The organism is Paramesorhizobium salinisoli (assembly GCF_003335045.1).
Taxonomy (GTDB): Bacteria; Pseudomonadota; Alphaproteobacteria; order Rhizobiales; family Rhizobiaceae; genus Paramesorhizobium; species Paramesorhizobium salinisoli.
On sequence record NZ_QOZG01000012.1, the window covers coordinates 1 to 56,196 of the forward strand.

Below are 56,196 nucleotides of genomic sequence, written 5' to 3' on the forward strand. Positions count from 1 at the left end.
CATGCAACGTGTGCGCCGAGCAGCCGATCTTGGTCGCTATCGAGGATACCGCCGCCCATCGGGATGCATGTTCGGATTCATGGGCCAGAACCATACGCACAGCGCGGCCGCGGACTTCCGGTGAAAATTTGTTTGTCGTCTTGCTCATATCGGCTCCACTGTCTCACGAGTTGGAGCCTCCGGCAAACCCGGGGCGGTTCACAGCGATTGATCTCTTCGAGCGCAATTTCAGGCTTTGTGCGCGGTACCCGCATTCATCCTCAATGATGAGAATGCAGATTACGATCTCGTGGGAAATACGAAGAGATGCCTTGTCCACAGAGCATAAAGCGCGTTCTTAGAGAGCTCGAGGATCTCCATTGTCTCAGCTTGGCTGAGACCTTCGAGGCTGATCAAGAAAAAAGCCTGCCGGGCTCGATGCGCTATCGAGGAGAGGTTAGCTGTGACATGTGTTTCCCAGCTGAGCTCCGATTGAAGCTCCGATGCACGGACGGTCACCGAGTCGAAATGTTTGATGAGGAGCTTGTAAAGACCGACGCGGTCGGAGCAGTTCTTGGGAAAAAGCGATACATCGGTGAGGAGAGTTTCGATAGTCGCGGCCACATAAAGGTCACCGGAAGTCGGGGAACCGGTGATTGCGCCGGCAAAACGACGAAGGTGAGGCAAATGTGGAGCTATCCGGCTGCATAATGACATTGCGATAGGATTTCCTATTCGATCGTATGAGATATGAGCTCTGTGCGCGGGAAAGTCCGCCAAGCTCGTTAGAGCGCCGTGCGTCCTTTACGACGCTCTAACTCTGTGAATCTCCTGCATCATGCTTTTCGAAAATCCATTCCGATTTTCGGCCTAATGCTGTGGACAATTCCTCTGAGTTCGATGGCTATGCAGAACCATAGTCGATCAGCAGACGACCGTTGCGCTAGCCGGCCCTCGTCTGGATCAGCCAATCCAAATATCGCTGTGAAGCCATGCGCGCGCTCCGATGAGGAAGGAGGGTGTCGTCATTCAGTTCGACACCATAATAGGGGGCCTTGCTATCGCTGATAACCTGGCGCTTGTCTTCATTTGCCGCCAACTGCATACGGGCAATCTCGTCAAGACCAAACGGCTCCGGACCGCCGATTTCCACGGTGTTATTTCTTGCGGCACCTAACGCCAGTTCCGCCAGTATGCCGCTGACATCATCAGCAGATATGGGCCGTATAAACGCCGGTGGAAGCCGGAATCCATCGCCAAGTGCCCCCATGTTGATCATGCCGCTTATGAACTCGAAAAACTGCGTGGAGCGGAGAATGGTGTAGGGTCTCCGTGATGCTCTGATGAGATTTTCCTGTACCATCTTCGCCCGGAAATAATCGCTCTCGACCAGACGAGGCGTTCCCACCACCGAGAGTGCCAGATAATGGTTCACGCTAGCTTCAGCTGACGCTGCCAACAAATTCCGGGTAGAGGCCTTGAAAAACGTCAAAGCGGAGTCATCGCCAAATGACGCGGCGTTGGTGACATCGATGACGACATCGGCTCCCGAGACGGCCTCCTTCAAACCCTCCCCGGTAACAGAGTTCACTCCCAGGGAAACAGACGCAGGAACCACTTGCATCCCTGCATGGCGAAGCCTCTCCGTCAGTCGCGTTCCGATAAGCCCGCTCGCTCCCATAACAGTGATTTTCACGAACTTGTTTCCCTAGTTTTCGGTATGCCGTGTTCCAGCTCGGGCGGGCGTGCGAATGCACCAACCAGCGCCCCGGATGATCGAAAAAGCGCGGCCTCATGCCGATCAGTGAGTGAAATGAGGCCGCATTGGATCGTCGTCATTGCACGGAAGATCACTCCACCGGCATGACGACCGGAGCGTCCTTATTCTTCAGCAGCACAACGATAAATTTCGCCGGCTTTACCGCGCTCGCATTGCGGCTGACCAAGTGAATGTCGGAAGGACTTTCGTAGAAGGTCTCTCCCGGCGACAAGGTGACTTCTTTTTCACCCTTGACCTGCATCACGATGGAGCCTTCCAAAACGTAGACGAATGAATATGCATCATGCTTGTGAATAGGCGAGGAACCTCCTGGTCCATACTCGACCGAGATCATCAGCCCCTCCTTGCCGGGATAATTTGAAAGGTCCTTTTTCATGAGAGGTGTGACGACCGCAGTGTCCTCAGCAGCAACCGGCAAAGTGCCGAAAAGGCCAACTGCAGCAGACACAAATAGCGTTAACAAAGCTGATTTCATTGTCATAATCCCTTTTGTAGTGGAATGCATATGTGGGTTTGCATGATTACGTTTCGAGTTCGAAAACGCCGGGCACAAGACGACCTGGCCCGGCTGTTTGATGCCTGGACTAATTCGACTGCCGGGACTGGCGGAACCAATCCTCGAAGCCGATCTTGCCGATCCGCGCACCATCGCCGGGCACAAGCGACTGATCGTTCAGCTCAGCCCCGAAATAACGCGCGTGAACATCTGACTGGACTGTCCGCGGATCGTCAGTCGCCTTCAGATAACGGCTGACAATCTCACTCAGGCGAACACGCTCGGGACCAGCAATCTCGATCATGCCGTTGATCGGCTTGCCGAGGGCGACATCGGCCATGGCGTCAGCAACGTCGTCGGATGCGATGGGCTGAACGTAAGCCGGCGAAAGATGAACGATCGTACCAATGGTTCCTGAATCGGCAATGCCCTTCAGAAACTCCATGAACTGAGTGGAATGGACGATCGTGTAGGGAATCGGCGAAGCCTTGATGAGCTTTTCCTGAACGAGTTTAGCCCTTAAATATCCGCTTTCCGGCAATCGCTCCGTTCCCACGACGGAAAGGGCGATATGATGCTTCACGCCGGCCTTTACCTCGGCAGCCAACAGATTGTGCCCGGCCGTCGCGAAGAATTCGAGGACCGCCTTGTTTTCGAATGAAGGCGAATTGGCAAGGTCAATCACGACGTCGGCCCCCTTCAGGGCCTCCGAGAGGCCCTCTCCCGTGATGGTATTGACGCCGGAATTTGGTGAGGCGGCCAGTACGTCATGGCCCTTGTCTCGCAAGCGCGTAACAGTCTTGGAACCGATAAGGCCGTTCCCGCCGATAACAACAATTTTCATAACGGATGTTCCTCGCAACATGATTGTTTCAGATCATTTGGATCGCCTCAAACAATGGCGGAAGAGCCGAATTCGCGCTATCGTGCAGTAGGTCTATCTCTCTAAGCATCGGGTTTAGTCGACCTCTCCCGAAGTCTAGGGCGACGAACCGGTGGTGTTGTTTATCGATAGACAATCAGGCCCATGTCCCCGGCCATCGCCGAAAAACCATCGGTTCGGCCGGCTTCAATCACCAAACGACCATGTCGCGGTATTCCGAATGCCGAACAGCAAATTTGGCCATGAAAGGACAGATCGGCCTTACTTTATGACCACTCTGGCGAATTGCGTCGAACACGCCCTGGGCCAATAGCGAGCCGATGCCTTGACCTGAATATTCAAATGGCACTTCCGTGTGGACCAGAATGACGATTTCACCCTCGATCCTGTAATAGGCGACGGCGATAACTCCATCCGCAATCGGCATCTCGTAGCGGCTGTAAGTGAAATTGTCCTCAACACCAGGATCGGGGCGCATTTTATACTCCATCATTGGCAATGAACTGTTTGCCCGCAAAGCACCGGCTCCATTTCTGGCCGCAGGTATTGGCGGGGTGTGCCGTATGAATGGCCATCGTGAACCGCATCTGGCATGTCAGCTATCTCGCCAGACGAGTGGGAATGCCATTCCTTCGTTTTTCCAACCGGTCGTTCAGGCCCATTGCCGAGTAACGGCCATCGGGCCGCCGGAGCGCGCACCACCAGCTCCATTTGCCCGCAACGCTGCGTGTCGTCCGTGACAGGAGAGAACCGCTGGGCATCTTCTAAGTGAACTTTGAAGCACCGGCGCGTGCACCGATGTCCAAGCTTCTGTCCCGGCTAGTTGTTGGTGGTATCGACGTCAACGACAGCATCTGTAAAAGCCTGCGGCGCTTCCTGGGGCAAGTTGTGGCCGACGCCGCCGGTGATCACCCGGTGCTGGTACTTGCCGGAGAACATCTTGGCGTAGGCTCTGGCGTCCGGATGCGGCGCGCCATTGGCGTCACCTTCGAGCGTAATTGTGGGCACGCTGATGATTGGCGCCTGTGCGAGCCGCTTCTCCAGCTCGTCATATTGGCGCTCGCCGTCGGCGAGCCCAAGTCGCCAGCGGTAGTTGTGGATCACGATCTCCACGTGGTCCGGATTGTCGAAGGCAGCGGCGCTGCGCTCGAATGTGGCGTCGTCGAAGCCCCATTGTGGCGAAGCGAGCTGCCAGATGAGCCTGGCGAAATCTCGCGTGTGTTTTTCGTAGCCGGCGCGGCCACGGTCGGTGGCGAAGTAATATTGATACCACCACTGAAGTTCGGCTTTCGGTGGGAGCGGCTTCTGGCCGAGCTGCTGGTTACCGATGAGATAGCCGCTCACCGAGACCATCGCCTTGCAGCGTTCCGGCCAGAGCGCGGCGACGACGTTGGCCGTGCGAGCGCCCCAGTCGCAGCCGCCGATGATCGCTCTTTCGATCCCTAGCGCATCCATCAGCGCGATCGTGTCCGCTGCGAGCGCCGCCTGCTGTCCGTTACGCTTCGCGTCATGCGAGAGGAAGCGCGTTGCACCGTGGCCGCGCAGGTAGGGCACGATTACCCGGTAGCTCTTCGACGCCAGCAGCGGCGCGACGTCGACGTAAGTGTGAATGTCGTACGGCCACCCGTGCAGCAGGATAACGGGCGCGCCATCGATAGGGCCCAGCTCGGCATAGCTGACGTTCAGAACGCTGGCATCGATTTGCTTCAGCTGGCCGAATGATTTCGGTGTCGGCTGCATTGCGGATGCCGCTTTTGCTGACGCTTTCATGCCGAACTCGGCAGCGGCGAATGTGATTGCGGCTGCGCCTATAATCTGGCGGCGACCGCGATCGATCTTCTGGGGAGCCTTGATCTTATCCATGGTGAGACCTCAACGGAAATAATGGGTGTTAGGCAAGCGAATGGCCTTGCTAAAGCGGCCTGATCGCTTGCATTTTGCCCGGTTCGAAGTGGCATCGTAACTATCTTGGGGTCTAGGCAACGCACGCCTCGCGGATATCAGCGGGCAGTGAACCCTGGCGCGGGTAGCGGTAAGGAACGCGGTGAATTTCTTGACGAGTTCTGGACTGCCCGGCTTAATTGACGCGGGGCCCTGTAGTCTTCTGCGCTTCGGCCTGGGCCTACGGTGTGGTCGTGATGTTCATGGGTAGCTCCTTGAAAGCGGTTGAAGTTCATTGCTTGCAAATCATGCCGCGATGAGCCAAACCCAACCATCATGCGATGCTCGTCAGCCCAGATCCAGATATTGAGAACAAGTTCTATATAAGCGTCTGATAGTCCCAGGCTTTCCTTGTCCTGGCAGGAGGAACCAATGATGCGCGTCTGGTCGTACCGCCCCCGATTCTCGCACCTGGGGCTTTTTATTACGGCGTATGTCGTGGGCTGCGGTTTCGCTCAGTCGCTCGCAATCGTGCCCGGAACAGGCATTTCCATTTGGCCTGCGAGCGGACTTTTCATTGCTACGCTTGTCCTCGCCTCCAGGCCTAGCTGGCCCTGGTGGATTCTGGGGGGCTGTTTGGCTGAACTGTTCAGCAATTTCTTGTGGTTCCACAGTCCGCTGCCAGCGGCCTTCCTGATCTATACCGGCAACGCTCTTGCCGCGATGGCCGGGGCATGGCTCGTAACCCGAACTTTGAGGCGACCGGTTCGGCTGGAAACATTATGGGAAGTTCTCGCATTCATCGTACTGGGCGCCGGAGTTGCGCCGGTCGTAAGCGCGACGGTGGGAAGTGCAACACTTGCGTGGTTTGGCATGCAATCGCAAACCTTTGTGGCTGCTTGGCCTCTCTGGTGGATCGGTGACGCCACCGGGGTTTTGATCGTAGCGCCACTGGCGCTGATCGTATTCCAGGACTGGCGTGGTGAAGCCCAGCTCTCGGCGGCGCGATGGATGGAAGCTTGCGTCCTGGGGCTGATCTTTCTTGGGGTCGCCGCCCTTTCCCTGAGCGGCTATCTCCCTTTCGCCTACGTCATCATGCCGCCACTTCTTTGGGCCGCGGTGCGCTTCGAGTTTAAAGGCGCCGTCGTCGCCTTGACCCTCCTCGCTCTGATCACGGCGGTCTTCACAATATCCGGCGCCAGCCAATTTGCCGGGGATCCGGAGTCCCAGAGGCAGAAGCAGATCATGCTGCAGCTTTTTCTGGCCATCTCGGCATTTTCGGCGCTCATTATGGCCGCCATATCCCGGCAGCACCAGTTGACGCTGGTCACATCGCGCAACCGGGAACGGGAGCTCTCGCAGCTCGTAGATATGGTTCCGAGCCACGTTTGGCGTCTGACACCCGACGGCAAGCCGGTTTTCTTCAACAAGCGCATGGCCGACTTCCTCGGCCTGGATGTAGCGGATACCGACAAGCCAGGGATGACCCGGCTGGCGGCAATGATAGAAGCCTTCATCCATCCCAACGAAGCGGCAGAGTTCGGGACCATACTCCGCCATTGCCTCACCACTGGCGAAGTCTTCGCAATGCGATATCGCCTGCGCCGCGCCGACGGCGTCTACCGCTGGATGTCGAGCCGCGCGGAGCCGATGCGGGATGAGGGCGGACGCATCGTCCAGTGGTACGGCCTCTGCCATGACATAGACGATCAGATGCACGCCGAAGAGGCGCTGCGGCGGAGCGAACGGCAGCTTCAGGAGATGATCGACGCCGTGCCGGTCCGCATCTGGCGCGTAACCCCAACGGGCGGGCCGGTTTACCTCAACAAGCGATACCAGGACCATTTCCGTTCCGTTATCCCGAATTTCGAAGCTCTCGAGCGGCGCATCGAGAATTTGTTACAAGAGCTGATTCATCCTGAAGATGCTCTAGAGGTGCAGCGCACGTTACGGAATTGTTTCGAAACTGGCGACGGCTCCGCGATGCGGTTTCGTGGGCTTGAGAAAGATGGCGCTTATCGCTGGGCGGAGTGCAGGGTCGAGCCTCTGCGTGACGAAGACGGAGCGGTTGCGCAATGGTATGGAGTTTCTCTCGATATCGATGATGAGGTGCGCGTGCAAGAGGCGTTGCGCAACCGGGAACGGGAACTCCTGCAGCTAGTGAACATGGCCCCGGTTCACATCAAACGTCTGACGCCCGACGGCGAGCCGACCTTCTTCAACAAGCGCGCGCTTGATTTCTTCGGTTTGAACGACCTCGTTCAAGTGGACAAGCCGGACATGAGCCGGTTGGCGGCAGCCATACAGTCTCTCGTCCATCCCGAAGATGCAGCCGGCCTGCTGGAGACGGCCCAGCACTCCTTCGTCGCCGGCGAGCCCTATTCCGTGAAATATCGTATGCTCCGTTCGGATGGCGTGTATCGCTGGTTTGATGGCCGAGGGGAACCGCTACGAGATCAAAACGAAGCGATTGTGCAATGGTATGTGGTTTCGATCGACATCGACGATGAGATGCGCGCACAGGAAGCGCTGCGCGACCGGGAGCGGCTGTTGCAGCAGATGGTCGACGCGGTGCCAGTCAACATCCTAACTTTCACGCCCGATGGCAAACCGTCCTTCGTCAACAAGCGATATCAGGACTTTCTCGGTATTAATTTCCCGCAGTTCGAAACAATCGAAGAGCAGCTGCAAGCGTTCGTCCATCCAGATGATGTTTCCGAGATGGTGCGTGAATTGCGGAACTGCTTCAAGACCGGAGACACTTTTTTGATGCGGTATCGCCGGCGTGGAAAAAGTGGTGCTTACTACTGGACGGAGGGCAGGATGGAGCCCTTCCTCGATCAAAATGGAGTGATTGAGCATTGGTACGCTGTCTCTCTGGATATCGATGATGAGATGCGCGCGCAGGAGGCGCTGCGAGAGAGAGAACGCGCGCTCTGGCGGCTCATTGAAACGCTGCCCGTAATGATTGATTGCGCCGCGCCGGATGGTGAGCCGGTCTATCGCAGTCGGCAGCTCTGCGAATTCCTTGGATATGAGCTTGAAGAACTGGATGGAACGGGAAAGGGCCGCATGGCCGGTACGCTGGACGCTGGTGTTCATCCCGACGACGTCGCAGGTGTTAAAGAGCGATATGCCCATTCGTTGGCCACTGGCGAGCCGTATGCGCGGAAGTTCCGTCTGCGGCGCTTCGATGGAGAATATCGCTGGATTGAGACGCGCGTCGCACCGATGCGCACCCCTGATGGCGCCATTGTCCAATGGAATATCATCGTTTTGGACATCGACAGCGAGGTTCGTACGCAAGAACAGCTGCGTCTGGCGCAAGAGAGGCTTGCACGGGCGAGCCAGGCGGCGAGTCTTTCCGAGCTTTCCGCTTCCATCGCGCACGAGGTGAATCAGCCGTTAGCAGCCATTGTGGCGAACTCGCACGCCTGCCAGCGCTGGCTCACGGCTGAACCGCCAAATCTCGAGCGCGCGCAAAAGACGGTGGAGCGTGTCATCCGTGACGCCAACTCGGCGGCCGACGTCGTCAGCCGCATCCGCGCCTTGTTCAAGCAATCCGTGGAGACGAGGACGAACATGACGTTCGATGGCGTCATCTCGGAGGCGCTTAGCCTTGTGGCCGAAGAGGCGTCGCGGCGTCGCGCTCGTATCGACCTTGATGTCGAAGGCGATCTGCCGCTTGTCGCGCTCGATCGCGTCCAGATTCAGCAGGTTTTGATCAATCTCATCCGAAATGGCATGGAGGCAATGGACTCTACCGCAGGCGACAGAGTTCTTGGGATGCGCGTGTGCAGGATAGGGGATGCGATCCAAACGGAGATCAGCGATCGCGGTGGCGGTATCGAGTTTCCGGAGAAAGTATTCGAGCCGTTCTTCACGACCAAGCAGAATGGAATGGGCATGGGGCTGGCGATTTGCCGGTCGATCATCGAGTCTCATGGCGGTCGGTTATGGATGGAAAAGAACGAGCCGCATGGAACAACCTTCATCTTCACGTTGCCCGTTGAAGCGAACGCGGCGGTATGACGACGGAAGGCGGTAACGTCTTTGTCTATGATGAGCGCGCATCCGAAAGGCGCCGAGCAAGCTCGCTACATCCCCACGCAATGCATGGATTTCCATAGGTGCGCATGGGGAATGGCGGAATTAGAGTGTGACGTGAGTTCGCGATTGTCGCGTCTCATGGGCGGTTATGGCGGAGGAGAGCAAACTGCACGGAGCAACCTTCATTTTCACGTTGCTGGTCGAGGCGAAAGCGGCGTCATGATGGTGGATGACCAAATTGTCTTCATTGTGGACGACGATGAACGCATTCGGGAGGCGCTTAGTAATTTGCTTGCCTCACATGGCATGCGCGCCGTCGTGTTCGGATCGGCCAGTCACTACATCAGCGCGGTCAAGCCGGACATCCCCGCCTGCCTCATCCTCGATGTCGAGTTGCCGGACATCAACGGCCTCGATCTGCAGAGGCAGATCGCGGAGGGTGATCATCCGCCGATCGTTTTCATAACGGGACATGGCGACATCCCATCCTCGGTGCGCGCGATCAAGCACGGCGCCGTGGATTTCCTGACGAAGCCTTTCCGCGATGCGGACCTCATAGCCGCGATCCACGCGGCGATCGTCCAGGATCGGGAAAAGAGATCGGAACGGGCGGAACTCGGCGTGCTGAGGCAACGTTATCTTGACCTAACGCCCCGGGAACGTGAGGTGCTGCCGCTGGTGGTGAGCGGCCTTCTCAATAAGCAGGCGGCGGCCAAACTGGGAATCAGCGAGGTCATGCTGCAAATCCATAGAAGGAACGTCATGCAGAAAATGGCAGCGGCGTCGCTCGCCGATCTCGTACGTATCGCGGAGCGATTGGAAATTCCGATCACCCATTCGCGCCGAGCGGGAGGGAGCTTAGCGTGAGCAAGCAAAGACCTGACGTGGCGGTAGTCGATGATGATCCAAGACTGCTCGAATCGCTGCAGGAACTTCTGGAGTCAGCGGGCTACGCTGCGCACAGCTTCTCGTCGGCGAGATCACTGCTCGTCAGCGGGCTGTCGGGCATAGATGTGCTCATCACCGACATCGGCATGCCTGGCATGGATGGCTTTGAACTTCATGATCTCGTGAAGAAAGCACGTCCGGAACTCCCGGTGTTCTTGATCACCGGCCGCCACGAGATAGCGGATCAGGACCGCGCCCAGAGTATTCGCGGTTTCTTCCGCAAGCCTTTCGATGCCCAGGCCCTTCTTGCGGCCGTCGGGGATGCTTTACACGATCGAGAAAATGGAGGGTGAGCATGAGAATCGACCAGCCGCTCCCGCGGAGATCAGCGCCGCAATCACAACTGCGGAGAAATGAACCGGAGCAGCCGCTCGTCTTCATTGTCGATGACGATACCTCTGTCCGGGAGGCACTGTCGGAGTTGATCCTGTCGGCAGGGCTTCAGCCAGTCTGCTTTGCCTCGACCCGCGAATTGCTTGACGCCGACATATTGGACAGCCCCGGCTGCCTGATCCTCGATGTGCGCATGCCGGGAGCGAGCGGCCTCGATCTCCAGCATCATCTTGCCAAGAACGGTAATCCCAAGCCAGTCATCTTCGTGACCGGGCATGGTGACATTCCAATGACTGTCCAGGCGATGAAAGCCGGCGCCGTGGACTTTCTCACCAAGCCAGTGCGGGACCAGACATTGCTCGACGCTGTGATTAAGGGCATTGCGATAGATGCCGCGCGGCGGGCGGAAGCAGCGGTCGTCAAACGCAATATCGAGCGGTTCGAGACGCTGACGCCGCGCGAGCGCGAGGTTCTGCATGAGGTGGCACGCGGACGCCTCAATAAGCAGATTGCCTTCGACCTCGGCATCAGTGAAGTGACAGTCAAACTGCATCGCGGCAATGTCATGCGCAAGATGGAGGCCGCTTCCATCGGCGATCTGATCCGCGCATGGGAAACACTGCCCGCGCCGATGCGTGAGGCCGGCGCAATCAAGGCATTGGTCTGAACGATCCCTGCGGCGGTCAAGACGGATTGCCTAGCGCCGGAAGAGCGGTGCAAATGAATAATGATACTTCGGTGTCCCTGCAATGTGCTGCCTTCAACCGTGGGAAGTTTACCACTTCCGTTTACGAGCGAGTGACGAGTGAATGAAGCGCAGATTGCATCGAACACATAACCAGTGAGTGTCGCCAGCCGAGCCAATAATTGTCGGTCCGCTTCAGTAAACGCGGCAGTATCGTACTTGTCCGAGAATGGCAGCATCCCGTAGTTGCGCTCGTTCAGCCCAATGACCGGCGCAGCTAGCCAACCGCGTATGGGCGGATGCGTATCTGCCTGGTTGCCAAAGCCTTCCACTCAGGGTGTGCTCCGAGTGTCGCCTGTGTGAAGCGCATGGGTTTGTTCGCAGCAATGGGCCAAACAGTGGATGCCGTAGCCGAGGGCAGGAGTGCGATATTTCAAACCACGTCCTTCCGCAATCGCCACGAAGCGGGCGCGGTGATGCAGAGTTAGGGCTTTATGCTTTCGTGCGATCGATGCGGGCGCCGCCACGACGGAAAAGTGGCAATGCTTCGTCGGCCAGGCGTTGCATGAACTGCTTGCTGAAGCGGCCAATCGAATCCTGATTGACATCGAGAGAATAGGATCGCTCTACGATGTCGTAATTGTATTCGCTGACAATGACCCAACCACCTTTCCATTCCTTGAGACCGGCGCGGCGGCATTCGATCTGAGGAAGTTCGATGGCAAGCTGGTCGGCTTTGGGAGGAGTTGCAGAGACTGCTAGAAGACCGACATGTGTCAAGCCGTTGGCACTTTTGAGGACCGTGAGGACACAGACCGGTCGAGACTTCTCGCCGTCCTTCCGACCCAATTCGAGCTGCCATTTAAAAACATAGTCATAATAGAAGATATTGCCGTGTTTCAGCAGGTCGGCCTTATTCCTCATAGCCTTCCCCCGTCGCCAGTCGCTCAAGATCGGCGGCGAACGCATCAGCCAGATCGTCAGGAGTTTCGCCCACGGCATAGACTCTACGGGGATCGCCGGCTCTGCGGAGGTGGTCATATTGTTCTGCGGTCATGAGGACGAACTTTCTTTTTCCGCGACGGGTGATGTCGACTGGCGCAACGTAGGCTGCTTCGACGACTTCGCCGGATTTGTTGCTAAGATCCGTGAGGGAAAAGCTGCGCATGATGCCACGCTCCTGATATTGACCTGACCACATCTTAGTGATGTTAGCTAAAATGTGCAAGACGAAAGGCACATTGCGGCCTCCATGCCGTGCAGAATATCCAGATTATCCATATAGATGCTAAATCGTGGGATATGCAGCAGCGGAGGGAGCTAGGCAGTGCCAGCGCCGCCTTGCACCAGTTCGTAGTTCTGGATGGGGGATCGCCGGCCGGGGAGGGGCGGCCGGCGATCGGGCATTGGCTTCAGCGGAGGAGGAGCCTATGCCTTTAGGAAAGCGAGAAGGTCGGAATTTACCACATTGGCGTGCGTGGTGCACATGCCATGTGAGAGGTCCTCGTAAACCTTGAGCGTGCTGTTTTTCAGAAGCTTTGCTGATAACGGCGCGGAACCGGCAAACGGCACGATCTGATCATCCTTGCTGTGCATGACGAGCGTCGAAATGTCGATGACCCTGAGATCCTCGGTGAAATTGGTCTCCGAGAACGCCTTGATGCCATCATAGTGTGCCTTAGCACTGCCCATCATGCCTTGCCGCCACCAGTTCTGGATGACGCTCTGAATGGGTTTTGCGCCCGGCCGGTTGAAGCCATAGAACGGACCTGATGGGAAATCGACATAGAACTGCGTACGGTTATCAGCCAACGACTTGCGGAGTCCATCGAACACCTCAATCGGCAGCCCGCCGGGATTGGTCGGCGTACTAGCCATGATAGGCGGTACCGCGCCGATGAGGACGAGCTTTGCTGCGCGCTCATTGCCGTGGCGGGCGATATAGCGGGCGGCTTCGCCGCCGCCGGTAGAATGTCCGATATGGATGGTAGTCCTGAGGTCGAGATGTTCAACCATGGCTGCCACGTCACCGGCATAATGGTCCATGTCGTGACCATCACTCACCTGCGCAGAGCGACCGTGGCCGCGCCGGTCGTGGGCGATAACGCGATACCCTTTTTCGAGGAAATAGAGCATCTGCGTATCCCAGTCGTCGGCGCTCAGCGGCCACCCGTGATGGAAAACGATCGGCTGGGCATCCTTCGAACCCCAGTCCTTGTAATAAATTTCCGTACCGTCCTTGGTGGTGATCGTGCTCATAGTCAATGTTCCTTTGTCTGAACGGTCACGCCAGCCGTCGCTTCCGCTGTGAGCAGGTTTCGAGCGGAGGTCTCGAAGAATTCTAGAACGGCATTGTCCTCAGACGAGGGCGAATTCGCCAAATCGATGACAAAGTGGGTTCTTGCGAGAGCCTCGGCCATCCATCGGCCGGCTCGCGTCACGGTGCCTTCGCAGCCTCTTCGATGAGCGCAGCGACTTCGCCGGGATGCGAGACCATCAAAGCGTGGGATGCGCCGTCAATGACAATGGTTTTGACCGCATGCGCGCGGTCGGCCATGAATTTCATGACCGCCGGCGGTATATTTCGATCAGCCGATCCGTAGATCGCGTAGGACGGGATTGTCTTCCAGGAGGCGGCGTTCGAGGGCTCCGCCAGGGCAGCTTCTGTCACAGGACGTTGGGTTGCCGCCATCAGGTTGGCCCGCGCCGCCGGTACATCGGCTGCGAACTGCTCGTGAAACTTTTCCTGCTGGATGTAAAGCTCCTTTCCTCCGTCAGGTCGTGCCAACGGCAGAAGGGCGTCGCTCAGGGTGCTGCCTGGGAACTGTCCTGAAAGCGAGAGGCTGGACTCACCGGTGTCCGGCGCGAAACCGGCCACATAGACCAGCGCCTTCACATTGCTCTTTCCGTGGGCTGCTTCGGTGATGACCGGGCCACCATAGGAGTGGCCCACCAGGACGACCGGTCCTTGGAGGGATCGTATAACGGACGATACAGCCGCCGCGTCGCCTGCAACGCTGCGAAGCGGATTAGCCGCGGCGATAGTGCGGTAGCCATGCCTGTTGAGTTGGGCGATGACATCGTTCCAGCTCGACGATTCTGCAAAGGCCCCGTGCACCAGCACGATCGTCGGTTTGGTCTGATGATCTGCGGCTTGCACCATCGCGGTATCCGACACGCTAGAAGCGTAAACGAGGGCTAGAACTCTGATGATCTTGTGCACGTGTCTTCTCCTGTTGTGGCGGTCATCCGACATCCAGGAGAATGCGCCAACTCGATGCGCGAACCTATTAAACGGACGGATCGGTCATACAATGCGAAGGTCTGGGACTGATGCATCGAGAGAGTAGGAAGTTTTAGTCCGCGAAGGGCGCCACACGGTATTCCCAGGCCGGCCCGGGACAAAGATATCAGCGGGAAAATTTCAGGCGCTGCGTAAGGCTGGGCTGGCTGTCCCATCGCCAGACGGGGCTATCACGCGCCGCGGCCATATGGTGCACCATTCACCGAGACTACAGCAAGACCTATACCGCGGTATGGCTCACTCTCCTCCTCGATCCGATCGACCGCAAATGCCTTCCTGGATAACGTCTTTCCCTATGACTACAGCCGTCGAGTGTCACCGGGAAAAGAGGATGTGAATTGTCACACGTAGAAACAGACCAAATATGGTCGGCGACCATGTCTTTGAATCGGAACAGCAATGTTGCCATTTATGGCCGACCTGTGGAGCAGGCGAAAGCTGGCGTCGTTCACGATCTGGGCAATCTCATCCAGATCGCGGTATCGGCGTTAAACCGCATTTCCTGGGACTCAGGTGTCTCAATCGCCCCGGCGCTCGAGCCCGTTATCGCAAGTGCCAGGACGGCGCTTGATCAAGCTGGCGCGCTTGTCCGGGAAACGATTGGAGAAGCCCAAGAGAGTGATCGTGAAAATGAATATGCAAGCGTAAGTGCCTGCCTGACTGAAGTTGAGACCCTCATCCGGTGTGCATGGGACAACATCCATCTGGAGGTCCGCGTCGGGCCAGACCTGCCTTCCGTGAAATGCGATCGCCTTAGCTTGCAAGCGGCCGTTTTGAATCTGGTCCTCAACGCGCACGACGCGATGCCTGAAGGCGGCCCGATCTCGATTGATGCGATGGCCACCCTTCAAGGCTCCAAAGAAACGCTGATCGAACTTCGTGTCGCAGATAGCGGCATTGAAATGGCGCAGGAAACCATGGCCCACCCCTTCGATCCCCTTTTCACCACAAAGGTTACTGACTTGGGCAGTATCGGCTTACCAACAGTGAAGCGCTTCGCCGACAAATTTGGCGGAAGCGTAGATGTTGAGAACACGCTTGGGGCAGGCACAACCGTGATATTGCGGTTGCCCACAGCCCGGAGAGTGGACCGATGAGCCAGGCCGCGCTGAAACGGAGTTCACAAACGGGTCCCAAGGCCAAAGAGAATATTCAGCTAAAGGTTGATAGAGGTCCGGTTTCGGGCCGCAGGCTCGCTTCCCATCAACGCGGTGGTGCCCCCAATTCATCAGAGCCGCGGCGCGAATTCTCTTGCGCTTAGTGATCTGCTCGAAAGTGGCCGCTCTCGATAATATAGGGACCTCGATCTGCGGTAGGACGGCCTCGTCGGTGATATTGAAGGCGGATTGATCGTCAGATCCCGCTCCTCGGGATCGGAGCCGCTTCTCTTTGTGAGCGAAATAGCTGCCGCTTTCGACGAATTCTAGCGTTCTTGGACAAGACGCAGTATCAGGAACGACCGGACTGCTTCTGCGGCCGCGCGAGGAAATCGCTGTTTGTTAGGATGCGTTTGATGATCTCATCCGTGATCTCGCGGTATTCGGCCAGTGGGCTTTCGGCCTCGAGAAACGCACATCATCGGGTTCGAATTGATCGCGATGAACGCGCGCTGCCCGCTGAATTTCCCCGGACCGCTGTGAGGTATGTTTAAGCAGGCATCACAAACTGCGTGCCGGTCCTTCTGGGCGAATGCATTCTCAGCCGCCGTGATCAAGCTGATATCGGCTTAACATTCACAATCAGTTCCGGGTGTTGCCCTATCCAGCGGTGTCGGGCCGGACCATGCTGAGAAGAACGCGCAACATGTCCTCTTCCCATTTGATGTAGAAGCCACGGCTCCTTTCGCGCCCTTGCGGGTATCAGTCCCAAATGCCTGGAAAGACGCGCAGGCCAAAGGTCAAGCATTTAAGGCCTGGTCAATAAGACTGGATGAGCGATCATGCCGTGCCCAGGTACTTCGATGCCTTCTATCATCATCGCGCGCAGCAGCCCTATACCTTAGCATCGTCCAACAGATGCCTGCGTAGAATAGGCGAGTGCGTCGGACTGGCCCATTCTCTATGCACCGGTCACCCCAGCATTGATGGAGAGAGGTGGCACGGACTGAAAGGAGATAAAGATGAGAGATGAAGTACCAAGCAAGGGGTTGGAGTGGACCAACCTTATACTGGGCGCAGGTCTGGCCTGTGCTGCGTTCATGTTCGCCGGGCTGCCTGCCGCAGCTTGGAACGCCGGGATCATCGGCACGCTGATCGTGTGCTGCTCGGCTATGGCGCTCTATCGCTACGAGGCTTGGACCGAATGGTCCAATCTCATTCTGGGCTGCTGGACGGTGATCGCCCCATTCCTGCTCGGCTTCGGATCGGCGCAAACGCCCATGTGGACGCACGTCGTGGTTGGGCTGTGTGTTGCGACCATCGCTGCCATGCAGCTTGCGGCTAGTCGCAAGGCGCAGGGGTCTTTGAGCACCAAGTAAGGCCAAGCAGCGGGGACGGATTCCGGAACTGTCTCGGAACCGTCCCAGATGCTTCGGCGGATTCCGATCGCAGTCGCTGCGCGAGCCCGAACCGCTTATGGGAAAAGATTATGCATCCGACGAGCTCCGAACCAACACTCGAAGAAATGCTAGCCGACCCGATCATCCAACTCGTGATGAGGTGTGACAACGTCGTCGCGGAAGACGTACGGCGGGTCATTCATGAGGCTTGGGAGACACATCGACGTCGAGACGTACCGGTCGAATGCCGCATTGGCACTCCGCCCAGTCGCCTTACAAATCGCCCGATGCCGAAGACCGCAACAGGCATTCTATTCGCCCTGGCCGGGCCGGATACCGTTCAAAAAGACCTCGACGGCGGAACGGACCGCCTCCTGCGCTTCTTCCTTCGATGGCGGCGGGCGCAGTCCAAGAAGGACCTGCAGATGAAGGTTGTCTCGGATCATGCCCACAAAGTGCCCGGCCACGCGCAGGCAATCATCCGTCCGAATTTCCCGTCGTTCATTGGCAACTTCAAGGACCTCGGCGAGTCGAGACGTGGCTCGGCCTGGTCCCTGTTCGTAAAACGACTTCACAAGATCGGGAAAGCGATTGGCCTCGGTCACGGCAATTCGGTAAATGCCGATCAAGGCCGGCGACATGTAGACAGCCATGAGATGCTGACCAAACGTTGTCAGCGTTTCCCTCAAGTCGCGTCCCTCGATCTCCTTAATTTCCAAGGTCGACAGCACCTTGTCAGCGTTTTCGGTGATGATGGCAGCGAACAGCCCCTCCTTGTTGCCGAACTCATTGTAGATGTTGCGCTTCGATCCACCAGCGCGTTCGATGATCGCGTCGATGCTTGTCGCCGCGTAGCCTTGTTCGAAAAAGACCTCGGCGGCGACTTCAAGAAGGGTCTCACGGCGACTTCTCGACCGCCCTGTCTTCGCTGTAACCACAACCATTCATCCATTCCAATGCATCCCTTGACTGGTAACGCCTGTTACCATATGTGTCAATGGTAACGCTCATTACCGGAGGCCATCGTGGCACAATTCAACAAGAAGAAGATCATGGGCTTGCTGCTGTGCCTCGGCGCCTTGGTGGTCCTGGCTGGGGGATGGGCTTGGGCTCGTTCGAGTGGCGAGACATCGACCGACAACGCTTATATCCGTGGAGACGTTACGTCGCTTACTCCAAGGGTTGGCGGCTACGTCATGGCGGTAGAGGTTGCGGACAACCAGGCCGTCCGCGCGGGCGACATCCTGTTTCGCATCGATGATCGGGACTATCGTGCACGGCTCGCGGAAGCCGTGGCCAATGTCGAAGCGAGCCAGGCTCGCCTGAACAATGTCGACGCCGAAACTCAGCTTCAGCACGCTCTTATTCGGCAGGCTCAAGCCCAAAAACTTTCAGCCGTAGCCGAGTTGAACCTCGCGGCACGGGCATCCGACCGCAGCCGCGAACTCATTCGCACCAACGCAGTGAGCCGGGCCCAGGTCGATCAAAGCGACACTGCGCTGTCGAGAGCCGAGGCCGGCGTATCAGCTGCATCGGCAACGGTGGAAGCACAGCAGCAGCGCATCGCTGTTCTTGCGGCTCAGCGCCAGGCTGCCGTCGCCGCTGTCGCGCAGGCGCAGGCCGCGCGCGATCTCGCTCAAATCAATCTCGACAGCACCGTGGTACGCGCACCGGTCAGCGGCGTTGTCGGCAACCGACAGGTCCGTGTCGGCCGGCTTGTCGCGCCGGGAACCCCTCTGCTCGATCTCGTTCCGATTAATGATTTGTGGGTCGTCGCAAACTTCAAGGAAACTCAGATCGAATATATCCGACCCGGCCAGCCCGTCCGTATCTCCATCGATGGCTACCCGAACGAGACGTTCAAAGGCGTGGTCGATAGCTTTGCGCCCGGCAGCGGGTCGACCTTCAGCTTGCTCCCCGCTGACAATGCGACGGGGAATTTCGTCCGTGTTGTTCAGCGCGTTCCCGTGAAGATCCGCTTCGTCGGCAGTCCATCGCCCGGCCGGTTGCCCGGCCGCCTCGTGCCGGGTCTGTCTGCGCGTGTCGAGATCAATCGGGAAAGTGGCTCATGACCACGCTCCTCGCCGACGTGCCGAGCCGCGACAGATCCGCGGCAGGAGCCATTCTCGTCGCCGGTATCGTGCTTGCCACGCTGACAGAGGCGATCGCCAGTACTGTTCTGTCACTGGGCCGCGGCGACATCATCGGCGACACCTATGCAACACCTGATCAGTTTGCCTGGCTGGATATCGGATATACCGCTTTGAAGCTGATCGGATTCATGATCGCTTCCTGGCTGATGACCCGTATCAATCCGCGCAGCCTGATCATCAGCTCAACCCTCGTCATGGGCGCGGCATGTGGCATTGCCGCCATCACAGCCCGGCTGGACCTGCTGGTCGTGCTTCGCGTCATACAAGGCTTCTCCGGCGGTGTCCTGCTTGTCGGCGGTCAAACGCTTATTTTTCTTAGCTTTCCGCGATCCCGACAACCGGTCCTTCAAGCCTTGTTCGCAATGGGGGCGGTCGTTGCTCCAGCGACGATTGCCCCGGCTCTCCAGGGCTGGTTGCTTGATAGCCAGTCCTGGACATGGATATTCTTCAGTGTCATTCCCATTGCCTTGGCGGCTGCCGGACTGCTGCTGATCGCGGATAGTCCGAAGCCCGTTGAGACCGCGCATTCTCCGCTCGATTGGATCGGCTTATCACTTATCTCGGTCACACTCTTCTGCTTCACCTATGTCTTCAGCCAGGGCAGCCGATGGGATTGGTTCGCAGAACCACGCATCCTATGGCTGACAGTGATCGGCATGGCCGCCCTGCTGGCATTTCTCGGCCAGCAACTGATCGGTAAAGATCAAGGCCTGCTCGACTTTACCCTGTTCAGATCGGAGGATTTTTCTTTCGCCTTTGTCGTGAGTTTCGTCGCCGGTGCCGCATTGTTCGGGAGCGCGTATCTGATCCCGTCTTTTGCTGTGTCCGTCCTCGCGTTCACGCCTACCGACGCCGGCCAACTCCTGTTGCCGAGTGGCGCTCTTTTCATCGGGGCGCTGCTTCTTGCCGCTTTTCTCATGCAGACCCGCCGCATTCCTCCGATCGCCACGGTGCCATTCGGAATCCTGATGATCATGATTGCGATGTGGATGCTCTCCGGTTCGACCAACCAAAGCGGCGCGGATGATATGATGGCAGCCATCCTATTGCGCGGCCTGGGCCTCGGCTTCCTGTTTCTGTCGATCACCCTGGTTGCGTTCAGCAACCTCAACAACAGCAATCTTGCTTCGGGCATCGGCCTCTTCAACACGGGTCGCCAGCTTGGCGGCCTTATGGGCGTCGCCGGGCTCCAGACACTGATCGATCATAACGTCGCCGGCAATATCGCGGTGCTCGGCGCCAACATCACCGCAGGCGTTCCGGCAGTCGGCCAACGTCTGACGACGTTGACAGCCATGCTGGTGGCCAAGGGCATGGACGCCGCGGACGCCAGCCGGGCAGCCACGAGCCTCCTGGGTCGGGCCGTCACAGGTCAGGCCACAGTGATCGCCTTCGACACCGCGTTCAACGCAGTCGCCCTGCTATTTGTAATCGCGGCGCCCGTGCTGGTCACCATTAAGATCGGGCTTTCCCGTTACGCGAAAATGCGCGCTGTACGCTCATCCAGGACCGGAGAGCCCGGAACATGACACCCCAAGCCGAAGCCGGTTCAATTGGGCTTCGGCAGAACCGGCAGGGAAAACCGGAACTGTGCGCCGCCATCAGGATGGTTCGAAGCGCAGATGCTCCCGCCATGTGCCAATATGATCGATTGGCAGATCGCTAGGCCGATCCCCATGCCCGTCTCTTTGGTGGTGAAGAAGCTGTCAAAGATACTGTCGAGATTGCAGACAGGGATGCCCGGGCCGCTGTCGTGAATAGAGAAAGTGACTGCCCCCTCTCCATCTTCATAGGTTGCAAGATCGATCTGGCGTACTGATCTAGACTCCTGCGCAATAGCCTGAATGCTGTTGACGAGCAGATTGACGATCACCTGCTGCAACTGGACCCGGTCCGCCAGGACTATGGGAAGATCACAGGCAAGCCTCGCCGACAGATGAATCGACTTGGCATCGATGTCGTGGCGGACGAAAAGCAGAGCTTCCTCGATGACTTGGTTCAGGTCGAGCGCGATACGCGCCGGCTCGTGCTTCGCCGCCATCCCCCGGATGCGTTGCACGATTTCGCTTGCGTGACGCGCACTTGATACGATGCGGGCCGTGAGTTGCTCAACCTTGGCTATATTTGGATTATCGCGCGATAGCCATCTCAGGCTGGTCTCGCCGTTGGTGACGATGGCCGAGAGGGGCTGATTGACCTCATGCGCGATGGATGTGGCGAACTCACCAAGCATCGATATCCGCGCCGCGTGTGTGAACTCGGTTTCGAACTGATGAAGTTGTCGTTCTGTCCGGAGCCGTTCGGTGATATTTTCCAGGCTAAGGAGCGTCACATCAAGCCGTTCCGACGGTGCCGGAAAGGTCACCGAAAGCCGCACGTCGATCAACCGGCCGTCGAAGGTCCGAACCTTCATGATTTCCGTGTAATTGCGTCTTCCCTCGAACCGCGCCAGCATGATCCTTCGGGGCGTCTCAGGAGAGACCTCATACAGGAAGCCGACGGAGCCGATGAAATCTGCCGGTACGGTTCCGTTGAATAGCGCCACAGCCCTTTGGTTGACCTCGGTGACGCGCACGACCTTCTTCATGAAATCCACCAATTCCGGGTGTTCATCCAGATAGGCGTTAAGATCGTTTACTCCATTGTCCCTGAGTTCCTCGAACACCGGCGCCATGCGGCTTGCATCGACCTGCAGCAGAGCGACCGGCAAATGGTGGATCAGCTTGCGATAGCGTTCTTCGCTGGCGCGCAGATACCAGAACGAGCGGTCATCGTCCGTCGCGCCGTTGACCGCCACGAACACGATGTCCGGTCGGCCGTCCTCCTCCGATCCCCACGCGGTGATGACTGGATCACGGAGCACTCCGTCCGAGGCAAGCTTGCGCATGCGGGTGATTACGCCAGGTGAATGATCCATGGCCACAGCTGCGATGAGCTCCGCGAGAACGCCGCGCCCGACACGCGGCCAAAAGGCGCCGACCGGCTGGCCGATCATCCGGCTGCGGCCAACATGGCCCCCCACGAGATGCGCGGCCCGCTCATTGACATTGACAATGCGCGTCCCCTCCAGGAGCTCGTCCATCCAATCTGGCTGCTGTGCGAGTTCGGCGGCTGCGCCCTCATTGATCAGGTCTCCCATCCTGTCAAGCAGCGGGCGGACACGCGATATATCAAGCGCCCAGCTGGCGGCAGCGAAGCGGTGCACGTCGGCATTCGGCGCTGACGACAGATGAGATCCTTTAGTTGCACCTCGTCCATATTCGACGATGTCGCGCGGCTCGCCATCTGCATTGCACCTCACCGTCTGCCTGACGGATGCCGTGATCCGGCCGCCCCACAACGTACGCCGTTCAACCGGCCCCTCCCAGCGCCCCTCCTGCCGGAGCGATTGCCATTGTGCGATCTGAAACGCCGGATTCGACGACATATCCGAGAGGTTGCGTCCGATCGCGCCGATGGCTGGCCAGCCGTAGAGCCGTTCGGACGCTGGATTCCAGTATCGAATATTGCCGGTGAGATCGAAGACGATCACGCTGTCCGATGCAAGATCGGCCAGTTCCGTATCTGCTTCGGCGTTTGCAAAAATATCGATATTTTCAACCGCGCCGCGCCGCCATGCCATCTCAGTCATCAGTGTTTCCTCCATCCCCGCCACCAGGCGAAACATCGTGCCGCACCGCCGACTTCAGATGCTGGAGGAGGATTTCGGTAGCCACCGGCTTGGTGAGAAAGGCATGCGCTCCAATAGCGATGGCGAGCGACCGGGTGTTCGGGTCCGAGTGGGACGTAACGACGATCACCGGCATGGTCGAACCCATTCCCTTGAGGCGCTGCAGCAGTTCCAGTCCGCTGATGCCGGGCAGCCGCACATCGGTGATGAGACAATCGAACGTGCCGGGCGCAAGGGCCGCCAGGAAGGTTTCGGCGCGGTCGAAGGTATGGCATGGCAGGTCAATAACCTGAAGGAGATCGGAAAGGGCCTCACGCATGGCCTCGTCGTCTTCAACGATTGCAATGACGGGCGCTTCGAACACATCCATGACCTTCGCTGTTGCTGCGGCGCTGCGCGCCGCTTTTCCCAGGTCTCGCTGAATCCTCGCTGCATTGGAACCATACCAAGGTCTAGGCCAGAGGCCGGTCGCGGATATCGGCGGGCAGTGATGCCCAGGCGCGGATCAACTGCCCGACGGAGGCAAGCTGCATCTTGCGCATCACATTGCCGCGGTGGAGCTTGACGGTGATCTCGCTAATGCCGAGGTCGAAGGCGATCTGCTTGTTGAGCCGGCCATGCGCGACTTCGCGCAGGACCTGACGTTCGCGCGGCGTCAGGGTCATGAATCGCTCGACGTGCTGCTTGATAGTCCGGGCTTCAGCCCGTTGCGCGACATCCCGCTCGATGCCAGTCACCACGGCGTCGAGCAGATTTTGGTCTCGAAAGGGTTTTGTGAGGAAGTCGACCGCTCCAGCTTTCATCGCCTGAACCGTCATGGGAATGTCGCCATGGCCGGTGAGGAAGATGATCGGTTTTGCATTACCCCTCGAAGCCAGTTGATGCTGCAGGTCGAGGCCGCTTGATCCGGGCATGCGGACATCCAGAACCAGGCAGCCAGGCCGGTCGGGAAGCTCCAGCTCCAGGAGTTCGCGCGATGTGGCAAAACCATCGACGTCGAGGCCGACCGATAGCATCAGTTCCTGAAGCGAGTTGCGTACTTCATCGTCGTCATCGACAATGAGAACCAATGGACGATCCGTAACGGCAGTGGACGTGATCATGAAAGAACCTCCCTATATCCCGCCTCTCCGAGAGCCGGAACAGGCACGGTCTCCTGCAACTTTGTCTCCGCTCCGTGATTTCAGGGCGGCAGTTTTGGCGTAGCGGGCCTGCGGGTACGGGCCTTGCCCCTCTCATCAAGCCAATCGCGAACGTCATCCGAAAATTCGGGCGGTGCCTTGCGGTCGAGGACGCGTGCCACGTCAGCCAGCGTTTGACTGGCCAGGCAGTCGCGCATCGCCTTTTCAGCACGCAGCATCACCGCGTGTATCGCACATGTGCCAGCCGTCGCCCACGCGGGCGGCCGGTCACCGAACACCGCGCAGCGGCCGCGGATCTCCTGGCAATCGAACAGCGGCTTTTCGCCTTCGATCGCATCGATGATTTCCAGGATGCTGATATCGTCTGGCGTTCTGGCGAGCAGATATCCGCCACGCACGCCTTCCGACGCCCGAACGACCCCCGCCTTCTCGAGCTTCGGGAATATCTTGGCGACAAAGCTTGGGGAGATCCCCTGGAAATCGGCCAGATCACGGCTGCTCACAGGCGCGGTGGAACCGGCCAGCCAGAGCAAGCAGTGCATGCCATATTCTACGCCTACCGTCAGATGTGCCATAACGCGGACTGTATCAGTCCGCGTTATGCGACGCAAGGCGAAAACGGTGACCAATACCGATATTGACGATGAAGTACTCCGCTCCGCAATGGCGGAGGAGGCATATTCGCGAGGGGTGAGGCGACTCAGGCGACCGCGACGGGTGGCTGAACGGGATGAACTCCGCGCGCGGCGATCTGCATGCGGTTCCAGACATTGATGGCGCCGATCATCATCGTCAGATCGATAATTTCCGCTTCGCTGAACTGGCTTTTCACCAATTCGTAGTCAGCATCCGGTGCGCCGGTCTCGGCGATCTTCGTCAAGGATTCGGTCCAGGCCAGCGCCGCCCGTTCACGGTCGGTGTAGAGCGGTGAGTCACGCCATGCATTGAGCATGATGATCCGCATTTCCGTCTCGCCTTGCGAACGGGCGTCCTTCGCATGCATATGGATGCAGAATGCACAGCCGTTGATCTGCGAGGCACGCAGCTTCACCAATTCGCCCAGGCTGTGTTCAAGTCCGCCAGCGGCGATTGCGGTCTCAAAGCCCACTAGGGCCTTGATAAGATCGGGAGCAACTTTAAAAGGAGAAAAACGTGGGGTCATTTCCGGTTTCCTTGTGCCGGGTTGAAGACAGCCAACTATGCCTGCCGTGGCGGGTTGGAGCCATCATGCCGGGGGCGCTCACTCCCGCTACTTTGGTTTATGGCACCCTGAATGAAGGATTTGGGCGGACTGTCGATTAAGTCAAAAGCGGGCGAGCAAATGCGGTTATGAGCGCAGTGCGCCGCTTGCGGTCTTTTCAATTGTTCTTCCCGCAAGGAAGATGCCGAAATTACGCCAAGGGAAACTTGATTCTAATGACCCGCCTGATGTCCATTTGTTTCACCCCCCGCGACCGTTACGAGACGCATCGCGTCGCCACGCCGCTGGAGCTGATGTTCGATCTGGCTTCGGTGATCGCCATAGCCGCCGCCGCGCACGGGTTGGCCCACGCCGTGGAACAAGCCCATGTCGTGCAAGGGGTGATCGCCTTTCTCTGCAGCTTCTTCATGATTTGGTTGGCCTGGATGAACTACACGTGGTTCGCTTCCGCTTATGACGACAATTCGACGGGTTTCCGTGTGCTGTCGATGGTCATCATGTTCGGAGCCTTGATCCTCGCAGCCGGAATTGGGGCGGTGTTCGACCAACAGCGCATCTGGCTTGCGCTCCTGGGTTTCATCGTGATGCGTCTGGGAATGGCGGTGTTCTGGTTGGGCGCTGCCAAGGGCGATCCGGAGCGGCGGCGGACCGCACTACGCTATGCGGGCGGAATCAGCGTCGTGCAGCTTTACTGGATTGCCCTCGTGGCGGTCGTGCCGCCGCCGACGGCTCTTTATCTGCCGATGTTTCTTCTTGGGGCAGCGGGGGAATTGGCGGTGCCCGCGATCGCCGAACGCCACGGCGCCACCAATTGGCACCGTCACCATATAATCGAACGCTATGGTCTGATGAACATCATTGTTCTGGGTGAATGTTTCATCGCGATCACGGCGATGATACACTTGCAAGGCGGTCGTGCCTTGCCGGATCCAAGCCATTTGTGGTTGGCGCTCCTGTCGGCAGCCATCGCATTTTCGATGTGGGGACTTTATTTCACCGAAGAGGATTATCTGGCGGATGCCAAACTCGGTCAAGCCTTGCTCTGGGGATACGGCCACTTTGCCCTGTTCGCGGCAGGCGCGGCGACAGGGGCGGGCTTATCCGTCAACTTGGCGGCAGCGGGCCATGACGCTCATATCACCGCGCAAGCGGCGATGCTGGCCATAGCACTCCCGGTGGCGATCTATGTCGCAACGCTCTGGGTCATCCGCGACCGTATCTGTCTCGGCGGCGCAGGACGTTGGCTTCTATTGGCCGTGGCAGCGTTCATCCTGATCATCGGCGCAGCCGCCTCCATGGCCATGGAACTGATCACGATCCTGCTAATCTCAACGGCACTCTTCCGCCGCCGGATGACGCGCACCCGAGAAAGGAATATTTCATGAGCGCCGATCGGGACCTCCAGAGATCGGGGCCGACACCATCCGAATACTGCCGATGATACGCTACGCTGATCCGGCACGTCTCCGCAGCGCTTGGGGGCATGCGTATGGCCGCGAGGACTGCCAGGTTGCTCGAAGATTTGGGTGAGCTGCGCCCTTGCGCAGGGCGCAGCTTTTGTCGTGTGAGGCGCTTACATATCCGCCACACGCTCCGGATCTGCTGAGGCCAGCGCCGCGGCACGTTCAGCCTTCGGCGGATATATCCACACCGTGTTGATCTCCTGCTTGATCTTCTTGGCGTCCTCGCCGACCATCTCCACCTCGCGATCCCAGCCGCGGGTGAAGATTGCGCCGGCTTCGCCAAGGTCGAGGCAAACGACGTAGGTCTTCTGGTGATAGCGCCGGATCGGCACACCCAGCAGTTCGGCGGCCGCGTTGTTGCCCGCGAAGGCGCCCATGCGGGTGGCATGCTGGCATGACATCAGCGCATAGTTGCCGACGTCGTCGCATGCGGCGCGCGCCGCGTCGCCGCTGGCAAACACGTCAGGCAGGGATAGTACGTGCAACCATTTGTCGACGAGCAGCCGGTCAAAATGGTCCCGCGCGGCAGGAATTTTCGTTGTCAGCGGAGCGGCGCGAAAGCCTGCCGCCCAGATCACGGTCGCGGCTTCAATGCGCTCACCGGTGCTCAGCGTGACGCCGGATTCGTCCAGCGATGCGACGCCGGCATTGAGCCGCGTCTCGACGCCGAGGTTGCGCAGTGCATCTTCAATAATAGGGCGAGGATATTCACCCATATCCGGGGCGAGTGTTGGGCTACGATCGACGATAATGACGCGCGGTTTGGCATTTTTAGCAAAGATGGTCCGCAGGCGTGAAGGCATCTCCGTTGCCACCTCGATTCCTGTAAAGCCGGCGCCTGCAATAACGACGGTGTCGCGCGCCTTCGAGGCGGGCATAGCCGCAAGCTTGTGCAGGTGGCGGTCGAGGGCGATTGCGTCGTCGAGATTGTCGACGCTGAAGCCGTGTTTTGCGAGACCGGGAATATTCGGGCGGAACAGCCGACTACCGGTTGCGATCACCAGACGATGATAGCAAAGGGACTTGCGCTCCCCGTTGGAATTAACGACGTCCACGGCGCGGGCTTTGGTATCGACAGCTTCGACGCTGCCTTGCACGTAAACCACGTTGACGGCGTCAAGCACCTCCTTCAAAGGCGCAGTAAGGGTCTCGGGCTTCGGCTCGTAAAGCCGAGGGCGGATCACCAACACCGGATGAGGAGCCACCAGCGCGATCTCGAGTTGTTCGGGCGAAACGTTTTCGATGTCCCGCAGGCGGGCTGAGGAAAGAGCGGCGTGCATACCTGCGAAGCCGGCGCCTACAATGACGATTCTCATGTTCTCTACTCTCTGAGTTTTTGGTTCGAACGGCCGCGCGTCGTCGTTGCCGCTCTTGATGAGCGGCGCCGTTTATGAGTGATGACGATGCGGATCGGCGAAGCGATATCGCCTGCCCCGACATAGAGCTGAGGCATTTCATTGCCGCAGCTCGCTCGCCCTTGAGGACGTCAAGCCTCGATGAAGGCCAGTAGATCCGCGTTCAGCACGTCGGCATTGACGGTGAGCATGCCGTGCGAGAAATTCGGATAGGTCTTCAAGGTGCCATTCTTCAGAAGCTTGACCGACTTTGGCGCGGAGTTCGCGATCGGCACGATCTGGTCGTCCTCACCGTGCAGCACCAGTGCCGGAATCGTGATGGCCTTCAGGTCCTCTGTCTGATCGGTTTCCGAGAAGGCCTTGATGCCGTCGTAGTGAGCCTTGGCACTGCCCATCATGCCCTGACGCCACCAGTTCTGGACCACTCCTTCTTGCGCCGTGGCGCCCGCGCGGTTGAAGCCGTAGAAGGGGCCGACCGGGACGTCGCGGTAGAACTGGGAGCGATTTGCAGCAAGCGCGGCACGGAAACCGTCGAAAACTTCGATCGGCAGACCTTCGGGATTGGCTGCGGTCTTAAGCATTAGCGGCGGAACGGCCGAGACCAGGACGGCCTTGGCAACACGGCCCGCCGGCTCGCCATGCTTTGCAACATAGCGGGCGACCTCGCCGCCACCGGTTGAGTGGCCGATATGGACGACCGCCTTCAGATGCAGCGCTTCGACAACGGCGAAGGCATCCGCCGCATAGTGATCCATGTCATGGCCTTCGGAGACCTGTGAGGAACGGCCATGGCCGCGGCGATCATGGGCGATGACGCGATAACCCTTGGAGAGGAAGAAGAGCATCTGAGCATCCCACTCGTCCGAGCTCAGCGGCCAACCATGATGGAACATGATCGGCTGAGCGCCCTTCGGCCCCCAATCCATGTAGAAGATGTTGACGCCGTCTTTCGTGGTAACATATGGCATTGCCTGATCCTTTGGTGAATTATCGCTGGTGAGCGTCCGCTGCGTGGCAGGGCTCACCAGCAGTGATTTTTGACGATGGGCCGGATGCCGCAGATGACAGCTGGCCCCTTCGCCCTGCTTCTTGATTGGGAAGGTCAGGTCTGCCTGACCGGTATCGACGACGGAGACCGCCAGCAACTCACCGGTTCGGTCATGCTGGCATCCTCGCTGACGCCGTGGCGGTCTCCTGGCATTTCAGAGAAGCTCTCGCCCGGCCTTGCAGGTCTTGCCGGACCGTCATTGGCCTGACTGCGGTTGGTACCCTCCCGGGACAGTCGCATAGAGGTGCGCCGCCTTATGCGACGCACCGGTGCCCGGTCATTTCCGCGCTGCGGTTGCAAACCACTGCTCGAAGGTGATGTGGCCGATGACGGGATTGTTGTCGGAGACGAGCGAGCCATCTTCGAGTTTGCTACCGAAATAGCGAGCCTCCGGGTCTGCCTCGACCTTGCGAGCATCGCCCATAGCTTTCAAATAGCGAGCAACAAGCTCGCTCAGCCGGACGCGCTCCGGCCCCGAGATCTCCACAACGCCGTTGATCGGCGCGGCCGTCGCCACGGCGGCCATGTTGTCAGCCACATCGTCCGAGGCGATGGGCTGGACGTAAGCTGGCGACAGATGCACCGTGTCGCCGATCGTGCCGGACTGGGCGATGCCGCCGAGGAATTCCATGAATTGCGTCGAGTGGACGATCGTATAGGGAACGCCGGATTCCCGGATGATCGTTTCCTGAGCGACCTTGGCCCGCATGTAGCCGCTGTCAGGCAGCCGATCCAGGCCAACGATGGAAAGCGCGATATGATGCTTTACGCCGGCGGCCCGTTCTGCGGCCATCAGATTACGGCCGGACGTCTCAAAGAATTCGAGCACGGCCTTGTCTTCGAAGGACGGCGAGTTTGCGAGGTCAATAACGACGGACGCGCCGGCGAGCGCGTCAGCAAGACCTTCGCCGGTGATCGTGTTGACGCCGGTATTTGGAGCGGCGGCAATGACTTCATGGCCTTGCTTGCGAAGGCGGTGGGCTGTCTTTGAACCGATCAGGCCGGTTCCACCGATGATGACGATTTTCATAAGTTTCTCCATTAGTGGCGCTCGGCGCGCCGTATTGCCCATGCGTTTCCAGAATGCGGTTGCGGGTGTAGCTTCAGGCCATCGACCTCGTCGGCCGAACTGGGCACGGCTTTGAAGATACGCTCCTGGTTCGGCCATACCCCAACCAGCGGTCGGCAATCCCGGAAGATCGAACCCGGTGGGATCGATCGTCGAGAGGAGGATTACTGCTGGTTGGCAGGGGACGCGTCGCCGAAGCGGTTTGCGGCCGGGTTGGTCTGGTCGGCTGTGGACTTGCTGATCGAAGCCGGAGCGGCATGGTCGACCTTCTGCGCCGCGACAGGTGTGCTGTCATTGGCATAAAGATCGGCGGGCGTGCCGACATTCGGGTTTTCAGCGAAAGCAGCGCCGGCACTCAAGGCGAGGGCAGCAGTGGCAAGAGTAATCTTCTTCATGTTCTATCTCCATTGAGGGTTGGTGGTTGGTTGCCGAAAGGATACGTACCCTGATTGGGCCGTAACCCGATAAGCGATCAGTAGTCCCAGAAGACCGGTACGCAACGAAAGACGTCGCCATCGGCTGCCACATGGCAGACGGATGGGAACGGCAGGTGAGTGGCCACCAGCTGTTCGCCGGTTGCCGCCAGCTCGCGCAAAAGACGGACGCGGACGCGAGCCGCCTCCTCGGGGTCGTGCTCGAAGCCGTTGTACCAGTCGGGTTGGTCGAACCCGACCGCGAAAACAGCATCGCCGGCGAATGTCAGCCGGTCGCCACCGGATGCCAGACGAACTATGCTGTGCCCGGGAGTGTGGCCGCCGGTGCGATAGACCACCACGCCTGGGGCCACTTCATATTGCTCGTCGAACTGCCGCAGATGGCTGCGATACTCTTCCACAAACCGCTTAGCGGTCGACCTAAGTGCGTCCGGGAAACCCTGCGGCATATGAACGTGGGTGAAGTCTGGCGACTCCCAGAACTTAACCTCGGCAGCCGCCACGTGGATCCGCAGATCCGGCCGCAGCCGATCTTTCACGCCGTCGACGAGGAGCCCGCCGATGTGGTCCATGTGCAAATGGGTAAGTACCACGTCGGTCACGGACGCGAGATCGATACCGGCGGACTCCAGTCGCTTGACCAACTGCCCGGCTCGCGGCAGGTTCAAATTCGGGTCCAGTCCTAGGCCCGCATCGACAAGTATGGTCCGATCACCGCTGCGCACCACGACCACGTTCAGCGGCCAGTCGAAAACATCCGCTGGCAGGAACATGTCGCCCAGCCAGGCGGCCCGGGCGGCTGCGTCGGCGTTGTGTCCCAGCATTTCGGTTGGGAGTGGTAGCACCCCATCGCTGATCACCAGCACGTCAATCTCGCCGACACGCACCGCGTAGCGCGACGGAACCAACTCTTCGGGCTTCCGTCTACCGGGACACGAGGTGTTGTCCAAGTTCATGTTTGTATCCTGCTGAGGGCAGTGAATTATCTGGTTCATCTTCGAAAACTCCTGCGTTCGATGTTGGTGTTCGATCCTGCCCGGTCGCACTTCCTCGTGGAGACGCGGTCATGCTGATGAGGTGGTCAGAGATCGGTGACACGCTCATTGCTGATGTGTCACCATGATGATTTATCGAACTTGACTTGGGGGTGCCCCAGAGCGATTGCCGTCGCTATAGAGCGATTGCTGCTAACACCGCGCCTCTGCCAATCGTTCAAGCATTCCCGGTCAGCCTCCTGGCAGCGGCTGCGAGGGCAGTCCAGCAAGGGTAGCTAAGTGCCGCGGCGATCGAGACGATCGATTCGTCGGTCTCGCGCAGCATCATCATGGCCTGCTCCGGCCGGAGCTGGCACAGCCAGACATGCATCGAGAGCCATGTGCACTTTTGAAAGCGCGGCAGAGTTGGGAGCGCAACAGGTCGGCATCCCAAGCCAGTGCTGCTGGATGACCGCGGTTATGATGCCGACGGGATTAGAGTTCCTGTCCGCCAGCACCGAGCTCGGATGAATATCCCTCCAAAGAGCAATCGGCGAGACGTACTCAGCTCATTTGGTCGATTGTCGCTTCGGGCGATTCCGCTTCAATCTTCTTGGGGATCTCGACATTATCGATGCGCCTGCGCTGCGGGCGGAGCGTATGGCTGACTGCTCTTGAGCACGACGTGGCAGAAGAGAAAACTGCTGCTAACGCAATCGCAGTCGCCATTCGGTCGGGGTCTCGCCGGTCAATTGCCTGAACGCGGCAGCGAAGGCGGTTTGCGACGAATAGCCGAGCGCCGCGGCAACGGATACAACCGGCATTTCGGGGTCACGCAGCATGTCCATTGCCTGATCGAGCCGGTATTGGCGCAGCCAGGCATGGGGCGAAAGCCCGGTGCTCTCCTTGAAGGAACGGCAGAAATGGAAGCGCGATAGGCCGGCATCCGAAGCAAGGGCAGCGAGAGAGACATCTGCATCGCTATTCGAGCGCAAGCGTTCGATGGCGCGGCGCAGCACCATCGGCGACAGCCCGCCGACGACCGGCTGGGCGGTGTTGGGCGAGCCGACATGCGTCATCAGGAGGCGCGTGGCGAGGAGTTCCGTCAGTTGTTGCCTGAACAGGGTATCCAGCGGCCCATTGCCTTTCAGGGAACCGACCGCGCCCAAGAGCAATTGGGACATAACGGGGTCGTGATGCGCCGTTCGGTCGAGAAGATCTGCCTTGGTCGCGGTCTCGGCTTCTTCCGCAACGCGCTTCAGCATTGCAGGAGGAAGATAGAGCTGAACGACATCGACAGGTTTTGGAATATCCCATCGGGAGCTTGATCCAGCCGGAATGATGACCACGGCCCCACGACGAAACGTTCCCGGCGAAACAGTTCTTCCCGATCGCCGCTCCATGCGCTGTACGACGCCGTTGTATGCCATGATGACATGATCGCTCATGGGCTGGACGACATCGTGCAACGGGTCATGTTTCCAGTGGGCGATTCCGCCACCGGAAGGGTCCAATGCCATGCTAAATGGCGTGGTCCCGAGGGCCCGGGCCATCTCGGCATCGGCAGCACGCCCCTCGACATTCGATGCATTGCTGTTTTGCGCCACGGCCGACGGATTTGCTGAGTGATCATGCAAGTTGGACTTATTCATGGCTGATTGGCCTTGACCTTCAGGAGATGGGCGAAAACGACATCATTATGACGCTAGGTCAACGCGTGTTGACGGTCGAGCTATACCTGAGGATAGGCAGCCCTGTGCGAAGCCCGCTGACCGTGCATTACGGCCACGCCAAGGCCGATGTCGGTGCGTGCGCGGCAACTCAAGAGCCAAGGATTCCGTGGCTGCCTTCGAGTTGTCACCGAGTGGGCCACACGCCGTCGAAAAGCAGAAAGGTCGATGACCTCTCCAAATGTGAGACCGTGACAACTTTCCGCACCATGAGGTAATTGCTCGCCTTCGTACGTTTGAAGGCGCTCAGTATCAGGGAACATCAGCGCTCGAAGGAGATCCCCAATGAAGCATTATGTTGGCCTGGATGTATCGCAACGAGAAGCCGAGGCTGATTTCCACAAATGGCGGAGCTTCGGCGCCGCCTTTCTGTGTGGGTTTGTCTTGCAAATGTAGGCAAGGCAATCTACATTGTATTTGTAAGTATCTACATGGAGGCAGCCATGCCGATCAACGTCAACAATCCCGAGGCCGATGCACTAACGCGGAAGTTCGCGCAGATAGCCGGCGTCAACATCACTGACGCTATCGTCATTGCCATGAAAGAGGCGATCGAGCGCCGGCGCAATGCCGAAACTCCGCTCCAGACTGCAGCAAGGCTGCGCGAAAAGCATGGCGTCGCTCTGCGTGAAGGCGCGAGGAAGCCGCTGCCAAAAGAAGCCTTCGACGAAATGTGGGACGAAGGCTGATGTTCGTCGACGCCTGCGCCATCATCGCGCTCCTGTCCGACGAGCCCGAGGCTGAGCGGGTTTCCGATGCGCTGGCCGGCGCGCAGGAGCGAATGACGTCTCCCGTCGCTGTGCTGGAGGCAGTCCTCGCCCTCGCGCGTCCTGACAAGTTCGATATCTCGGTGGAGGCGGTTGAGCCAATCATATTGGAGTTCCTTGAGGCGCGCGGTATCGAGATCCGCGACCTGCCGCCAGCGGAGCGCACCACCAGCCTTGCCCTGTCGGCCGCGCACCGGTTCCGCACCGGTCGCCATGGGCTCAACCTTGGCGACTGTTTCCACTATGCCTGCGCCAAATACTACCGGGTGCCAATCCTGGCGACCGACGACGAGTTCCGGCAGACGGATCTCGATACGGTTCCCTGACTCGCTGATGGACGACTGAACCAGCGGGGCCCGGCTGAGCCCAGTTCAAGGCTCTTGATTGGGTCTTTCGGGACTCCGTCCCAATCGCATACGCTATGTTGTGTCCTGGCAATGCAATTTAGCCATTTACGTTGCGTCCTATGGGTGGGTCTTACAGGCGATCCGCCCGCTGAATGGTCAGTTCGTCGCGTCCAATCCAGGCCTCGAAATCGGAAAGATGGGCAAAGGTCGCCGGCCGCAGCTTGCCCCATTTGGTGGGGTCGGAGACGAGGAAGCGGCGCTGCGAGCGGGCGATCGCCGCCTTCTTCACCGCGACCTCGTGGAAGTGGAAGCAGGTCACGCCTTCATTTTCATGGATGCCGGCGGCGGAGAAGAAGCCCTTGGTGATGTTGATTTCCCGAAGCATCCGCAACGCGGTCTCGGAGGAGAAGCTGCCGCTTTCGGCATGATAGATGCCAGCGATCATGAGCAGGGTCACCCCTTCGAGACGTACGATCGATTCGGCGATGTTCATGGCCTGTGTGACCACGGTGATATTCGCGTTCCGCGGCACGAGGGGTGCAAGATGCTGGAGGGTGGAACCGGCATCGATGAAGACCGTGTCTTCCGGCTCGATGAGCTTCGCGGCTTCCTGCGCGATTCTGCGCTTGGCCATGATATTGGTGCTCTGGGCATGGGTTAGCGAATAGCGCTCGCCCTTTTCCTCGGCCGACATGATGTAGCCGCCAAGGCAAACGATCCCGTTATCCCCATCACCCAGATCACGGCGGATAGTGATCTCGGAAGTCTCGAGCTGCTGCGCGGCATCCGCGATATGCACGATTGCGCCGCCCTCGCATAATTTCTTCAGAGCCTTGATGCGCGAATCCCGTCCAGATGGTCTGGCCACGTCTGTTCTCTCCAAGCGTGTGTCTCACGTCGCCACTGCGCCTCTGGACCAATTTTTTGCAAGTGCAAACATAATCCGAAGGGTTGCTAGTTATGAATGGATATGATCATAATGAGCCGTGTCGATCAATACGCTCTCGGAATATTGCATCGATTTTGTCACTAAGTGCCCCCGCCTGCAGCGCTTTTTGCAGGTCATCGGGGTTGAGGAGGAGCTACTATGAAGACTTTGCTGACGGCAGCTTCGGTTGCCCTGTCACTCTTGGCTTCGTCTGCAATGGCGGAGCAGATTGTTGACACCACCAATGTCAACAAGGACCTGATCGCCACCAAGGGCGACAAGAAGTACACCATTGCCACGGTGGTGAAGGTCGACGGCATTGCGTGGTTCGACCGTATGCGCAACGGCGTGGAGCAGTTCAAGGAAGACACCGGCAACGATGTTTGGATGGTAGGTCCCAGCCAGGCCGACGCCGCAGCCCAGGTGCAGATCATCGAGAACCTCATCGCGCAGGGCGTTGACGCGATTGTCGTCGTTCCGTTCTCGGTGGAGGCCGTCGAGCCGGTGCTGAAGAAAGCCCGTGACCGCGGTATCGTCGTGATTTCGCACGAGGCCTCCAACCTGCAGAACACCGATTATGACCTGGAAGCCTTCGACAATCTCGCCTATGGCGCCAATCTCATGAAGGAGCTTGGCAAATATATGGGTGGCAAGGGCAAATATGTCACCACGGTCGGCTCGCTCACGTCCAAGAGCCAGATGGAATGGATCGATGGCGCCGTTGCCTACCAGAAGAAAAACTTTCCCGACATGGAAATGGTCGGCGACCGTCTGGAAACCTATGACGACGCGGCAACCGACTACACCAAGCTGAAAGAGGCCATGACCACCTATCCCGACATCAAGGGCATCCTTGGTGCGCCCATGCCGACTTCGGCGGGTGCCGGCCGCCTGATCGCCGAGGGCGGACTGAAGGACAAGGTCTTCTTCGCCGGAACGGGCCTGCCTTCCGTGGCGGGTGAGTATCTCGCCAAAGGTGACATCCAGTACATCCAGTTCTGGGATCCGGCCGTAGCAGGCTACGCCATGAATATGCTGGCCGTCGCCGCGCTCGAAGGCAAAAAAGACCAGATCAAGGCAGGTCTCAATCTCGGCCTCGAGGGCTATACTTCTCTCGCCACGCCGGACGCGAGCCGCCCGAACCTGCTTTATGGTGCAGGCTGGGTCGGTGTGACCGCCGAAAACATGGACAAGTACAACTTCTGATCATCGTTCAAGCCGACGCCCGCCTTGATGCAGGCGGGCGTCGGCCCGACCTGCGCTCAAGCAGCGCAGCGTCCTGTCAGAGCTTGCCGGAGAAAAAATGTCCGAAAATCTGATCGAGCTGAAAAATATCAGCAAACGCTTCGGCGGTGTGCGCGCACTGGATTCTGTTTCGATGAACATCCGCCCAGGCGAGATCCACTGTCTGGCCGGCGAGAACGGATCCGGGAAATCCACCATCATCAAAGTCATGTCCGGCGTCTACACGCCGGAAGAAGGCCAGATTCTCATCAGCGGCGAGCCGGTGTCGAAGCTCGATCCGATCAAGGCCGTGCAGAATGGCATCCAGGTCATCTGGCAGGACTTTTCCCTGTTCGGAAACCTCACCGTCGCGGAGAACCTGGCCCTCAACACCTACATTCTCGAAGGCCGCGGCCGCATGGACTGGGCGCGGGCCCGCAAGATGGCGCGCGAAGTGCTGGCAAGGCTCGATGTCGAGCTTGACATCGACGCCGATGTCGAGACGCTGCCGACTTCGGGAAAGCAGATCGTGGCCATTGCCCGCGCGATCCTCGCCGAAGCCCGCCTCATCATCATGGACGAACCCACCACCGCGCTGACGCGTCACGAGGTGGACGCGCTCTTCGCCATCGTGCGCGACCTTCAAGCCCAGGGTATCGCCGTTCTTTTCGTCAGCCACAAGATGCGCGAGATGCTGGAAATCTCCGACCGGCTGACCGTCTTCCGCAATGGCAAGAAAGTTGCGGAAGGCCAGATGTCGGAATTCGACGAGCCGGCTATCACCCGCGCGATGACGGGCTTGGAGCTTGAAGAACAGCCCTATGTGGCGAATATTTCCGCCGACACCGCACCCGTGCTGGAGGTGAAGAACCTTTGCGTGCCCGGCATAGTGGAAGGCGTCGACCTGGAACTGCGTCCCGGTGAGATCGTCGGCATTTCCGGCCTGATCGGATCGGGCCGCACCGAACTGGCGCGTGCGCTTTTCGGCATGGAAAATGCCAGAGCCGACACGTTCCGCATCGGGGGACGCGACATATTTCCCCGCTCGGTGCAAGAAGCGATCGGACTTGGGATCGCCTATGTGCCGGAGGATCGGTTGAGCGAAGGCCTGTTCCTGACCCAGTCCATCGAACGCAACATGGTGGTCTCCATCATGGACCGCCTGCGAAAAGGGCTATTCCTCGACCGCAAGGCCATGCGCTCGAAAACCGAGGACATGTTCGCCACCATGCAGATCGCAGCGCCCTCGGCGGATACGGCGGTTGGCAATCTGTCCGGCGGCAATGCGCAGCGCGTGATGCTTGGCCGGTGGCTGCTGACGGGCGCGAAGATCCTGATCCTGAACGGCCCGACCGTGGGGGTGGATGTCGGCTCCAAGGCCAAGATCCACAAGATCATCCGTGATCTGGCGCACAAGGAGGGGCTGGCGGTCGTGATGATCTCCGACGACGTGCCGGAACTCACCGGCAACTGCAATCGCATCCACGTCATGCATGGCGGGCGGTTCGTCGCGCATTTCGAAGGCCAGGCCATGAGCGAAGACCAAATCAATGACAGCCTGAAGGCGTTGAAATAGGGCAGCCCGATGAGAAGGTTACAATCCACGGAAGCCGTGATCGCCGTCGTCCTCATTCTGGCGATGGTGCTGATCGGGCTGGTCAATCCCGCCTTTTGGGGCGTGGGCAACCTGTTCAGCCTCGCCAAGTCCAATGTCATCATCGGCATCATGGCGCTCGGCGTGCTGCTGGTCATGATTTCGGGCGGCATCGACGTATCGTTTCCCGCCATCGCAGCGGCGGCGCTCTACATCACCGTTCGCACCATGGTCACGCTCGACTATGACGGCGTGCTCCTGCCTTTCATGGCAGCCTGCGTGATCGGTGTGGGGCTCGGAGCTTTCAACGCGTTCATCATCGATCGCTTCAAGATGATCCCGCTGATCGTGACGCTGGGCACGGCCTCCATCGTGCGCGGCCTGGTGCTGGGGTTGCTGGGCACCTCCATCGTCAATATCAACAAGATGCCCCACGGGCTCATCGCCTTCGGAAGCCAGGACATCGCTGCGGCAACCGCGTCGAACGGTGCCAATGTCGGTCTGACGGCGATGGTCCTGGTCTATGGGGCGATCGCCTTGGTGATCCATTTCGTGCTCAGGCACACCATGACCGGGCGCTCCGTCTATGCCTATGGCGGCGATCCGGAGGCGGCGCGCCGTGCGGGCGTCAACACCCGCCGCACGATCTACTTCGTCTACTGCACGGCGGGACTGCTCGCCGGTTTCGCGGGCCTGCTGCACAGTTCCATGATCTGGCAGGCCAATCCGCGCGACTTCGTCGGGCTGGAGCTCGACGTGATCGCGGCTGTCGTTCTCGGCGGCGCGTCGATCTTCGGCGGGCGCGGCTCGGTTCTCGGCACGATGATCGGCGTCTTCACGCTGGTCATGGTCAAGAACTCGCTGATCCTGATGAAGGTGGACACCACCTGGCAACGCGTGGTCGTGGGCGCCATCATCATTCTCGCCACGGCAATCACGGCCTGGCGCGACCGCAAGAAACTGGCTTGAGGGGAGGGAGCACAATGACCGCCAAGGCCGAAAACAAGCCCTTCTTCCGCCGTCTGCTCGGCGAAGACGCCTCCATCATACAGCTGGGCGTGATCACGCTCGCGATCTTCGTGCTGATGTCGGCCATGAATCCAGACAAGTTCCTGCGCTACTACAATTTCGAGTCCATCACCTATGTGATGCCGGAACTCGGCATTCTCTCCATCGCCATGATGGTGGCCATGCTGACGGGCGGCATCGACCTCTCGATCGTCGGCATCGCCAATCTGGCCGCCATCACCGCAGGCATCTATTTCCGCCATCCGGCGGTGGCTGAAGCCATCGCGGCGGGTGGCGCGGGCGTCGTCTTGCACACGATCATGGGGGTCCTCATCGCGCTCACGGTGGGCCTTTCCGCAGGTCTCTTGAACGGCATCCTGATCTCGCGCCTGCGCATCATCCCGATCCTTGCGACGCTAGGCACGGGCCAGGTCTTCGCTGGCCTCGCGCTGGTGCTGACCGGCGGTCCGGCCATCGTCGGCTTTCCGCAGACCTGGAACTGGCTCGGCACGGGCAAGTTGCTCGGCATCGCCGCCCCCTTCTGGGTGCTGATCGTGGTGGCGGCGATCGTCGCGATCCTGCTGCGCCGCACCCATCTCGGCGTCAACTTGATGCTGATCGGCACCAATGCGCGCGCCGCCGTTTTCGCCGGTATCAGAAGCTCGCGGATGATCCTTTACTCTTATGCGCTGACGGGCGTCATGGCGGCGATCGCGGGCATCCTGCTTTCGGGCCGCACGAACTCCGCCAAGGCTGATTTCGGTGCATCCTACCTGCTCCAGGCGGTTCTGATCGCGGTTCTGGGCGGCACGAACCCCGCCGGCGGCAAGGGCAAGGTTCTGGGCGTGCTGCTGGCTCTCGTGGCGCTCATGTTCCTGTCATCGGGCATGCAGATGATGCGCACCTCCAACTTCATGATCGACGCGGTCTGGGGCGGTTTCCTCGTGCTGGTCATCGCCATCAACTATCTGAGGTCGCGGAAATGAGCTCTTTCGGACGCTCAAAGGCCGTTGGCCCGTCTGCCGGCACCAAGACTTTCAACAAGGACTGAGCCCATGGATGTTCAAGAACGCGCCGGTCGCATTGCCGTTGTCGGCTCCAACATGGTCGACCTGATCACCTATATTACCCGCATGCCCGCTCCCGGCGAGACGCTGGAAGCGCCAAGCTTCGAGATCGGTTGCGGCGGCAAGGGCGCCAACCAGGCGGTTGCTGCAGCCAAGCTTGGTTCTCAGGTGAGCATGGTCACCAAGGTCGGTGATGACCTGTTTGGCGAGAACACGCTGCGCAATTTTGCCCAATACGGCATCGACACGCGCCATGTCGCGAAAGTGGAAGGCAAATCTTCCGGCGTGGCGCCCATCTTCGTGGAGCCGTCGGGAGAAAACGCCATCCTCATCGTCAAGGGCGCCAATGCCGATCTCCTGCCCGCCGATGTGGATGCTGCGGAAGAGACGCTGCGCCAGGCCGATCTCATCTTGATGCAGCTTGAAGTGCCGCTGGATACCGTGCGCCACACGGTGAAGCGCGCCGCCGAATGGGGTGTGCCGACGATCCTCAATCCTGCACCGGCCACGCCGGAGCTCAATGTGGGGGACCTGCGCAGCCTCAGCTTTCTCGTCCCCAATGAAAGCGAACTTGCGCAGCTTTCGGGCATGCCGACTGGCAGCGAGGAAGAAATCGCTTCGGCCGCCCGCAGCCTGATCGAGCAGGGTATCGGCACGGTCATTGTCACCCTCGGTGGGCGCGGTGCGCGTCTGGTGACAGCGGATAAGGTCACGCCCATCGATCCGGTGCGCGTGACACCGGTGGATACCACGGGTGCGGGCGATGCCTTCATTGGTTCCTTCAGTCATTTCTTCGCCGCAACGGGGGATACGGAAGAAGCGCTGAAACAGGCCGCGCGCTATGCGGCGCAGTCTGTCGGACGGCGCGGAACTCAGAAATCCTACGCCTCTGCCGAGGAATTCGTGTCATTTTGCGAGGGCTTGGGCCCCTCTGCACCACAAGGGGCTTCCAATGTCTGAAAGTCATGAACGCAATCCCGGCACCGCGCTGGAGCGCGGGTGGTTCGAGGATGTACAGGTCAATCGCTCAGCAGCCGAGCGTCGCGCCGCCTCACTCACCAGTGCACGCACGGTAAAGAAGGCCCATCAGGCCGCCTGGCTTCTGCGCGCCATCCAGTGCATCGACCTCACGACGCTTGCCGGTGACGACACGCCGGGGCGCGTGCGCCGGCTGTGCAACAAGGCGCGCCAGCCCGTGCGCCAGGACATTCTCGACGCGCTTGGCGTTGGCGATATCGGCTTGAAGACGGGTGCAGTCTGCGTCTATCCCACCATGGTGCCCCATGCGGTGAAGGCGCTCGAAGGCTCGGGCATTCCGGTGGCTTCCGTCGCGACCGGTTTTCCCGCCGGCCTGACGCCGCTTGCCCAGCGGCTGGCCGAAATCCGCTATGCGGTGGAAGAAGGTGCTGCCGAGATCGACATCGTGATCACCCGCGAGCATGCGCTGCTCGGCAACTGGCAGGCGCTCTATGATGAGATTCGCGCCATGCGCGAGGCCTGCGGCGAGGCGCATATGAAGGCGATCCTGGCGACCGGCGAACTAGGCACGCTCACCAATGTCTATCGCGCCTCCATGGTTGCGATGCAGGCGGGCTCCGACTTCATCAAGACCTCCACGGGCAAGGAGCCGGAAAACGCGACACTCCCGGTCTCGCTGGTCATGCTCAGGTCCCTTCGCGATTATCGCGATCTCACCGGCCACAAGGTGGGCTTCAAGCCCGCCGGTGGGCTGAAGACCGCCAAGGATGCCATGAATTGGCTGGCCCTCATGAAGGAGGAACTAGGCGGTCCGTGGATGGAGGCCGACCTCTTCCGCCTCGGCGCATCGTCGATGCTCGCCGATATCGAGCGTCAGCTCGAACATCACGTCACCGGTCGCTATGCCAGCGCCGCGCACCACGCCTTAAGCTGAGGTCTGACAAATGAACATCAAGGACATCATGCAAACCATGGATTACGGTCCGGCACCAGAGGCCACCACCGATGTGGTGGGCTGGCTGGAAGCCCGCGGGCGCGCCTTCGGTCATTTCATCAATGGCAGCTTCACGGGCGCGGATGCCACGGAGATCGCCGTCGAAAACCCGGCCAATGGCGAGACCCTGGCGCGCATTCCCGCCGCCGGCGAAGCGGAGGTAAATGCCGCCGTCGCCGCCGCCGCGAAAGCATTCCCCGCCTGGTCGAAGCTTTCAGGCTTCGAGCGCAGCCGCTACCTCTATGCCATCGCCCGCCAGCTTCACAAGCGCGAGCGCTTCTTTGCCGTGTTGGAAAGCCTCGACAATGGCAAGGCGATCCGCGAGAGCCGCACGGCCGACATTCCGCTGGTCATCCGCCATTTCTACCACCATGCGGGTTGGGCGGCGGTGGCCGAAACCGAATTCACCGATCGCGAGGCCGTGGGTGTGTGCGGGCAGGTCATCCCGTGGAACTTTCCACTCCTGATGCTCGCATGGAAGATTGCCCCCGCACTTGCGGCCGGCAACACGGTGGTTCTCAAGCCCGCCGACCTGACGCCTTTGACGGCCATCGCCTTCGCCGAGCTCCTGGTGGAGATCGGTCTGCCCAAGGGGGTCGTGAATATCGTTCATGGCGGGGCTAAGACAGGCGCGCTTATCGTGCGCCATCCGGATATCGCCAAGATCGCCTTCACCGGCTCGACCGCTGTCGGTCGCGAAATCCGCCGTGCGACGGCGGGCTCGGGAAAGAAGCTGTCGCTTGAGCTTGGCGGCAAGTCGCCCTTCGTCATCTGCGCGGATGCCGATCTGGATGCGGCGGTGGAAGGTGTCGTCGATGGCGTCTGGTTCAACCAGGGCGAGGTCTGCTGCGCGGGCTCGCGCCTTCTCGTCCAGGAGGGGATTGCCGAGCGCTTCCTTGAAAAGCTGCGCGCGCGCATGAACCATCTGCGCGTTGGCGATCCGCTCGACAAGACCACCGATATGGGCGCCATTGTTTCCGCCGGCCAGAAGGCTCGCATAGAGGCGCTGCTTCAGGGCGCGGATGCGGAAGGCTATCGCCTCGAGCAGGCCACTTGCTCGCTTCCCGAGCGCGGTCACTTCATCGCCCCCGGATTCTTTGCCGATGCCGATCCGGCGGCGACCGTTTCGCAGGTCGAAATCTTCGGACCCATCGCCGTCACCACCACCTTCCGCACAATCGACGAGGCGGTGGAACTCGCCAACAACACGGCCTACGGCCTTTCCGCTTCCATCTGGTCGGAAAACATCAATGCCGCGACCGAGCTTGCAGCGCGGGTGAAGGCAGGGGTCGTCTGGATAAACGCCACCAACATGTTCGACGCCAATGCTCCTTTCGGGGGCATGAAGGAAAGCGGTTATGGCCGCGAAGGCGCGCGCGAGGGCATGGCCGGCTACCTCAAGCGCAAGGGCGGCAAGGCTGAGAAGCCGTATAAGCCCGTGGCAGTCGACTTCACCGCCTCCACGGCCACCGAAGGTTCGTCTGACGCTCTCGTCGACCGCACCATGAAGAACTATGTCGGCGGCAAGCAGGCCCGGCCTGATGGCGGGGCAAGCTATGTCGTGCGCGCACCCAAGGGCAGCGTCCTGGGCCTTGCTCCCCTCTCCAGCCGCAAGGATGTGCGCGATGCGGTTGAGGCGGCCCTCAAGGCGAAGGCCTGGGCTGCGAATGCGCATGGCCGCGCGCAGGTGGTCTATTTCATCGCCGAAAACATCTCCGTTCGCGCCGACGAGCTTGCCGCGCAGATCCGCGCCATGACGGGCGTCTCCAAGGAGCAGGCCGAGGGCGAGGTGCGCCAGACGATCGAGCGTTGCTTCTACTATGCCGGTCTCGCCGACAAGGATGACGGTGCGGTCCATGCGACCAAGCCACGTCACCTTACGCTTTCGCTGAAAGAACCGCTCGGCGTGGTGGGTGTGCTCGCCCCTGACGAGGCGCCGCTTCTGGGCCTGATGTCGCTGGTGCTGCCGCTGATTGCCACCGGCAACCGCGTGGTCGCCGTGCCATCTGGTGCCCATGCGCTCATCGCGCAGCCCCTGTTCCAGGTCTTCGATACCTCCGATCTGCCGGGTGGTGTTGTCAACCTCATTACCGGCGAGCGCGATGTGCTGGCAATTACCCTTGCCGAGCATGATGCAGTGGATGGCATCTGGTATCACGGCGGGAAAGAAGGTGCCGCGCGTGTCGAGGCGCTTTCCGCCGGTAATCTGAAGCAGGTCTGGACCAATGGCGGGCGTGCGCTCGACTGGAGCGACGACGCCGTCGGGCGCGGTCGCGACTGGATGGAGCGTGCCACGCAGATCAAGACGATCTGGGTGCCATACGGCGCCTAATCGCGTTCTATGTCGCTCCAAAGCATTCGCGATACTCGCGCGGCCTTATCCCTATAGCGTGCGAAAAAGGCGGCGCATGATCTCCTCGACGCCAAAGCCCCAATGCCTCGATACGCGCGATACCGGCATGGATCGTTCGGGCATTTGACGAGCTGCCTCGACATGCAGTTTCTCGATTGCCCGCGCGGGGTAGACGCTCCAAGGAAGGTGCAGGAGATTTGGCGTTCTGGTGGACCAAATCGTATTCTCAATCGCGTGCTGTTGAGCCCGACCGTCTCGACAAGATTGCCGTTGTTGCCCATGCGCTGTCGGACGGAGTAGGGGAAGATTACAGTAAGGCACAAACGGAGCTTCAGACGAGGAACGAAGTCAGATACGGCGATCGCGCCGGGAGCAGGGGGCGGTAGCCGATCAGGTCGTCTGATAGTGGTGTAATGCGGCATGGCATGGCTTATTGTGACAAGCCCCAAGGGTTGATTATCTTCAGGCCAGCAGCTTCGAACGGGCTGGTGTCGCGCGTGGCAACTATCAGACCGCGGGCTGCGGCTGTGGCAGCGATGTAACCATCTGCCTTGCCAATGGCCTTACCGATCTTCCTCGCGCCAGCCATGAGGGTGGCATAGGCTTGCGACGCGCCCAGGTCAAACGAAAGAATCCGTCCCGTGAAGGCGGGCAACACCTCTTTTTCCAATCGATCCTGATAGGTCGTCCTGCGGTTGCCCTCTGGCATCGACGCCACGCCGAAGCGCAGCTCGGCAACCGTGATGGTCGAAATATAGAGGGTTTCGACCATTTGTGCATCGATCCAGGCAAGTACGCGGGAATCCGGCTTAATCTTCCACAACTCGGAAATGACATTGGTATCGAGAACAATCATTCGAAGCTCATCGGCTCGGCCGGCGTTTTGTCGCGAAGCTTGTTAAAACCTTCCGCCTCGCTGTCTGTCAGACCACCTGCTTCACGAGCAATGGAAGTCAGCAATGTACCGAGCTTCAGCCTGCCTTCTGGCTTGGCTGCCTGTTCTAGAATGCTTCGGATTTCGGCTTCGGCGCTCCGCCCGTGTAGGGCTGCTCGGACACGAATGGCGCGATGCACTTCATCGGGAACGTTGCGAATGGTGATGGAGGTCATGTTTGATATCCTCGTGAATGCTGGCATTGAATGCAAAATAGCAAATTGCAATCACATTTTCAACCAAACTCGTTCCAAACACTTCGAGGAGAGGGCGCTACGGTAAGTGACGCTACCCGTTTAGAGTAGCAAGCTGTAATTTCTCAAGCAGCACCGCATGGCGGTGGTCACGGCCGCGGCACTCCTTGCGCTCCTCGCATCGCTCTGGAACGGCCGCGATGAGATCCTCGTCATTGCGCTCTGGATCATCGTCATCGGCGCCGCCGCCACGGCGCTGCGCCGTGCAGCGAAGAGGCTCTCAATCGGGCGTCGAAGCGTTATGGGCTTCGATCCACGCCCCCGCGTGAGGGGCGACCTAAGAACGTCTTCACTGCTTTCGGCAATGTGGTCCGATAGGAAGTGCGATTTTGGGCGTCACGAGCCATTTGAAGCCCACAAATGTCATCGTCGAGCGGTTTTCCAAATGCAGAAGATACGGATAACTGATCGCTTGTAAACGTCTCCAATGCAGCTTGTCCGACGTTACTGTCTCCTGAAAGATCAGTGTTTCAGCTTCAACGGCCGCCGCCGGCAAACGTGGTGGATGACATGGCGTCACCCTGCGTCTCGCCGGATTTCGGCGTAAATTGTCTCAATCCGACCGGCCTCTGCGTCGCTGAGCGCCGAAAACTCCTTGTCGCGAGCCCGCTTTGACAGTCGCCCTTCGTTCTGGCGTAGGAAGCGGAACAAGAGGTCCAGCGAGCGATCGGGCATGTCGATCATTTGCTGCACTTCGATCTTGAACGCGTCATAGATGCGTAGGAATGCCGTCTCGGCCGGCAGATCCACATCGATCGTTCGGGCTACGCATTCGAACAGGAATTCGGCGTGCGGCGTTGCGTCGAAGTAGCGGTAGAAGTCTGCGGTGTGATTCAGCACCGCGACATTGCCACGATCCGTTGATTGCCAACGAACCAGCGGCAAAAGGCGGCGTGAGTAGCTTTCCAATACGGTTCGATAGGCATCGATGCGGTCCAGGATGACGGACGAGACCGGAAAGACGAGACCGGGAGGGTTGAACCCGCGCTCGGCGAGAACATGATGGATCAGATAGCGGTGCAGTCGACCGTTTCCGTCCTCGAAAGGGTGGATGTAGACGAAGCCGAAGGCGAGAGCCGCGGCAGCGAGAACAGGATCGAGGCGCTGTGCAGCGCCGCTGTCGAAAGAGGTCAGGCCGTCGATCAGCGAGGGTAGATCTTCATGTCGGGCGCTGACATGATCCGGGATCGGTGCGCCCGTCACGCGATCATGCTCGCCGATGAAGCCACCCTCGACGCGCAGGCCGAGATGGACGAAGCGCGCGTCGCCGATGACAATGCGCTGCAGCCGCTCCAGTTCGGCGCGGTCTATCGTCCGGCGGCCGGCTTCACCGATCACCTGGCCCCAGCGCTGGATGCGATCTTGCGGCGGATCTTCTCCCTCGATCTGGAAGCTCGAGCGTGAATCCTTGAGCAGCAGGAATGCAGCGGTGCGTGCAAGCAAGTCCGCCGGCACTTCGGCGATCAACTGCTGCGCTTCATCGCCAAGTCCGCGCGCAACGAACGCTTCGAGTGCGGGCGTACGGAAGATCATCGGGCAGAAGGCTGGCGTGCCGGGCAAATTGTTCTTCACCCGATGTCTTGTCGAACTCGTTCCGCCCACCGCGAATTGCCGCTTGGGATCGACGACAAGGGCATAGGTGCCCTGTGCCGCGTCGGGCAGATCGAGCCGTGTATCGAGCAGCCATTCGTAGAGAAACCACAGCCGCCGCGCATAGGCGCCGGTAGGCGCCGCGCGCACCAGGTTGGTGATCGGTACGGGACCTGTTTCCCGAAACATGGCTTTCAGAACCGCAAGATCTAGCCCTTCATAGCGCAGCGCGAAGGTCAGGTGTCCGGCAAGGTCATTGTCCGGCTGGTGGCGTGGGGTATAAATGTTCCAGCTCTCGGCCTGATAGACTTTGTGGCGTGGACCGATCGCGGACAGGGTGATTGGCACGGGCACGGGTAAATCAAAGGCATCGATGAGGGCCGCATAGCCGACAGGGATGGCGTCTTCCGGCATCCAGCGGCCGTGAAAAATGCTGACCGCGCCTGAAAACGGTTTTCTTTGTCCCTGCTCCATGAATCCTGATATCCGGTTCTGAAAATTAATTTCGGTGAGAAGCTCTCATGAAATTCGATCATCCGCAATGAATTTTGATGACAATGAGGCTAAATTTGCGAAGATTGATTCTGCGGGGCAGTGTAAGCCAGAAACTGTTCTACAAGCGGCTGATCGACCTGGCGGACGAACGCTACGACGAGCATTTGAGCGAGTTGGAGAAGAAACATGGATGATCTGGACAAGCTGATAAAGACGCTTCCCGAAGATGAACAGCGGGCAATCGCCGCCCGCACCGAGGAACTCGTCACCGCGCACAATCTGCGCGAATTGCGGGCGCTCGCCGGACGGACGCAGGAAGACGTTTCTGCGGCGACCGGGTTCAAGCAGACCACGTCTCAAGGCTGGAGAAGCGCGCCGACATGAAGCTTTCGACGCTTCGCGATTATGTCGAATCCCTCGGCGGCACGTTGAAGATCGTCGCGGACGTCGCGGGCAAGAAAGTCGATCTATTCAGCATCGCGGAGCGTTCCCGACACGGTTCCAAGGCCTGAGCGGGCCACCGGCGGGGGGAGGGGGCTACAGCCCGGCCGCCCTGGTGAGGTTTACCCGGAAGCGATCGCGTCGACGCTGGTAGCGGCGGGTCATTTCGGCGGAGGCATGGCCGAGCTGCTTTTGCACATAGCGCTCGTCGAGCTCGGCCGAGGAAGCAAGACCGGTGCGCAGCGAATGGCCGGAAAATTTCAGTCCGCGCTCGATTTCCGAAAGATCGCCGCGCACGCCGGCCGCCAGCGCTGTCTTTTTGACGAGACGCGCCACCTCCTGGTCGTTGAGCCGATCCGGTCCGACATCCTTGCCCTGGCCGCGGACGCGGCGGAAGAGGGGGCCCCTGGCAATCCGGGCAAACTTGATCCAGATTTCCACTGCCGTTACCGGACAGGTGCTGTGAGAGGATCCGCGGCCGATTTCGACCTCGCGCCAGCCGGTCTTGCCGCCGAGTGTGACGAGGAGGCCCTTGTCAAAAATCTCGATCCACCCGCGGCCGTCCTCCGTCTGGTCGCGCCCGGCATCCAAGCCGACGATTTCCGACCGCCTGAGGCCACCGGCGAACCCCAGCAGCAGTATGGCGCGGTCGCGCATGCCGCGCAGCGTTCCTCGCTCGAGCGTCTCCAGCATGGCGATCAGGTCCTCGGGCAGGATGGCTTCCTTCTGCCGGGGCGGGGCGGCGTGGGTGTTGCGGATGCCGGCCATCACGGTGGCGATGGCGCGATCCTTGCGATCGAGCGGCATCCCGCGTTGCGCGCAGTTCCAGCCGATGGCCGCGAGACGCCGCTCGATCGTCGACACCGAGTTCGGTTTCATCCCTCTTTGCGCGGTTCCCGAGGCGCAGGCGGTGATGTAGAGCCCGACGACCTGCGGGTCCGGGGGCGAGGGCGCGAGGTTGTGGCGCCGGCACCAGGCAGAAAAATGCCGCCAATCGGCAGCGTAGGCGCGCCGCGTGTTGGCCGAGCTTGCGGCCTCGACGTAGTCCCGCGCGGGATCGGCGAGTGTTTCCAGATGGGCCGGCAGAGCAGGGGAGGGCATGTCGGTCGGTGCGCGGCCCATTTCCAGGACGAGATCGACGATGTCGGGCAGGTCGTCGGCGACGGGCATGGCAGGCTCGACCGCGGTCTGCATCCCAGCTGAAGGTGCGCCATCCGCGGGCGTGCTCCGTGATCGGGGAGAGCCCGGCTGCGGGCCGTTTTCGGGATTGTCATCGTCGATTCGGGCCATTTCTCTATAAAGCGAAAAACGAACGATAAGGCAAGCTTATCGGGCGTCTTTTGTCCGCGACAAGGCGTGCGGTTTATGTCGATATCGCTGGCGGAAACTGCACATCTGGTTTACACTTACGCGCATGGATTTGCGCGCTCTCTCCGCTCCAACCACCGCTGCCTGGCCGCCCCACCTGCCTGCATGGGCGCTCTCGCGCGACCGCGACATCAGCGAAGCCGACGCTGCCTTCGCATCCGGTATAGCGCTGAAATCTTTAGATGATCTTATTCGTGCCGAACCCCCGTGGACCGGCTGCTGGCGTGATCGTCTTGCGCTCAAATCAGCGGCCGTTGCCGCCAAAATGGCCGGGCGCAGCGAAGAGGAACACGCCATACGGGACGCGGTTTTACTGACCGCCGCTGGTGACGATTCGGGGCCGGCCGGAAAGCTGTTTCTAACCACCAGAATGATGACGCGTCGCTCCGCGCCGATCACCACGTCATTCGTCAAAGAAGTCGCTGACCTTTTCAGCCTTGGCTGGGACGATGGTCTTGCCTCGGTCCCGGATCTGGTCGATACCGCCACTCAATCCGGGCGAGCGGCACCCCTCGCGGTGGCCGCGCTTATATCTGCCATCACGACCGTTCGCCCGGACGCCGAAGTGCTGGCGCTTGGGCTGGCTGAGATGGTCCTGGCGCACAAGTTGAAATGGCCGAAACCCGTACCGCTGCTATTGTCCGAGCGCTATGGACCGGCGTTTCGCACGATCGGCGGCAGAGGCCGTGTCCGGCCAGGAGAGCCGGCTTATCCGAAAGCGATCTGCCTGGCATTGGTCGAAGGCGTTGACGCCGCACTGCGCTCGGCGGTCGAGATCGACCGCCGCGCCACCCGGCTGCTGGCAGTCGTCCCAAAGCTGCGCACCAAGGGCGCCGAGACAGTGATCCGCAAGCTACTGAGCGAGGATGCCGTGCCGGCCTCTGTCCCCGGCAGCAACTTGTCGCGCTGGGCGGCCACCCGGCTGTTCGAGCGGCTTGAAAGCCTGGAAGCCGTGCGCGAGCTGTCTGGCCGCTCTGCCTTCCGGATGTTTGGGTTGTGATCATGGCCGGGTCACCTGCAGCCAGACCCTCCCGCCGCAAGGTGAACGCCGCAGACGGGCGCCTGTATGATCGCGAGCTTGAGGATCTGCCGCCGGAGATGCGGTGGCGCGAATGGATGATGCGGGTCGAGGCAGTGATCTTTGCATCAACAGAGCCGGTGTCCCGCGAGACGCTGGCACGTGTGGTCGGCAAGGACTGCAGCATTGATCTGCTCATCGACGATCTCATCGAGGAGCTACGAGACCGGCCCTACGAGCTGGTGTCGGTTGCCGGTGGCTGGCAGCACCGCACCCGGCCGCGCTTTGCCGAGACGATCCAGGCTTCTTCCGCGCCGACGCGGGGAGGGGCGGCGGCGCTGTCGGAGTTTGAGGCGATGGTGCTGGTGGCGGTGGGATATTTCCAGCCAGTCACGCGGAGCGAGTTATCGAAAATCTTCGGAAGGGAAGTTAGCCGCGATATCATTGCGGCGCTTCGTGGTGCCGGCTTCATCGGCTCCGGACCACGGAGCCCAACGCCCGGCGCGCCCTATACCTATGTGACGACGCTACACTTTCTCTCGGCATTCGGCATGGAAACGCTAGGCGATCTTCCTGATCGGGAGGCGTTGGAAGATGCTGGACTGATTCGCAGGAAAACCATCGAACCAGAAGAAAAAAATCTGACGAGTGACGACGACGATTTTTGAATTAGCTACGGCCGATGCTGGTGGGGCGTTGTCGGATATTGCGGCAAAAAAGGTACGAACGCTCCGGTAGAGATTTCTGCTACAAGGTAGTGTGCCTGCGCGTAAGTACACGCTTTGAGGCTGTTGCAATTTGAAAGTATGAGGTTGAATGGGAACGCGGGACGTCGGAGCAACCGGTGAGGGTCATTTTCTCGGTTGGTGCCAGCCGGAGGGGTTCAGAGCACAAAAGTCGCTTGTCGACCGGTTAGGATGGGACTTTCTGCTCGAGCGCGAGCCCATGCGTTCGGCCGATATGCCACTCGATCACTAGAATGACCTCCCGAAGTACCTTGTGCAGGTCAAATCAACCGATCGCCCAGGTGAGCCGCCCCGCATTAAGCTGTCTGCTCTCAAGCATCTTGTTGACAGCGATCTTCCGGCAGCGATCGCCGTTCTCGAATATGGAGGAAGGCGCGCGATCGCCTACCCGGGTCGTCATTGTTCCGATCGACGCGCAGATTATCTACAAGACACTGCGACGTGTAAGGAGTGAGGAAGCTCGGGGCAACCGTAAGATTCACAGAGTGACCGTTCCTGTACCAATGGAGCGTGCCATCGAGTTGGGCCCGGATGGCGAAGGCTTGTCTAATGCTCTTGACGGAATGCGTGGTGGGCCGTTTTCGAGCTATCTCGCATCCAAAATAGAGGAACGGCAGACGTGTGGTTTCGATGGTTCGATCACCGGTCACTTCCTCATTCCAGGTGAGGATGCCGAGGAGAAGGTCCATAGCCTTTTTCTGGGGAAGCGGCGGGAAGTTGATGTGGTCGATTTCACGGTCGAGCGTCGGCGGTTCGGGATCCCTCTTGAGAATGACACCGATTTCTTCCGCGAAGCCGTTCTTGAGTTTCATGCACCATCGTTGATGTCGGTGTTGATCGAACTTGAAGACTTGGAAGAGGGCACATGGACGAGGTTTCCGGTCGACATGTATGCCGTTCCTCCGTTCGTGGACGCGAGTCGGAAGGCCCCGACCCGCTTCGCGAACGCGTTTTTTGAAGTCACGCTCGACTTCGAGAAGGAATGGGCAGGCATCGTCTTCGACGACGACGGATCGCGGTCTGTCGACCTGAGCGAAGCGGTGACGATGATAGAAGTCGGTGCCATACTGGCCCGGTCAAAGAAACGGGTGAAAATCGAAATCGGCGGCGGAATGATGGAATTGCCTGCGGCCGAAGGAAACGAGGGACCTTTCCACAACTGGATACCGGTCGCCCCCATATTGCGTCGCATGGAGACAGCCATCGATAGATACGCGCCCTCCAAGAAGCCGCGGATCCAACTGTCGGAGTTCTATGATTGGATAGAGAAATATCAAAACTTACTCGCGCTTGGGTCGGTTTCCGGCGCAAACCTTTTTTTCCCACGATGGGAAGACGATACGCTCCTCGATGGTCAGGACGTGGTTCTTGCGCCTTTGACACTTCAATTGGCCGGCACGCAGTATACCGCCTTGATCGAAGTGCCGATCGAAACTGAAAGCCATGACACACACGAGATTAGAATCGTTGGTGGGCACCCACGCATAGTAGACGATATTGCCCGCGCCCCAGGCTCAAAAACGGCCGACTTCATAAATCGCGCCGTTGAGCTCTCTAAGCGCAATCGGAAGGTAAAGGGGCCCGCTCTGGTGCTTGGATCATTCGAATAATGGGAAGCAGGCTGAGTTCCGTCAGGTTAGATTTTCACTGGTTGTTACGAAACTGCCTGGGAGTGCGGCAAACGCTTCCGATGCCGCCTGAACATCGAGTGCGTACGATTTGAAAACCAAACGACGCTCGCCAAGATCAAACGATCTGGAATGCTCGACCATGGCATCAAACATCGCGTCACGTAGCGTATCGCCTTCAAGATAATCGTGGAGGAACTGAGCCGTCAGGTCAGGGCCGTTCCACAGGCATCGGGATGTCCAACCGACAGCCTTGATGTCGAGGCCGTTGTCTCCGGGTGTTGCAATAATGTTGGCACTGTTGACGATGCCCGTTTCGATCATATTTGCAAGTTCGGCCCAGCGTCGAACAGGATTTCCGCCGATCCTCAAACCAGAGAACATTCCGTTGCAGGAAACGACGCATGTAACGATCTTCTTGGAGGGCGCAACCTTCCAGCCAAGCCGGCGATAGAGCTCCACCTCATTGCCAAGCCGTGAGATCAGGCGTCTTGCGCGCGATAGCTGCTCGGCTCCCTTGTTCACTCCCTTGAAGGAAGTCCGCAACTCATGCGGATTGCAAGGCAACAAGGAATGCTTGCACTCGAAGATGAACAGGAACTCGCCGAAGCGGAAGATCGCATCCAGCTCAATCTTTTCACCATCGATTTCGGTCTCATATTCCCCGCGCACAAGTTCCGATTTCTTCTGGAGGAGCGACGCCAGCGCCCTCGAGGCGGTATCGTGGCCGATATCTTGGATGACGCGATTTTTGTTCAGAAACGCAAGGTTTCGATACCAATTTGTCATGCCAGCGAGGTGCATAGGTGCTGCGTAAAAATTGCCTGCTTCAATGATGGGTCTATATTGCATGTCGTACATGCTTTTGGATCCCGTTTTCCAAACCAGACAATCGAGGATCGGGGTGACTTTGTCCTCCCCAACGCTCAGGCCGATGATCTGGCGCAGTATATCCTTTCGGAAGACGGGGACCAGGGAGCGGTAAGCGATATCGGGATCGTTCGGCAGGAGGGGGCTGAGCTGCCGCGAGGCCAACCGAGCGAGAAAAAGGAATAACCGAAACACGCGCGACAGATCCAGAATGGAGACTCCTGGAAGAGCTTCGAAACGGCGAAGTTCGTTCCAATCTATGATTTCGCTCGTCAATATAGCCCGGATGTATGATTCCTCTTCGACCGTTGCGGCTTCGTTCGCAAACATGTCACGAATAGGTGGAATGTCGGGAATGTGAAAGGTGTAGCGACTGATGGGATGATCAACACGCCGGGCGACGAAATCCTCCCCTCCGTCAAAGAATGCGTCGGCTAGGTCAAACACCGAGGTTGCTCCGCCATTGCGAGCAAGCTGTTGCTCCAGGCGAGTCCTGTTATGGGCCTGTTCGTTCTGCATGTAGCCGAGCCGCGTGCTCTTCTCGAGCTCTGGGAAGGGAGCGGTGATCAAGAAGTTGGTGCCGTGGACTTCGCAACGATAATCGAACGCGTCAATCATGATCTCCGCATCGCAAAAGACGCGGATTTTTGCCGCTTTTATCAATAGCTTGTCGAAGACGCCGCGCTTGATCTTCGTTTCCGACATCATACTGAAATGCTTTTGCTCGATCCCAAAGTCGCGATCGAGGCAATAGATTATGTAAGAAGCACCTTCGGCCAATTCTTCCGCAGAATAATGACCCAGCAACATGCTATTTTTGGCTTGGTCACCCTGATGACCGAGCATGAAAAGGGCATCTACGCGCGCGAGCAAAGATTTCAGCGTTGTGTCCCGGTTCCGCCTCAAGAAATCGCGAAGTGACTCGTCCGCCTTTCGTACCGAACCGGAAAGGGTCGCAAGAGCTTGCAATGAGGCGAGATACGCTCGGGTGGATTGGCTAAGATCAAGCTCATCAGCCGACCGCTGGAGCTCCTTCACAACATCATGTATACCGGTAACTCGATACCGGTATTTGGATGGACGCAGCGCGCCAGACTCGCCGATCGACTCGCGGGTGACCACCTCGTTACACAGCAGACCAAGATAGAGCCAGTTTACGGCTTCTGTCGACCGTCCGTCGACCAGCGCCATGTGCGCCAGGTCACCGACTTGGGAAAGGTCCCGGCTCAGGCCGCCCGCGAGGGCTGCACTATCTGTTGCCCTGAGTATGGGACGCCAATCACGCGTCTCGTCTAGGTTCGGAAAAACTGAACGAAGTTTAGCTTTAAGGTTTCGCTGACGTGGCAACTGATGCGAGTCCTTTGATTCGATCGGATATTTTAGCTTTTCACGTGCCATATTTCAGCGGGGTCTGAAGCGTTTCTCTGTACTGTCTTCCGACAGCGTCACATCTGCCTCCAGGCTGCAACTTTTCCTAGAGCATCTTCCTCTATTGCTGCGTTCTGAAGCCAGAGGTCAATTGTGGTGATCGTGCCCTTGTCGAAGAAAAGCTGCGAATTCTTCGATATGGGCCAACGCTCTCTTATCCAGCCGTGAAGCTTTCCAACTTATCTCCAATGCGAAATAGCACATTAAGGAGCGCATAGGGCTTAAGGCGCGGCCTGAACTCTTCTTCCTGTTTCCGGCGATGAAGTGCGTTGATCGGGAATTCCCTCTGTGAGCCGCCGAGTACAAAATGCTCGTGTTTTGAGAAACTCCAATATCTGCAAACCACAGATAGCTTTCGGTTTTTTGGCGCTCATAAAGCGGCTATGTATGTGACGAATACATCTTGCAGGTTGCGATGGAGCGTTTTTGCATTAGGTCAGGGGACGTGGGATGGGGCTCTATAACAAGTGGTGTGACGCCACCAAAAACAAGGACAAGCGTAAGCGCTACTGGACCTATGTCGAGAAGCACGGTGGTCGCGACGATATTCGCGATGATCTCGCGGAGACGATTCGCTCGCATTATGGTCGGCTCGAACTCATCGCCGAGGACGTGAAGCGGCTCGGCTACAAGGTCGCTGCTAAGATCCTCAGTGAATCGATGCCGCAAACCGTGAAGGGCCGCTCTGGCGATCTAGGAGAAATTCTGGCAACTGAACTGGTCGAGGAAGAGATCGGGCTTCGCGTGCCCGTACGCCGCCTTCGTTATAAGGACGGACGCAACATGGCTATGCGTGGCGACGATTTCATCGGCGCGGGGTACGATAAGGCCGGCGAGAAGCTCTGGCTACTGAAAGGCGAAGCCAAGAGCAATAAGTCCCTCGGAAAGTCGACCGTGACCAGCGCCCGCAAGGTGCTTGATCGTGATAACGGCCGCTGCACGCCAGATTCCTTACTGTTCGTCGCCAACCGGCTGCTGGAGAGCAACGATGCGGACGACAATGCGCTTGGCCGAAGCCTCCGTGACGAGGTGGGCCTGAAATCCCTCCGTGCGGATCGTATCGACCACATGCTCTTCACGATCTCGGGC

Annotated in this window: 53 protein-coding genes and 2 pseudogenes (1 of these 55 only partly in view); 24 read left to right on the top strand and 31 right to left on the bottom strand. The window is 59.2% G+C overall.

What is annotated here, in order from left to right; genetic code table 11:
• The 7 genes from DUT91_RS20965 to DUT91_RS20995 all read right to left on the bottom strand — a co-directional run.
• Positions 1-148 (bottom strand): transposase (locus DUT91_RS20965; protein WP_483466845.1); only part of this gene is annotated, 148 nt, incomplete at its 3' end.
• Positions 149-279: 131 nt separating this feature from the next.
• Positions 280-696, bottom strand: a complete 417-nt coding sequence (locus tag DUT91_RS27545) for a hypothetical protein (protein WP_425373828.1) — start codon at positions 694-696, stop codon at positions 280-282.
• Between the two features lie 226 nt (positions 697-922).
• Positions 923-1,675: an SDR family oxidoreductase gene (locus tag DUT91_RS20975; RefSeq protein WP_114442439.1), complete on the bottom strand. Its 753-nt coding sequence runs from the start codon at positions 1,673-1,675 to the stop codon at positions 923-925.
• A gap of 154 nt (positions 1,676-1,829) precedes the next feature.
• On the bottom strand, positions 1,830-2,234 hold the full coding sequence (locus DUT91_RS20980; RefSeq protein ID WP_200835038.1) for a cupin domain-containing protein: 405 nt from the start codon (positions 2,232-2,234) through the stop codon (positions 1,830-1,832).
• A gap of 109 nt (positions 2,235-2,343) precedes the next feature.
• Positions 2,344-3,099, bottom strand: coding sequence for an SDR family oxidoreductase (locus tag DUT91_RS20985; protein WP_114442441.1), 756 nt, complete (start codon positions 3,097-3,099; stop codon positions 2,344-2,346).
• Positions 3,100-3,328: 229 nt separating this feature from the next.
• Positions 3,329-3,616 carry a GNAT family N-acetyltransferase gene (locus tag DUT91_RS20990; RefSeq protein WP_200835039.1) on the bottom strand — a complete coding sequence of 96 codons (288 nt, stop codon included), beginning with the start codon at positions 3,614-3,616 and terminating at the stop codon, positions 3,329-3,331.
• Between the two features lie 341 nt (positions 3,617-3,957).
• A complete protein-coding gene (locus DUT91_RS20995) occupies positions 3,958-5,001 on the bottom strand; it encodes an alpha/beta fold hydrolase (RefSeq protein WP_114442442.1) in 1,044 nt (347 codons plus the stop codon).
• Between the two features lie 450 nt (positions 5,002-5,451).
• On the opposite strand from DUT91_RS20995, the gene DUT91_RS21000 reads away from it, so the two are divergent.
• From DUT91_RS21000 to DUT91_RS21015, 4 genes are all read left to right on the top strand, one after another.
• Positions 5,452-9,051, top strand: a complete 3,600-nt coding sequence (locus DUT91_RS21000; protein ID WP_114442443.1) for a PAS domain-containing protein — start codon at positions 5,452-5,454, stop codon at positions 9,049-9,051.
• 237 nt (positions 9,052-9,288) lie between these two features.
• Positions 9,289-9,936, top strand: coding sequence for a response regulator transcription factor (locus DUT91_RS21005; RefSeq protein WP_114442444.1), 648 nt, complete (start codon positions 9,289-9,291; stop codon positions 9,934-9,936).
• On the top strand, positions 9,933-10,310 hold the full coding sequence (locus DUT91_RS21010) for a response regulator (protein ID WP_114442445.1): 378 nt from the start codon (positions 9,933-9,935) through the stop codon (positions 10,308-10,310). The genes DUT91_RS21005 and DUT91_RS21010 overlap by 4 nt, the downstream gene beginning before the upstream one ends.
• A gap of 2 nt (positions 10,311-10,312) precedes the next feature.
• Complete coding sequence (locus DUT91_RS21015) at positions 10,313-11,017, top strand: response regulator transcription factor (RefSeq protein WP_114442446.1); 705 nt, start codon at positions 10,313-10,315, stop codon at positions 11,015-11,017.
• A gap of 510 nt (positions 11,018-11,527) precedes the next feature.
• Here the strand turns inward: DUT91_RS21015 and DUT91_RS21020 are convergent.
• The 5 genes and pseudogenes from DUT91_RS21020 to DUT91_RS21040 all read right to left on the bottom strand — a co-directional run bounded on the left by DUT91_RS21020 (position 11,528) and on the right by DUT91_RS21040 (position 14,258).
• On the bottom strand, positions 11,528-11,959 hold the full coding sequence (locus DUT91_RS21020) for a hypothetical protein (RefSeq protein ID WP_114442447.1): 432 nt from the start codon (positions 11,957-11,959) through the stop codon (positions 11,528-11,530).
• Positions 11,949-12,203, bottom strand: a complete 255-nt coding sequence (locus DUT91_RS21025) for a type II toxin-antitoxin system prevent-host-death family antitoxin (protein WP_114442448.1) — start codon at positions 12,201-12,203, stop codon at positions 11,949-11,951. The genes DUT91_RS21020 and DUT91_RS21025 overlap by 11 nt, the downstream gene beginning before the upstream one ends.
• Positions 12,204-12,463: 260 nt before the next feature.
• Entirely contained in the window at positions 12,464-13,294 is an 831-nt protein-coding gene (locus DUT91_RS21030) for an alpha/beta fold hydrolase (RefSeq protein ID WP_114442449.1), read from the bottom strand.
• A 26-nt stretch (positions 13,295-13,320) separates the two neighbouring features.
• Positions 13,321-13,458, bottom strand: a pseudogene (locus DUT91_RS21035) (NmrA family transcriptional regulator); the annotation flags it as partial.
• Positions 13,459-13,472: 14 nt separating this feature from the next.
• Positions 13,473-14,258 (bottom strand): alpha/beta fold hydrolase, encoded by a 786-nt coding sequence (locus tag DUT91_RS21040; protein ID WP_425373829.1) that lies wholly within the window; start codon positions 14,256-14,258, stop codon positions 13,473-13,475.
• Positions 14,259-14,677: 419 nt separating this feature from the next.
• Here DUT91_RS21040 and DUT91_RS21045 point away from each other — a divergent pair, with 419 nt between their 5' ends.
• Positions 14,678-15,436, top strand: coding sequence for a sensor histidine kinase (locus DUT91_RS21045; RefSeq protein WP_245419857.1), 759 nt, complete (start codon positions 14,678-14,680; stop codon positions 15,434-15,436).
• 1,022 nt (positions 15,437-16,458) lie between these two features.
• Entirely contained in the window at positions 16,459-16,815 is a 357-nt protein-coding gene (locus DUT91_RS21050; protein WP_114442451.1) for an SPW repeat protein, read from the top strand.
• 332 nt (positions 16,816-17,147) lie between these two features.
• Here DUT91_RS21050 and DUT91_RS21055 read toward each other — a convergent pair whose 3' ends face one another.
• The gene (locus tag DUT91_RS21055) at positions 17,148-17,780 is read right to left on the bottom strand and encodes a TetR/AcrR family transcriptional regulator (RefSeq protein WP_114442452.1); all 633 of its coding nucleotides are present in this window, start codon (positions 17,778-17,780) and stop codon (positions 17,148-17,150) included.
• Between the two features lie 108 nt (positions 17,781-17,888).
• On the opposite strand from DUT91_RS21055, the gene DUT91_RS21060 reads away from it, so the two are divergent.
• Both DUT91_RS21060 and DUT91_RS21065 read left to right on the top strand, forming a co-directional pair.
• Positions 17,889-18,908: an HlyD family secretion protein gene (locus DUT91_RS21060; protein ID WP_114442497.1), complete on the top strand. Its 1,020-nt coding sequence runs from the start codon at positions 17,889-17,891 to the stop codon at positions 18,906-18,908.
• On the top strand, positions 18,905-20,518 hold the full coding sequence (locus DUT91_RS21065; protein WP_114442453.1) for a DHA2 family efflux MFS transporter permease subunit: 1,614 nt from the start codon (positions 18,905-18,907) through the stop codon (positions 20,516-20,518). The genes DUT91_RS21060 and DUT91_RS21065 overlap by 4 nt, the downstream gene beginning before the upstream one ends.
• Before the next feature lie 20 nt (positions 20,519-20,538).
• On the opposite strand, the gene DUT91_RS21070 is transcribed toward DUT91_RS21065, so the two are convergent.
• The 5 genes from DUT91_RS21070 to DUT91_RS21090 form a co-directional block, all read right to left on the bottom strand.
• Entirely contained in the window at positions 20,539-22,620 is a 2,082-nt protein-coding gene (locus DUT91_RS21070; RefSeq protein WP_200835040.1) for an ATP-binding protein, read from the bottom strand.
• The gene (locus DUT91_RS21075; protein WP_114442455.1) at positions 22,613-23,029 is read right to left on the bottom strand and encodes a response regulator transcription factor; all 417 of its coding nucleotides are present in this window, start codon (positions 23,027-23,029) and stop codon (positions 22,613-22,615) included. The genes DUT91_RS21070 and DUT91_RS21075 overlap by 8 nt, the downstream gene beginning before the upstream one ends.
• Positions 23,030-23,111: 82 nt before the next feature.
• Complete coding sequence (locus DUT91_RS21080) at positions 23,112-23,762, bottom strand: response regulator transcription factor (protein ID WP_114442456.1); 651 nt, start codon at positions 23,760-23,762, stop codon at positions 23,112-23,114.
• An 80-nt stretch (positions 23,763-23,842) separates the two neighbouring features.
• Entirely contained in the window at positions 23,843-24,376 is a 534-nt protein-coding gene (locus DUT91_RS21085) for an RrF2 family transcriptional regulator (protein ID WP_114442457.1), read from the bottom strand.
• Positions 24,377-24,501: 125 nt separating this feature from the next.
• Positions 24,502-24,963 carry a carboxymuconolactone decarboxylase family protein gene (locus DUT91_RS21090; RefSeq protein WP_114442458.1) on the bottom strand — a complete coding sequence of 154 codons (462 nt, stop codon included), beginning with the start codon at positions 24,961-24,963 and terminating at the stop codon, positions 24,502-24,504.
• A 254-nt stretch (positions 24,964-25,217) separates the two neighbouring features.
• On the opposite strand from DUT91_RS21090, the gene DUT91_RS21095 reads away from it, so the two are divergent.
• Positions 25,218-26,387, top strand: coding sequence for a low temperature requirement protein A (locus DUT91_RS21095; protein ID WP_160113686.1), 1,170 nt, complete (start codon positions 25,218-25,220; stop codon positions 26,385-26,387).
• 188 nt (positions 26,388-26,575) lie between these two features.
• Here DUT91_RS21095 and DUT91_RS21100 read toward each other — a convergent pair whose 3' ends face one another.
• The 7 genes and pseudogenes from DUT91_RS21100 to DUT91_RS21130 all read right to left on the bottom strand — a co-directional run bounded on the left by DUT91_RS21100 (position 26,576) and on the right by DUT91_RS21130 (position 32,997).
• Positions 26,576-27,781: an NAD(P)/FAD-dependent oxidoreductase gene (locus DUT91_RS21100; RefSeq protein ID WP_114442460.1), complete on the bottom strand. Its 1,206-nt coding sequence runs from the start codon at positions 27,779-27,781 to the stop codon at positions 26,576-26,578.
• Positions 27,782-27,951: 170 nt separating this feature from the next.
• Entirely contained in the window at positions 27,952-28,788 is an 837-nt protein-coding gene (locus DUT91_RS21105) for an alpha/beta fold hydrolase (RefSeq protein WP_114442498.1), read from the bottom strand.
• 117 nt (positions 28,789-28,905) lie between these two features.
• Positions 28,906-29,093: pseudogene (locus DUT91_RS26805) on the bottom strand (cupin domain-containing protein); the annotation flags it as partial.
• 52 nt (positions 29,094-29,145) lie between these two features.
• Positions 29,146-29,898, bottom strand: coding sequence for an SDR family oxidoreductase (locus tag DUT91_RS21110; RefSeq protein WP_114442461.1), 753 nt, complete (start codon positions 29,896-29,898; stop codon positions 29,146-29,148).
• A 203-nt stretch (positions 29,899-30,101) separates the two neighbouring features.
• Positions 30,102-30,332, bottom strand: coding sequence for a hypothetical protein (locus DUT91_RS21115; RefSeq protein WP_114442462.1), 231 nt, complete (start codon positions 30,330-30,332; stop codon positions 30,102-30,104).
• Between the two features lie 77 nt (positions 30,333-30,409).
• Complete coding sequence (locus tag DUT91_RS21120) at positions 30,410-31,327, bottom strand: MBL fold metallo-hydrolase (RefSeq protein ID WP_425373830.1); 918 nt, start codon at positions 31,325-31,327, stop codon at positions 30,410-30,412.
• Between the two features lie 725 nt (positions 31,328-32,052).
• On the bottom strand, positions 32,053-32,997 hold the full coding sequence (locus tag DUT91_RS21130) for a helix-turn-helix transcriptional regulator (RefSeq protein WP_114442465.1): 945 nt from the start codon (positions 32,995-32,997) through the stop codon (positions 32,053-32,055).
• Between the two features lie 521 nt (positions 32,998-33,518).
• Between DUT91_RS21130 and DUT91_RS21135 the strand changes: the two genes are divergently transcribed.
• A complete protein-coding gene (locus DUT91_RS21135; protein WP_114442499.1) occupies positions 33,519-33,764 on the top strand; it encodes a type II toxin-antitoxin system VapB family antitoxin in 246 nt (81 codons plus the stop codon).
• Entirely contained in the window at positions 33,764-34,168 is a 405-nt protein-coding gene (locus tag DUT91_RS21140; protein ID WP_114442466.1) for a type II toxin-antitoxin system VapC family toxin, read from the top strand. Before DUT91_RS21135 ends, DUT91_RS21140 begins: the two co-directional genes overlap by 1 nt.
• 151 nt (positions 34,169-34,319) lie before the next feature.
• Here the strand turns inward: DUT91_RS21140 and DUT91_RS21145 are convergent, their stop codons facing one another.
• Positions 34,320-35,057, bottom strand: coding sequence for a DeoR/GlpR family DNA-binding transcription regulator (locus tag DUT91_RS21145; protein WP_114442467.1), 738 nt, complete (start codon positions 35,055-35,057; stop codon positions 34,320-34,322).
• A 219-nt stretch (positions 35,058-35,276) separates the two neighbouring features.
• Between DUT91_RS21145 and DUT91_RS21150 the strand changes: the two genes are divergently transcribed.
• From DUT91_RS21150 to DUT91_RS21180, 7 genes are all read left to right on the top strand, one after another.
• Positions 35,277-36,323, top strand: a complete 1,047-nt coding sequence (locus tag DUT91_RS21150; protein WP_114442468.1) for an autoinducer 2 ABC transporter substrate-binding protein — start codon at positions 35,277-35,279, stop codon at positions 36,321-36,323.
• A gap of 97 nt (positions 36,324-36,420) precedes the next feature.
• Complete coding sequence (locus tag DUT91_RS21155) at positions 36,421-37,917, top strand: sugar ABC transporter ATP-binding protein (protein ID WP_114442469.1); 1,497 nt, start codon at positions 36,421-36,423, stop codon at positions 37,915-37,917.
• A 9-nt stretch (positions 37,918-37,926) separates the two neighbouring features.
• On the top strand, positions 37,927-38,904 hold the full coding sequence (locus DUT91_RS21160) for an ABC transporter permease (protein WP_114442470.1): 978 nt from the start codon (positions 37,927-37,929) through the stop codon (positions 38,902-38,904).
• 14 nt (positions 38,905-38,918) lie between these two features.
• The gene (locus DUT91_RS21165; RefSeq protein ID WP_114442471.1) at positions 38,919-39,929 is read left to right on the top strand and encodes an ABC transporter permease; all 1,011 of its coding nucleotides are present in this window, start codon (positions 38,919-38,921) and stop codon (positions 39,927-39,929) included.
• Between the two features lie 69 nt (positions 39,930-39,998).
• On the top strand, positions 39,999-40,970 hold the full coding sequence (gene rbsK / locus DUT91_RS21170) for a ribokinase (protein ID WP_114442472.1): 972 nt from the start codon (positions 39,999-40,001) through the stop codon (positions 40,968-40,970).
• A complete protein-coding gene (deoC, locus tag DUT91_RS21175) occupies positions 40,963-41,922 on the top strand; it encodes a deoxyribose-phosphate aldolase (RefSeq protein ID WP_114442473.1) in 960 nt (319 codons plus the stop codon). The genes rbsK and deoC overlap by 8 nt, the downstream gene beginning before the upstream one ends.
• Before the next feature lie 10 nt (positions 41,923-41,932).
• The gene (locus tag DUT91_RS21180; protein WP_114442474.1) at positions 41,933-44,314 is read left to right on the top strand and encodes an aldehyde dehydrogenase family protein; all 2,382 of its coding nucleotides are present in this window, start codon (positions 41,933-41,935) and stop codon (positions 44,312-44,314) included.
• 451 nt (positions 44,315-44,765) lie between these two features.
• On the opposite strand, the gene DUT91_RS21185 is transcribed toward DUT91_RS21180, so the two are convergent.
• The 3 genes from DUT91_RS21185 to DUT91_RS21200 all read right to left on the bottom strand — a co-directional run bounded on the left by DUT91_RS21185 (position 44,766) and on the right by DUT91_RS21200 (position 47,587).
• Positions 44,766-45,191 (bottom strand): type II toxin-antitoxin system VapC family toxin, encoded by a 426-nt coding sequence (locus DUT91_RS21185; RefSeq protein ID WP_114442475.1) that lies wholly within the window; start codon positions 45,189-45,191, stop codon positions 44,766-44,768.
• Positions 45,188-45,445 (bottom strand): FitA-like ribbon-helix-helix domain-containing protein, encoded by a 258-nt coding sequence (locus DUT91_RS21190; protein ID WP_114442476.1) that lies wholly within the window; start codon positions 45,443-45,445, stop codon positions 45,188-45,190. The genes DUT91_RS21185 and DUT91_RS21190 overlap by 4 nt, the downstream gene beginning before the upstream one ends.
• Positions 45,446-46,039: 594 nt before the next feature.
• Positions 46,040-47,587, bottom strand: coding sequence for a Fic family protein (locus DUT91_RS21200; RefSeq protein ID WP_114442478.1), 1,548 nt, complete (start codon positions 47,585-47,587; stop codon positions 46,040-46,042).
• Between the two features lie 207 nt (positions 47,588-47,794).
• On the opposite strand from DUT91_RS21200, the gene DUT91_RS26820 reads away from it, so the two are divergent.
• Both DUT91_RS26820 and DUT91_RS27210 read left to right on the top strand, forming a co-directional pair.
• Entirely contained in the window at positions 47,795-47,992 is a 198-nt protein-coding gene (locus DUT91_RS26820; protein ID WP_245419861.1) for a hypothetical protein, read from the top strand.
• On the top strand, positions 47,989-48,120 hold the full coding sequence (locus DUT91_RS27210; RefSeq protein ID WP_281032633.1) for a hypothetical protein: 132 nt from the start codon (positions 47,989-47,991) through the stop codon (positions 48,118-48,120). Before DUT91_RS26820 ends, DUT91_RS27210 begins: the two co-directional genes overlap by 4 nt.
• Before the next feature lie 25 nt (positions 48,121-48,145).
• Here the strand turns inward: DUT91_RS27210 and DUT91_RS21210 are convergent, their stop codons facing one another.
• A complete protein-coding gene (locus DUT91_RS21210) occupies positions 48,146-49,219 on the bottom strand; it encodes a tyrosine-type recombinase/integrase (RefSeq protein ID WP_425373831.1) in 1,074 nt (357 codons plus the stop codon).
• Between the two features lie 244 nt (positions 49,220-49,463).
• Between DUT91_RS21210 and DUT91_RS21215 the strand changes: the two genes are divergently transcribed.
• The 3 genes from DUT91_RS21215 to DUT91_RS21225 all read left to right on the top strand — a co-directional run bounded on the left by DUT91_RS21215 (position 49,464) and on the right by DUT91_RS21225 (position 52,791).
• Positions 49,464-50,417, top strand: coding sequence for a DUF1403 family protein (locus tag DUT91_RS21215; protein WP_114442480.1), 954 nt, complete (start codon positions 49,464-49,466; stop codon positions 50,415-50,417).
• A 2-nt stretch (positions 50,418-50,419) separates the two neighbouring features.
• The gene (scpB, locus tag DUT91_RS21220; RefSeq protein WP_114442481.1) at positions 50,420-51,103 is read left to right on the top strand and encodes an SMC-Scp complex subunit ScpB; all 684 of its coding nucleotides are present in this window, start codon (positions 50,420-50,422) and stop codon (positions 51,101-51,103) included.
• Between the two features lie 401 nt (positions 51,104-51,504).
• Positions 51,505-52,791 (top strand): hypothetical protein, encoded by a 1,287-nt coding sequence (locus tag DUT91_RS21225; RefSeq protein WP_147272231.1) that lies wholly within the window; start codon positions 51,505-51,507, stop codon positions 52,789-52,791.
• A 21-nt stretch (positions 52,792-52,812) separates the two neighbouring features.
• Here DUT91_RS21225 and DUT91_RS21230 read toward each other — a convergent pair whose 3' ends face one another.
• Positions 52,813-55,077 carry a hypothetical protein gene (locus DUT91_RS21230; protein ID WP_147272232.1) on the bottom strand — a complete coding sequence of 755 codons (2,265 nt, stop codon included), beginning with the start codon at positions 55,075-55,077 and terminating at the stop codon, positions 52,813-52,815.
• Positions 55,078-55,557: 480 nt separating this feature from the next.
• Here DUT91_RS21230 and DUT91_RS21240 point away from each other — a divergent pair, with 480 nt between their 5' ends.
• On the top strand, positions 55,558-56,196 hold the 5' portion of the coding sequence (locus DUT91_RS21240) for a HamA C-terminal domain-containing protein (protein WP_114442485.1). The gene runs 144 nt beyond the window's last position; the window shows 639 of its 783 coding nt (coding positions 1-639); its start codon is at positions 55,558-55,560; its stop codon lies off the right edge, out of view.

What these genes read in the sequence shown, in the direction of transcription:
- DUT91_RS21150 (WP_114442468.1), top strand. Translation starts at nt 35,277, where the DNA reads ATGAAGACTTTGCTGACGGCAGCTTCGGTTGCCCTGTCACTCTTGGCT.
- DUT91_RS20980 (WP_200835038.1), bottom strand. Translation starts at nt 2,234, where the DNA reads ATGAAATCAGCTTTGTTAACGCTATTTGTGTCTGCTGCAGTTGGCCTT.
- DUT91_RS21180 (WP_114442474.1), top strand. Translation starts at nt 41,933, where the DNA reads ATGAACATCAAGGACATCATGCAAACCATGGATTACGGTCCGGCACCA.
- DUT91_RS21165 (WP_114442471.1), top strand. Translation starts at nt 38,919, where the DNA reads ATGACCGCCAAGGCCGAAAACAAGCCCTTCTTCCGCCGTCTGCTCGGC.
- DUT91_RS21015 (WP_114442446.1), top strand. Translation starts at nt 10,313, where the DNA reads ATGAGAATCGACCAGCCGCTCCCGCGGAGATCAGCGCCGCAATCACAA.
- DUT91_RS21075 (WP_114442455.1), bottom strand. Translation starts at nt 23,029, where the DNA reads ATGGATGTGTTCGAAGCGCCCGTCATTGCAATCGTTGAAGACGACGAG.
- DUT91_RS21085 (WP_114442457.1), bottom strand. Translation starts at nt 24,376, where the DNA reads ATGGCACATCTGACGGTAGGCGTAGAATATGGCATGCACTGCTTGCTC.
- deoC (WP_114442473.1), top strand. Translation starts at nt 40,963, where the DNA reads ATGTCTGAAAGTCATGAACGCAATCCCGGCACCGCGCTGGAGCGCGGG.
- DUT91_RS21030 (WP_114442449.1), bottom strand. Translation starts at nt 13,294, where the DNA reads ATGAGCACGATCACCACCAAGGACGGTACGGAAATTTATTACAAGGAC.
- scpB (WP_114442481.1), top strand. Translation starts at nt 50,420, where the DNA reads ATGGCCGGGTCACCTGCAGCCAGACCCTCCCGCCGCAAGGTGAACGCC.
- DUT91_RS21155 (WP_114442469.1), top strand. Translation starts at nt 36,421, where the DNA reads ATGTCCGAAAATCTGATCGAGCTGAAAAATATCAGCAAACGCTTCGGC.
- DUT91_RS20985 (WP_114442441.1), bottom strand. Translation starts at nt 3,099, where the DNA reads ATGAAAATTGTTGTTATCGGCGGGAACGGCCTTATCGGTTCCAAGACT.
- DUT91_RS21100 (WP_114442460.1), bottom strand. Translation starts at nt 27,781, where the DNA reads ATGAGAATCGTCATTGTAGGCGCCGGCTTCGCAGGTATGCACGCCGCT.
- DUT91_RS21005 (WP_114442444.1), top strand. Translation starts at nt 9,289, where the DNA reads ATGATGGTGGATGACCAAATTGTCTTCATTGTGGACGACGATGAACGC.
- DUT91_RS21070 (WP_200835040.1), bottom strand. Translation starts at nt 22,620, where the DNA reads ATGACTGAGATGGCATGGCGGCGCGGCGCGGTTGAAAATATCGATATT.
- DUT91_RS21110 (WP_114442461.1), bottom strand. Translation starts at nt 29,898, where the DNA reads ATGAAAATCGTCATCATCGGTGGAACCGGCCTGATCGGTTCAAAGACA.
- DUT91_RS21135 (WP_114442499.1), top strand. Translation starts at nt 33,519, where the DNA reads ATGCCGATCAACGTCAACAATCCCGAGGCCGATGCACTAACGCGGAAG.
- DUT91_RS21215 (WP_114442480.1), top strand. Translation starts at nt 49,464, where the DNA reads ATGGATTTGCGCGCTCTCTCCGCTCCAACCACCGCTGCCTGGCCGCCC.
- DUT91_RS21130 (WP_114442465.1), bottom strand. Translation starts at nt 32,997, where the DNA reads ATGAATAAGTCCAACTTGCATGATCACTCAGCAAATCCGTCGGCCGTG.
- DUT91_RS21210 (WP_425373831.1), bottom strand. Translation starts at nt 49,219, where the DNA reads ATGCCCGTCGCCGACGACCTGCCCGACATCGTCGATCTCGTCCTGGAA.
- DUT91_RS21065 (WP_114442453.1), top strand. Translation starts at nt 18,905, where the DNA reads ATGACCACGCTCCTCGCCGACGTGCCGAGCCGCGACAGATCCGCGGCA.
- DUT91_RS21080 (WP_114442456.1), bottom strand. Translation starts at nt 23,762, where the DNA reads ATGATCACGTCCACTGCCGTTACGGATCGTCCATTGGTTCTCATTGTC.
- DUT91_RS21160 (WP_114442470.1), top strand. Translation starts at nt 37,927, where the DNA reads ATGAGAAGGTTACAATCCACGGAAGCCGTGATCGCCGTCGTCCTCATT.
- rbsK (WP_114442472.1), top strand. Translation starts at nt 39,999, where the DNA reads ATGGATGTTCAAGAACGCGCCGGTCGCATTGCCGTTGTCGGCTCCAAC.
- DUT91_RS21190 (WP_114442476.1), bottom strand. Translation starts at nt 45,445, where the DNA reads ATGACCTCCATCACCATTCGCAACGTTCCCGATGAAGTGCATCGCGCC.
- DUT91_RS21025 (WP_114442448.1), bottom strand. Translation starts at nt 12,203, where the DNA reads ATGCGCAGCTTTTCCCTCACGGATCTTAGCAACAAATCCGGCGAAGTC.
- DUT91_RS21140 (WP_114442466.1), top strand. Translation starts at nt 33,764, where the DNA reads ATGTTCGTCGACGCCTGCGCCATCATCGCGCTCCTGTCCGACGAGCCC.
- DUT91_RS21000 (WP_114442443.1), top strand. Translation starts at nt 5,452, where the DNA reads ATGATGCGCGTCTGGTCGTACCGCCCCCGATTCTCGCACCTGGGGCTT.
- DUT91_RS21200 (WP_114442478.1), bottom strand. Translation starts at nt 47,587, where the DNA reads ATGGAGCAGGGACAAAGAAAACCGTTTTCAGGCGCGGTCAGCATTTTT.
- DUT91_RS27545 (WP_425373828.1), bottom strand. Translation starts at nt 696, where the DNA reads ATGTCATTATGCAGCCGGATAGCTCCACATTTGCCTCACCTTCGTCGT.
- DUT91_RS21055 (WP_114442452.1), bottom strand. Translation starts at nt 17,780, where the DNA reads ATGGTTGTGGTTACAGCGAAGACAGGGCGGTCGAGAAGTCGCCGTGAG.
- DUT91_RS21120 (WP_425373830.1), bottom strand. Translation starts at nt 31,327, where the DNA reads ATGAACTTGGACAACACCTCGTGTCCCGGTAGACGGAAGCCCGAAGAG.
- DUT91_RS21230 (WP_147272232.1), bottom strand. Translation starts at nt 55,077, where the DNA reads ATGGCACGTGAAAAGCTAAAATATCCGATCGAATCAAAGGACTCGCAT.
- DUT91_RS20995 (WP_114442442.1), bottom strand. Translation starts at nt 5,001, where the DNA reads ATGGATAAGATCAAGGCTCCCCAGAAGATCGATCGCGGTCGCCGCCAG.
- DUT91_RS21115 (WP_114442462.1), bottom strand. Translation starts at nt 30,332, where the DNA reads ATGAAGAAGATTACTCTTGCCACTGCTGCCCTCGCCTTGAGTGCCGGC.
- DUT91_RS21020 (WP_114442447.1), bottom strand. Translation starts at nt 11,959, where the DNA reads ATGAGGAATAAGGCCGACCTGCTGAAACACGGCAATATCTTCTATTAT.
- DUT91_RS20990 (WP_200835039.1), bottom strand. Translation starts at nt 3,616, where the DNA reads ATGCGCCCCGATCCTGGTGTTGAGGACAATTTCACTTACAGCCGCTAC.
- DUT91_RS21185 (WP_114442475.1), bottom strand. Translation starts at nt 45,191, where the DNA reads ATGATTGTTCTCGATACCAATGTCATTTCCGAGTTGTGGAAGATTAAG.
- DUT91_RS27210 (WP_281032633.1), top strand. Translation starts at nt 47,989, where the DNA reads ATGAAGCTTTCGACGCTTCGCGATTATGTCGAATCCCTCGGCGGCACG.
- DUT91_RS21095 (WP_160113686.1), top strand. Translation starts at nt 25,218, where the DNA reads ATGACCCGCCTGATGTCCATTTGTTTCACCCCCCGCGACCGTTACGAG.
- DUT91_RS21050 (WP_114442451.1), top strand. Translation starts at nt 16,459, where the DNA reads ATGAGAGATGAAGTACCAAGCAAGGGGTTGGAGTGGACCAACCTTATA.
- DUT91_RS21090 (WP_114442458.1), bottom strand. Translation starts at nt 24,963, where the DNA reads ATGACCCCACGTTTTTCTCCTTTTAAAGTTGCTCCCGATCTTATCAAG.
- DUT91_RS21060 (WP_114442497.1), top strand. Translation starts at nt 17,889, where the DNA reads ATGGGCTTGCTGCTGTGCCTCGGCGCCTTGGTGGTCCTGGCTGGGGGA.
- DUT91_RS26820 (WP_245419861.1), top strand. Translation starts at nt 47,795, where the DNA reads ATGGATGATCTGGACAAGCTGATAAAGACGCTTCCCGAAGATGAACAG.
- DUT91_RS21105 (WP_114442498.1), bottom strand. Translation starts at nt 28,788, where the DNA reads ATGCCATATGTTACCACGAAAGACGGCGTCAACATCTTCTACATGGAT.